General features: G+C 34.6%; 51 protein-coding genes and 1 CRISPR repeat array (2 of these 52 cut by a window edge). Of the genes, 7 read left to right on the top strand and 44 right to left on the bottom strand.

Features of this window, described 5'->3' with window-relative positions:
- From ACQV2Q_RS01760 to ACQV2Q_RS01675, 18 genes are all read right to left on the bottom strand, one after another.
- Positions 1 to 309, bottom strand: the 5' portion of a protein-coding gene (locus tag ACQV2Q_RS01760; RefSeq protein WP_428881736.1) for a hypothetical protein. It extends 9 nt beyond the left edge of the window; 309 of the gene's 318 nt are visible here — the first part of the coding sequence; it begins with the start codon at positions 307 to 309; its stop codon lies beyond the left edge, outside the window.
- Between the two features lies 1 nt (position 310).
- Positions 311 to 610, bottom strand: coding sequence for a DUF2089 family protein (locus ACQV2Q_RS01755; RefSeq protein ID WP_428873905.1), 300 nt, complete (start codon positions 608 to 610; stop codon positions 311 to 313).
- A 642-nt stretch (positions 611 to 1,252) separates the two neighbouring features.
- A CRISPR array of direct repeats spans positions 1,253 to 3,268; the repeat unit is 36 nt; unit sequence GTCTTATATCCATTCAAAACAACATAGCTCTAAAAC.
- A 73-nt stretch (positions 3,269 to 3,341) separates the two neighbouring features.
- Positions 3,342 to 4,001: a type II-A CRISPR-associated protein Csn2 gene (gene csn2 / locus ACQV2Q_RS01750; protein WP_428873904.1), complete on the bottom strand. Its 660-nt coding sequence runs from the start codon at positions 3,999 to 4,001 to the stop codon at positions 3,342 to 3,344.
- Between the two features lies 1 nt (position 4,002).
- Entirely contained in the window at positions 4,003 to 4,335 is a 333-nt protein-coding gene (gene cas2 / locus ACQV2Q_RS01745; RefSeq protein WP_428873903.1) for a CRISPR-associated endonuclease Cas2, read from the bottom strand.
- Positions 4,325 to 5,197: a type II CRISPR-associated endonuclease Cas1 gene (gene cas1 / locus ACQV2Q_RS01740; protein WP_428873902.1), complete on the bottom strand. Its 873-nt coding sequence runs from the start codon at positions 5,195 to 5,197 to the stop codon at positions 4,325 to 4,327. The genes cas2 and cas1 overlap by 11 nt, the downstream gene beginning before the upstream one ends.
- On the bottom strand, positions 5,197 to 9,177 hold the full coding sequence (cas9, locus tag ACQV2Q_RS01735) for a type II CRISPR RNA-guided endonuclease Cas9 (protein WP_428881735.1): 3,981 nt from the start codon (positions 9,175 to 9,177) through the stop codon (positions 5,197 to 5,199). The genes cas1 and cas9 overlap by 1 nt, the downstream gene beginning before the upstream one ends.
- A gap of 464 nt (positions 9,178 to 9,641) precedes the next feature.
- Entirely contained in the window at positions 9,642 to 10,595 is a 954-nt protein-coding gene (locus ACQV2Q_RS01730) for a 3-hydroxyacyl-CoA dehydrogenase family protein (protein ID WP_428874704.1), read from the bottom strand.
- 1,624 nt (positions 10,596 to 12,219) lie between these two features.
- The gene (locus ACQV2Q_RS01725; protein ID WP_428881734.1) at positions 12,220 to 13,419 is read right to left on the bottom strand and encodes a hypothetical protein; all 1,200 of its coding nucleotides are present in this window, start codon (positions 13,417 to 13,419) and stop codon (positions 12,220 to 12,222) included.
- A complete protein-coding gene (locus tag ACQV2Q_RS01720; RefSeq protein ID WP_428881733.1) occupies positions 13,419 to 14,036 on the bottom strand; it encodes an ATP-binding cassette domain-containing protein in 618 nt (205 codons plus the stop codon). The genes ACQV2Q_RS01725 and ACQV2Q_RS01720 overlap by 1 nt, the downstream gene beginning before the upstream one ends.
- Before the next feature lie 565 nt (positions 14,037 to 14,601).
- Positions 14,602 to 15,009, bottom strand: coding sequence for a DUF2785 domain-containing protein (locus ACQV2Q_RS01715; RefSeq protein ID WP_428881732.1), 408 nt, complete (start codon positions 15,007 to 15,009; stop codon positions 14,602 to 14,604).
- 6 nt (positions 15,010 to 15,015) lie between these two features.
- Entirely contained in the window at positions 15,016 to 15,396 is a 381-nt protein-coding gene (locus tag ACQV2Q_RS01710) for a hypothetical protein (protein WP_428881731.1), read from the bottom strand.
- 168 nt (positions 15,397 to 15,564) lie between these two features.
- Positions 15,565 to 15,837, bottom strand: coding sequence for an ATP-binding cassette domain-containing protein (locus ACQV2Q_RS01705; RefSeq protein ID WP_428875831.1), 273 nt, complete (start codon positions 15,835 to 15,837; stop codon positions 15,565 to 15,567).
- Positions 15,838 to 16,261: 424 nt separating this feature from the next.
- Positions 16,262 to 17,113 carry a MerR family transcriptional regulator gene (locus ACQV2Q_RS01700; RefSeq protein ID WP_428881730.1) on the bottom strand — a complete coding sequence of 284 codons (852 nt, stop codon included), beginning with the start codon at positions 17,111 to 17,113 and terminating at the stop codon, positions 16,262 to 16,264.
- 292 nt (positions 17,114 to 17,405) lie between these two features.
- Complete coding sequence (locus ACQV2Q_RS01695) at positions 17,406 to 18,338, bottom strand: TIGR01212 family radical SAM protein (RefSeq protein ID WP_428881728.1); 933 nt, start codon at positions 18,336 to 18,338, stop codon at positions 17,406 to 17,408.
- Between the two features lie 58 nt (positions 18,339 to 18,396).
- Complete coding sequence (locus ACQV2Q_RS01690) at positions 18,397 to 19,353, bottom strand: ABC transporter permease (protein ID WP_428873775.1); 957 nt, start codon at positions 19,351 to 19,353, stop codon at positions 18,397 to 18,399.
- Entirely contained in the window at positions 19,353 to 20,438 is a 1,086-nt protein-coding gene (locus ACQV2Q_RS01685) for an ABC transporter permease (protein ID WP_428873777.1), read from the bottom strand. Before ACQV2Q_RS01685 ends, ACQV2Q_RS01690 begins: the two co-directional genes overlap by 1 nt.
- Positions 20,438 to 21,997: an ABC transporter ATP-binding protein gene (locus tag ACQV2Q_RS01680; protein ID WP_428881727.1), complete on the bottom strand. Its 1,560-nt coding sequence runs from the start codon at positions 21,995 to 21,997 to the stop codon at positions 20,438 to 20,440. Before ACQV2Q_RS01680 ends, ACQV2Q_RS01685 begins: the two co-directional genes overlap by 1 nt.
- Before the next feature lie 140 nt (positions 21,998 to 22,137).
- Entirely contained in the window at positions 22,138 to 24,900 is a 2,763-nt protein-coding gene (locus ACQV2Q_RS01675) for a DNA translocase FtsK (RefSeq protein ID WP_428881726.1), read from the bottom strand.
- Positions 24,901 to 25,160: 260 nt separating this feature from the next.
- On the opposite strand from ACQV2Q_RS01675, the gene yidC reads away from it, so the two are divergent.
- Positions 25,161 to 26,117 (top strand): membrane protein insertase YidC, encoded by a 957-nt coding sequence (gene yidC / locus ACQV2Q_RS01670; RefSeq protein ID WP_428881725.1) that lies wholly within the window; start codon positions 25,161 to 25,163, stop codon positions 26,115 to 26,117.
- Positions 26,118 to 26,163: 46 nt separating this feature from the next.
- Here yidC and ACQV2Q_RS01665 read toward each other — a convergent pair whose 3' ends face one another.
- The 3 genes from ACQV2Q_RS01665 to gndA are packed head-to-tail and all read right to left on the bottom strand — an operon-like array spanning position 26,164 to position 29,868.
- Positions 26,164 to 27,678, bottom strand: a complete 1,515-nt coding sequence (locus tag ACQV2Q_RS01665; protein WP_428873781.1) for an ATP-binding protein — start codon at positions 27,676 to 27,678, stop codon at positions 26,164 to 26,166.
- Positions 27,662 to 28,363: a response regulator transcription factor gene (locus ACQV2Q_RS01660; protein ID WP_428873782.1), complete on the bottom strand. Its 702-nt coding sequence runs from the start codon at positions 28,361 to 28,363 to the stop codon at positions 27,662 to 27,664. Before ACQV2Q_RS01660 ends, ACQV2Q_RS01665 begins: the two co-directional genes overlap by 17 nt.
- Before the next feature lie 59 nt (positions 28,364 to 28,422).
- The gene (gene gndA / locus ACQV2Q_RS01655) at positions 28,423 to 29,868 is read right to left on the bottom strand and encodes an NADP-dependent phosphogluconate dehydrogenase (RefSeq protein WP_428874692.1); all 1,446 of its coding nucleotides are present in this window, start codon (positions 29,866 to 29,868) and stop codon (positions 28,423 to 28,425) included.
- A gap of 141 nt (positions 29,869 to 30,009) precedes the next feature.
- Between gndA and ACQV2Q_RS01650 the strand changes: the two genes are divergently transcribed.
- Positions 30,010 to 30,141 (top strand): hypothetical protein, encoded by a 132-nt coding sequence (locus ACQV2Q_RS01650; RefSeq protein ID WP_428881723.1) that lies wholly within the window; start codon positions 30,010 to 30,012, stop codon positions 30,139 to 30,141.
- A gap of 32 nt (positions 30,142 to 30,173) precedes the next feature.
- Here the strand turns inward: ACQV2Q_RS01650 and ACQV2Q_RS01645 are convergent, their stop codons facing one another.
- The 7 genes from ACQV2Q_RS01645 to ACQV2Q_RS01615 form a co-directional block, all read right to left on the bottom strand.
- Positions 30,174 to 30,572: a rhodanese-like domain-containing protein gene (locus ACQV2Q_RS01645; protein WP_428873785.1), complete on the bottom strand. Its 399-nt coding sequence runs from the start codon at positions 30,570 to 30,572 to the stop codon at positions 30,174 to 30,176.
- Positions 30,572 to 31,540, bottom strand: a complete 969-nt coding sequence (locus ACQV2Q_RS01640; RefSeq protein WP_428874691.1) for an ROK family glucokinase — start codon at positions 31,538 to 31,540, stop codon at positions 30,572 to 30,574. Before ACQV2Q_RS01640 ends, ACQV2Q_RS01645 begins: the two co-directional genes overlap by 1 nt.
- A 10-nt stretch (positions 31,541 to 31,550) precedes the next feature.
- The gene (locus ACQV2Q_RS01635; RefSeq protein ID WP_428875812.1) at positions 31,551 to 32,234 is read right to left on the bottom strand and encodes a rhomboid family intramembrane serine protease; all 684 of its coding nucleotides are present in this window, start codon (positions 32,232 to 32,234) and stop codon (positions 31,551 to 31,553) included.
- 122 nt (positions 32,235 to 32,356) lie between these two features.
- Positions 32,357 to 32,509 (bottom strand): 50S ribosomal protein L33, encoded by a 153-nt coding sequence (gene rpmG / locus ACQV2Q_RS01630; RefSeq protein ID WP_090290502.1) that lies wholly within the window; start codon positions 32,507 to 32,509, stop codon positions 32,357 to 32,359.
- A gap of 89 nt (positions 32,510 to 32,598) precedes the next feature.
- Positions 32,599 to 33,213, bottom strand: coding sequence for an endolytic transglycosylase MltG (locus ACQV2Q_RS01625; RefSeq protein ID WP_428873788.1), 615 nt, complete (start codon positions 33,211 to 33,213; stop codon positions 32,599 to 32,601).
- Between the two features lie 14 nt (positions 33,214 to 33,227).
- Positions 33,228 to 33,704: a terminase gpP N-terminus-related DNA-binding protein gene (locus ACQV2Q_RS01620; protein ID WP_428873789.1), complete on the bottom strand. Its 477-nt coding sequence runs from the start codon at positions 33,702 to 33,704 to the stop codon at positions 33,228 to 33,230.
- 81 nt (positions 33,705 to 33,785) lie between these two features.
- Positions 33,786 to 35,909: a peptidoglycan D,D-transpeptidase FtsI family protein gene (locus tag ACQV2Q_RS01615; RefSeq protein ID WP_428881721.1), complete on the bottom strand. Its 2,124-nt coding sequence runs from the start codon at positions 35,907 to 35,909 to the stop codon at positions 33,786 to 33,788.
- 172 nt (positions 35,910 to 36,081) lie between these two features.
- Here ACQV2Q_RS01615 and ACQV2Q_RS01610 point away from each other — a divergent pair, with 172 nt between their 5' ends.
- Both ACQV2Q_RS01610 and ACQV2Q_RS01605 read left to right on the top strand, forming a co-directional pair.
- Positions 36,082 to 38,736: a YfhO family protein gene (locus ACQV2Q_RS01610; RefSeq protein ID WP_428875811.1), complete on the top strand. Its 2,655-nt coding sequence runs from the start codon at positions 36,082 to 36,084 to the stop codon at positions 38,734 to 38,736.
- Positions 38,737 to 38,830: 94 nt separating this feature from the next.
- Positions 38,831 to 39,709 carry a DUF1189 family protein gene (locus ACQV2Q_RS01605; RefSeq protein ID WP_428873792.1) on the top strand — a complete coding sequence of 293 codons (879 nt, stop codon included), beginning with the start codon at positions 38,831 to 38,833 and terminating at the stop codon, positions 39,707 to 39,709.
- A 12-nt stretch (positions 39,710 to 39,721) separates the two neighbouring features.
- On the opposite strand, the gene ACQV2Q_RS01600 is transcribed toward ACQV2Q_RS01605, so the two are convergent.
- Positions 39,722 to 41,065 (bottom strand): DEAD/DEAH box helicase, encoded by a 1,344-nt coding sequence (locus ACQV2Q_RS01600; RefSeq protein WP_428873793.1) that lies wholly within the window; start codon positions 41,063 to 41,065, stop codon positions 39,722 to 39,724.
- 156 nt (positions 41,066 to 41,221) lie between these two features.
- Between ACQV2Q_RS01600 and zwf the strand changes: the two genes are divergently transcribed.
- Positions 41,222 to 42,664, top strand: coding sequence for a glucose-6-phosphate dehydrogenase (gene zwf, locus ACQV2Q_RS01595; RefSeq protein WP_428874687.1), 1,443 nt, complete (start codon positions 41,222 to 41,224; stop codon positions 42,662 to 42,664).
- A gap of 468 nt (positions 42,665 to 43,132) precedes the next feature.
- On the opposite strand, the gene ACQV2Q_RS01590 is transcribed toward zwf, so the two are convergent.
- The 8 genes from ACQV2Q_RS01590 to ACQV2Q_RS01555 all read right to left on the bottom strand — a co-directional run bounded on the left by ACQV2Q_RS01590 (position 43,133) and on the right by ACQV2Q_RS01555 (position 49,542).
- Entirely contained in the window at positions 43,133 to 44,113 is a 981-nt protein-coding gene (locus ACQV2Q_RS01590) for a DHH family phosphoesterase (RefSeq protein ID WP_428873795.1), read from the bottom strand.
- Positions 44,113 to 45,447 (bottom strand): DRTGG domain-containing protein, encoded by a 1,335-nt coding sequence (locus tag ACQV2Q_RS01585; RefSeq protein WP_428873796.1) that lies wholly within the window; start codon positions 45,445 to 45,447, stop codon positions 44,113 to 44,115. Before ACQV2Q_RS01585 ends, ACQV2Q_RS01590 begins: the two co-directional genes overlap by 1 nt.
- Positions 45,448 to 45,464: 17 nt before the next feature.
- Complete coding sequence (locus ACQV2Q_RS01580; RefSeq protein ID WP_428881761.1) at positions 45,465 to 45,617, bottom strand: hypothetical protein; 153 nt, start codon at positions 45,615 to 45,617, stop codon at positions 45,465 to 45,467.
- Positions 45,618 to 45,726: 109 nt separating this feature from the next.
- Positions 45,727 to 45,870: a hypothetical protein gene (locus ACQV2Q_RS01575; protein ID WP_428881720.1), complete on the bottom strand. Its 144-nt coding sequence runs from the start codon at positions 45,868 to 45,870 to the stop codon at positions 45,727 to 45,729.
- 72 nt (positions 45,871 to 45,942) lie between these two features.
- Complete coding sequence (gene dinB, locus ACQV2Q_RS01570; RefSeq protein WP_428873798.1) at positions 45,943 to 47,061, bottom strand: DNA polymerase IV; 1,119 nt, start codon at positions 47,059 to 47,061, stop codon at positions 45,943 to 45,945.
- 134 nt (positions 47,062 to 47,195) lie between these two features.
- Entirely contained in the window at positions 47,196 to 47,543 is a 348-nt protein-coding gene (yajC, locus tag ACQV2Q_RS01565; RefSeq protein WP_428873799.1) for a preprotein translocase subunit YajC, read from the bottom strand.
- Between the two features lie 58 nt (positions 47,544 to 47,601).
- Entirely contained in the window at positions 47,602 to 48,741 is a 1,140-nt protein-coding gene (tgt, locus tag ACQV2Q_RS01560) for a tRNA guanosine(34) transglycosylase Tgt (protein ID WP_428873800.1), read from the bottom strand.
- 18 nt (positions 48,742 to 48,759) lie between these two features.
- Positions 48,760 to 49,542, bottom strand: coding sequence for a glutaminyl-peptide cyclotransferase (locus ACQV2Q_RS01555; RefSeq protein ID WP_428874686.1), 783 nt, complete (start codon positions 49,540 to 49,542; stop codon positions 48,760 to 48,762).
- Positions 49,543 to 49,651: 109 nt separating this feature from the next.
- Here ACQV2Q_RS01555 and ACQV2Q_RS01550 point away from each other — a divergent pair, with 109 nt between their 5' ends.
- The gene (locus tag ACQV2Q_RS01550) at positions 49,652 to 50,287 is read left to right on the top strand and encodes a lysophospholipid acyltransferase family protein (protein WP_428874685.1); all 636 of its coding nucleotides are present in this window, start codon (positions 49,652 to 49,654) and stop codon (positions 50,285 to 50,287) included.
- A gap of 194 nt (positions 50,288 to 50,481) precedes the next feature.
- Here ACQV2Q_RS01550 and ACQV2Q_RS01545 read toward each other — a convergent pair whose 3' ends face one another.
- The gene (locus ACQV2Q_RS01545) at positions 50,482 to 50,700 is read right to left on the bottom strand and encodes a YneF family protein (RefSeq protein ID WP_428873803.1); all 219 of its coding nucleotides are present in this window, start codon (positions 50,698 to 50,700) and stop codon (positions 50,482 to 50,484) included.
- A 46-nt stretch (positions 50,701 to 50,746) separates the two neighbouring features.
- Positions 50,747 to 50,992, bottom strand: a complete 246-nt coding sequence (locus ACQV2Q_RS01540; RefSeq protein WP_428873804.1) for a DUF896 domain-containing protein — start codon at positions 50,990 to 50,992, stop codon at positions 50,747 to 50,749.
- An 87-nt stretch (positions 50,993 to 51,079) separates the two neighbouring features.
- Here ACQV2Q_RS01540 and lexA point away from each other — a divergent pair, with 87 nt between their 5' ends.
- The gene (gene lexA / locus ACQV2Q_RS01535; RefSeq protein WP_428873805.1) at positions 51,080 to 51,694 is read left to right on the top strand and encodes a transcriptional repressor LexA; all 615 of its coding nucleotides are present in this window, start codon (positions 51,080 to 51,082) and stop codon (positions 51,692 to 51,694) included.
- A 59-nt stretch (positions 51,695 to 51,753) separates the two neighbouring features.
- On the opposite strand, the gene ACQV2Q_RS01530 is transcribed toward lexA, so the two are convergent.
- The 5 genes in view from ACQV2Q_RS01530 to obgE are tightly spaced (at most 29 nt apart) and all read right to left on the bottom strand, a layout consistent with a single transcriptional unit that may run on beyond the window.
- Complete coding sequence (locus ACQV2Q_RS01530; RefSeq protein WP_428873806.1) at positions 51,754 to 52,266, bottom strand: adenine phosphoribosyltransferase; 513 nt, start codon at positions 52,264 to 52,266, stop codon at positions 51,754 to 51,756.
- A 1-nt stretch (position 52,267) separates the two neighbouring features.
- The gene (gene recJ, locus ACQV2Q_RS01525) at positions 52,268 to 54,586 is read right to left on the bottom strand and encodes a single-stranded-DNA-specific exonuclease RecJ (protein ID WP_428874682.1); all 2,319 of its coding nucleotides are present in this window, start codon (positions 54,584 to 54,586) and stop codon (positions 52,268 to 52,270) included.
- A gap of 29 nt (positions 54,587 to 54,615) precedes the next feature.
- Positions 54,616 to 55,545 (bottom strand): ribonuclease Z, encoded by a 930-nt coding sequence (gene rnz, locus ACQV2Q_RS01520; protein ID WP_428873808.1) that lies wholly within the window; start codon positions 55,543 to 55,545, stop codon positions 54,616 to 54,618.
- Between the two features lie 24 nt (positions 55,546 to 55,569).
- Positions 55,570 to 57,414 (bottom strand): acyltransferase family protein, encoded by a 1,845-nt coding sequence (locus tag ACQV2Q_RS01515; RefSeq protein ID WP_428873809.1) that lies wholly within the window; start codon positions 57,412 to 57,414, stop codon positions 55,570 to 55,572.
- A gap of 11 nt (positions 57,415 to 57,425) precedes the next feature.
- On the bottom strand, positions 57,426 to 57,671 hold the final stretch of the coding sequence (gene obgE, locus ACQV2Q_RS01510; protein WP_428873810.1) for a GTPase ObgE. Its footprint extends 1,059 nt past the window's final position; the window shows 246 of its 1,305 coding nt (coding positions 1,060–1,305); its start codon lies off the right edge, out of view — the gene reads right to left on this strand; its stop codon occupies positions 57,426 to 57,428.

Here is a 57,671-nt window from a genome sequence, read left to right as displayed (position 1 = left end):
TCTAATTTTCATTTTTTCAATTTGGGAAGAAATTTTTAATTGCTTTCTCATAGCAAAATATATAGCTAATAGAATAAAGGTAGGTATATTGTTTACTAAGAGTGTCGATACAAAATCCATTAAACTTTTCATGTTATCGGATTGTTCCAGGGGGGTGATGGTTAAAATAAGTGATAAAGACATAGAATAGACAAAACTTAAAGAGGGCAGTATCAAGCCAAACCATTTATTTTTAAGTTTAGATAATAATATTTGTAAGATAATAATTAATGCCCCATATACAATAAACATAATCAAAGCAGCTCTCATATCATTCAACTCCTTTCATCTTTTTATACTCTGAAACCAAAATTTTAGCTGTTTCAAAATCAAGCTTATCATTAACAGCCAATCGTTTAATTAAAGAGATATAAGGTTCATTTGCAATATCATCGCTCATTTGAATTTTTTGGATAAGCCTATCTAACCTTAGTCTTACTGTCGGATATGTAACCTCATATTGTTTAGCGATTTCTTTTAAAGAGCCAGATGCTAATATAAATCTTTTGATAAAAGATAAATCTTCTTCTTCAAGATTTGCCATCCATTCAGGAATAATATTAATTTTCATTTCACCCTCCTTCTTTAATTAAGTTAAAGTTATCATTTAACATTATTAAAGTCAATCTTTATCCTATACTTTTACATTATTTAAATTAGGTTTATATAAAAACTGTTTTTAGTGATAAAATGAAGCTTAACTCAACAATTGATTCTAGTGAGACTACTATTTAGGAATTAAACTAAAAGCTAGCTTTAATTTTAGTAAAAAGTTTAACTATTAGCCTGAGATAATTATTATATCGGCCTCTCTTAAAAACAACTTCATTATTGCTAAAAAAGAGTAAGTTATAACACTTCATAACTTACTCCTTTTTTTATATTTGATTAAAGAAAGCTAGTCACACTAACTCATAACTCTTTGCTAACTGATTAGAGAAAAAAATTCAGCAAAATATTCTGCGAGTGTAGTATCAAATAAATATATTGATAGACCATTGACCATGGCACTAAAAATATAAAACAAAAACAAAAAAGAATAGTTTCTTTAAAGCACTTTTAATAGTCTTATTCATATTTATCCCTTATGTTATAAAATTTTATCGCATGAGATAATTGATCGTTATCCATTGTTAAGAAGACAACCTTAATAGAGCTTATCCCCTTACAAGATAATTGAAATTCCTAACTTAGAATTAACTAATTAGAGATTGACATATATCCATTCAAAACAACATAGCTCTAAAACATAACGGGTGCTAAATTGGTACTGCCTGTCGTCTTATATCCATTCAAAACAACATAGCTCTAAAACTAATGTATTGAGAGCAGCCCTCATGATATTGTCTTATATCCATTCAAAACAACATAGCTCTAAAACGCTGATAAAAACAATAATGTTCTTGACAGAGTCTTATATCCATTCAAAACAACATAGCTCTAAAACGCTGATAAAAACAATAATGTTCTTGACAGAGTCTTATATCCATTCAAAACAACATAGCTCTAAAACATACGATTCAAGAAGCAGAAACCGAAGCAAGTCTTATATCCATTCAAAACAACATAGCTCTAAAACCTTACTCTGGTATAGATTGGCGATGAAGGAGTCTTATATCCATTCAAAACAACATAGCTCTAAAACGTGGGTATATTAAACTAGGAGAGCATAATTGTCTTATATCCATTCAAAACAACATAGCTCTAAAACTTCACGACGGTAACAGAAATAAAATATCTGGTCTTATATCCATTCAAAACAACATAGCTCTAAAACTAAACTGTTTTAATAAAGCCATTGTTAAATGTCTTATATCCATTCAAAACAACATAGCTCTAAAACAACCCTTGTGTCACCATGTCTAAAAGAGTAGTCTTATATCCATTCAAAACAACATAGCTCTAAAACCAAGTAAGTATAGGTTATAGGTCCATTATGGTCTTATATCCATTCAAAACAACATAGCTCTAAAACTATTAAAACGTTTATGTTTATTTAGAACATGTCTTATATCCATTCAAAACAACATAGCTCTAAAACTTGTTTGATTAATGATTCATCTACCTCCACGTCTTATATCCATTCAAAACAACATAGCTCTAAAACATAACGGGTGCTAAATTGGTACTGCCTGTCGTCTTATATCCATTCAAAACAACATAGCTCTAAAACTAATGTATTGAGAGCAGCCCTCATGATATTGTCTTATATCCATTCAAAACAACATAGCTCTAAAACCTTAAAATCTGCTCACGTTATAGCATTTACGTCTTATATCCATTCAAAACAACATAGCTCTAAAACGTAACGAAAAAAAATAGAAAAAATTTTTTCGTCTTATATCCATTCAAAACAACATAGCTCTAAAACTTACCGTCAGCTGTACCACCAAAAAGATTAGTCTTATATCCATTCAAAACAACATAGCTCTAAAACTTCTACTTTGGGGACAATTCGATTAATTAAGTCTTATATCCATTCAAAACAACATAGCTCTAAAACTTGCAAAAGGGTGGACTGTTCACAACGGTAGTCTTATATCCATTCAAAACAACATAGCTCTAAAACAACAAGTCATTCTGTTCGTTTGTGTAAAAAGTCTTATATCCATTCAAAACAACATAGCTCTAAAACCATATCGACCAGGATTTATATCTTCTCCAAGTCTTATATCCATTCAAAACAACATAGCTCTAAAACAATTATTTAAGAATTTTTGTAACCCACCATGTCTTATATCCATTCAAAACAACATAGCTCTAAAACGCATTCTCATTACTTGAAGCATCAAAATGAGTCTTATATCCATTCAAAACAACATAGCTCTAAAACCATACCCTAAAACAAATGCAATTGTTAAATGTCTTATATCCATTCAAAACAACATAGCTCTAAAACATCGTGTGTGCGTACATCTATCTAATCGTTGTCTTATATCCATTCAAAACAACATAGCTCTAAAACATGCCGCTTTAATTGTTGAGCCACCGTCAAGTCTTATATCCATTCAAAACAACATAGCTCTAAAACATCTATCTATCATATCTATTTATCTATCATGTCTTATATCCATTCAAAACAACATAGCTCTAAAACCCCGCCATTATCCCCTCAACACCACACACAGTCTTATATCCATTCAAAACAACATAGCTCTAAAACGTCTATATCTTATCACGGACGAATCATTATGTCTTATATCCATTCAAAACAACATAGCTCTAAAACCTCGCAATGCCTGGAGACCCTATTATGAAGCTATTTGTTTTTGCGAAAACTTCAGTTTTGAATGGGTAATTTTTTATTCTTCAAATTTATAAACATAATATTCTGAATCTATTACATATTGAGGGTATCCATATAACTTTCGTGGTTCTATAAAAAGTGTACGTAACCCATAACTAGTAATGTATTCAAATAAATCATGGACTTGATCTTGTGTTAAATAAGAAAGTGAATTGATAATGATTAATAACTTCTTTTTTTTCAAATAATTAACTACTTGAACTATATCATAAAAGCGTTCATTTATCGAGTGATAATCAGTAGCAATTGTCACATTAAATAACTTCAAAACTGCTTTTATATCCACTTCATTAGCTATTAAGTCTAGCTCTGAATCTATTAATACATCGTCTACTTGTACTAGTAATTGGTGCAGAGTTTGCTCTAATTGATTCTTTTTTTCAGGCGTCTCATTTAATTGATCTATTATATCTTGATAGATTATATTTAAGAAAGTGGTTGAATTAATTTGATACCCTAGTATATCTGTGATTATAACCATTTCATTGGCTTTTAAGTTATTGTTTTTATGGTCATAAAATTTTAACTCTGCCTCTTCAGTGTAAGAGTATATTTGTTCAATAATGTTTGAAAAAAGTTTGACCTCCTCAATTACCAATAGTGTAGGACATTCAATTAAAAGCGGTTGATCGAGCATTTTAAAATTAATCTTCACTCTAATCTCCCTCCCCTAAAATCACAATACGATCTGTTCGATTCGCAATGGATACGTCTGATTCTCCTACCAAATATATCATCCTTGAAAATTGTTTTTCAGTCACTGTTAAAAGTGTGACTAATCCTTCTTCTGGAATATGTTTTTTTAAACGATTAATTTGCGCCGCTTTAGCCGTTGAATTAAGTAAAATCTTACTATAAATTGAGTACTGATGCATAATAAAACCTTCATCAATTAAAAATTTTCTAAATTTACGATAGTCTCTTTTTTGCTCCAAACTAGCAACGGGCAAATCAAACATTAATAATAAACGCATAAATCTATAAGACATCTCTAAACTCCGGCTGCCTATTATCCTCCTCATTCAAAAATTTAATCGATCGTTTTGTATAATCGGCAATGATATTCGTTAAAAACATCTCTTGATCCCTATAAGCGAATGTTCGACTAAATATTTTAAAGAGCTTTAATTTAATCACTTTGAACTCTTCGCCTTGATACTTATAAACGATAGTATCAATTATTATTCGAAAGGGTTCCATTAAGTCACTTGCTAAATTAAATTCATTAAATTGATTATCATGTTTGATTCCTAATTGAGTTAAACAACCATTTTTTACAATTTCTCTAGCAAACATGCTTAAAATAAGGGTATACCCATAATCCAAGGCGGCATTAATAGTACTGGGATCTGTCCGTACAAAATCTGCTCCAAAAAGTGTGGTGAAATATAACCGAGAAGCATGCGCTTCTCGATTACTTTCATCAAAAGATAGAATGCCCTTACTAAAGTGTCTTAATGTTTCAGCTTTAGTATTAGCGCCTAGCTCCTGCAAAAAACTAGCCTGATTTAAAATTTTTTGTCTAATAATATTTCTCCATAGTTCATTTTTAAAAGAGACAGCCCACCTCATCTGTTTTTTCAATTGTAAGGAACTATCATGGCGTCCATAATAAGGTTGGAGCATACTTTTAGGTAGACGTTTTTCATCGCAAAAAACAACCAGTACATTATGATCAGCTAAATGTTTTAATAGCATCGTCGTTAGTGTAATATCAGTTGTTTCTAAAATAAGTATATCGATTTCTGACAAATGAATTAATTCGGTTGCTCGTGCACTTCGATAGTATAAATGGTGATTTTTATAGCTCAACTTGGAATGTGAGTTAACCACCACTGTCCGCCACGCCATTACAATTCCTCCAACTTTATTCTCGTTTCATAAAGACCAGTTATAGAATAGAATATTAATATAGATTCTTTTAAGCTTCCTAGAGTATACCTAACGCTAGACTGAGTTATATTTTCATCTAAAAAATTAAATGCAGCAGGTGCTCCATAAGAAACAAAAGTAAATAAAGAAACAATTGATTTGGCTAGGCCATTGATATCCTGACTCTTCTTCTGATAGATTGTTTCTAACCGTTTAGTAACTTTAGGTTTTTGGATATATTGATCAGCAAATCTAATAACCTCCTGGAAGATTAAATCAAACTTTTCTAAGTGATTATTTACATATTCTACACTTTCAGGATATTTACTTTCATCATAATGTTGAGCATGATAGACCATTGGCACTAAATGAGCAGATAGAACAAACTGATTACCTTTTTGAGCTTCTTGATGCGATGAAATCAAACGTCTTGCGCCCTCTTTTGTTTCGTAGAGTGTGTATTTCTTTAACACATGGTATTCAGCGTCTTCTCGAAAGCCCTTGTCGCTTAAAAATTCTTTTGGAGATTGCTTAAACTTAGCTTTTTCTTGCATTGTTACGCCGATGAATTGCCATTTCTTCTTATCTTTTATTGCTAAAGTAAAGGCGGTTTTAGGGTTCAAATACCCTCCATATTTATTTATATCCAATCCTTCTTTTATTGGTATGAGTTTCTCTGAAGTCCCCTTAGGGTTTAACGTTTGTTTGTATAATTCTCCAGATTGTTCTTCTACTTTTTTGACGATATTCATCTGCTTTGAAGATAGCACTTTTTTAATTGTCTGCATTTCTTTATTTTTATCCCAAAGAACCTCGCCTGTCTTTTCGTCAATCACAAAGTCTTCCACAAAGAAATCAATCATCTGATCATATTTCATTTTTCGATAAGAAGCTTTGTTTTTAATAGAACTAGATTGATAAGAAAATTGACCATAGACCAAGTCACGTTTCACTCTTGGATTAACTTTCAAAATTTTATTAGCCACCACTGCATTTAAATATGCATCATGTGCATGATGATAATCGTTAATTTCACGAACTTTATAAAGATTAAAATCTTTTCTAAACCGACTTGCTAAAGTAGATTTTATGGTGACGATATCTACAGTTTTTTCAGCCGAAGAATCATTTAAAATCGTATCTAAAATATTAGCAACATATTTAGTTATCTGGCGCGTTTCTACCAAGCTTCGCTTAAGGAAACGTTCTTTTTCTTTCTCGCTCAATCCTCCTCTTTCGGCTTTGGTAAGGTTCGCTAGTTTCCGTTCGCTCATAAGTCCTGAGTTTTGTAAACGTTCCCAGAAACTTCGCTGTTTATCGACGATAGCTTTAGAAGGGACATCGTCCAATTTTCCCCTATTTTTTGCAGAACTAACAAGAACTTTATTATCAATCGAGTTATCTGTAGTAAAACTTCTTGGAATAATATGATCAATATCATAAAAAGATAAACGATGAATATCTAAAGGCTCTCCTGTATACATATCTTTCCCGTTTTGTAGATAATATAAATAGAGACGATCATTTTGTAAGGTTTCATTAACTATCGGTTGCTCTTTTAATAAATTACTACCAAAGTCCTTCAAGGCAGTCGTTAATTTATCTTCGCGTTTCTTAGATTGCTTCTTACCAAAAGCTGTCGTTTGATGTTCACGAGCCATTTCAACTACTACTGAATGAGGAGCGTATCCCATAATCCCTACCACTTCTTCTACAATTTTTAGAGATTGTAAAATTGATTTTTTTATAGCAGGCGAGCCTGGCAACTCATAAACCATATCCTCTAACGCTTGATCTTGTTCAATATTTTGAGCGCGTTCAATAGTCTCTTTAAAGCTAAGCGTTTCATCGTTAATTAATTGCATGAAATTTCGATTGTGATGGCGATCTACTCCATCATCATCCTTTAAATAGTCCATAATTGTCTTATGCGATTGCTTATCACGAATACCATCAATTAATTTTGCTGACAACCTTCCCCAACCTGAGTAATTTTTTCGAGAAAGATGCTTAATCATTTCTGGTGTTAAGTATTGATTAAATTGTTGCAATTGTGTTTTCTTCATCTTACGATCTTCGAAAATAGTCAGAATAAATATAATCTTTTCTAGCATTTGCGAAAGCGAGTCATCATCAAGTAAGGCTTGCATTCCTTCAATTTTCATAAAATCTAAATAGGTTGAATAACTTGCATTAAATCTTCCATCAATCCCATTGATTTCACTGGCTTTTATAGCCAACTCATTTATTAGAAATTTTTTTAAATTTTTCTCGCTGACAGAATGATTTTTCTTAAATAATTGATTAAAAATGGCTTCTTTTTCTTTTTTAGAAAAAAATTGAAGCCGTTGTCGCTCATCTTTATAGGAAACTTTTGTTAGTTCATTAAAAATGGCGAATTTTTGATACAGCAAACTTCGCTTAGGTAGTACCTTTTCCTCTGGAAGATAAAGGTCGTAGTTGGTCATTTTTTCAATAAAAGAAGTAGCAGATGCTTCTAAATTGACCACACTCTCAAAATTCCACGGTCTAACAGCTTCATTTGACTTTCTTGTCATCCATGAAAAACGATCTTCATTTGTTTTAGCAAGTGGCCCGACATAATAAGGAATTCTAAATTTGAATATCTGTAATATTTTATTACGGTTTTTGGCTAAAAATGGATAATACTTTTCTTGATGATTTAAGATAGCCACTAACTCTTCTTGATGGACTTGATGAGGAATACTTCCATTATGATAAGATCGTTGCTTTCTTAATAAATCCTCTGTCTCCATTTTATGAATAAAATAATCACTGCCCTTAATGTTTTTAATTTCAGCTCGAAGGTATTTATAAAACTCTTCGAGACTAGCTTCGCCGTCTATATATCCAGCATAACCTTTTTTTGTCTTATCCCTAAAAAGATTATAGTATAAACTCTTCGAATGATTTGCAACAAGGTCTTTAAGCTTTCTTAAATCTTCTTTATGTTCATTGTATTGACTTATCATATTATCAGAAAGGAGCGCATTTGTTTTTACACCACTCGGTTTCAAAACGCCTGCTAATTCAATAGCATCGTAAGTTGCCTTAGCCGTCGTAAATAATTCTAAATGCTCATCACCTATTTTTCCCAACAACTCTTCTAAATCCTCATTGTAGGTCTCTTTCGTTAGTTGCAACTCTGCTTTTTCTTCTAAATCAAAAGCCTTTTGAAAGTTTCCCTTATTTCCAACAATCAGATTTAAAAATTTTTCTAACGGGTGTGACGTTTTTATTTTTAAGAGATTTCTTACTCGTTGATTCTTAGCTGATCTAGCAATTTTTTCTTTAAAAATTAATTCAATTTGACTTGATTCCTCATCAGTTACTATTATTTTATCTTCTGGGAAAGCTTGATTAAACGTTTTAATAAATTGAAGCCATTGTTGTTTAATGGAAGTGTTTTTTAAGTCTAAGTCGCCTTCAATTAAAAAATGTCCACGGTATTTGATAATATGGGCGAGTGCCAAATAAACTAATCTTAAATCAGCTTTCTCGCTACTATCAGCTAAGTGTTTACGTAAATGATATATCGTTTCAAAGTTTAGGTGGTATTGTTTTTCCTCATCCATGTTTCCAAATATAGGGTATATGTTGTAAGGTTTGTCTTCGTCTGTAAAAAAGCTGTTGTCTAAACGTTCAAAGAAATTTTCATCCACTTCTTTTATCGCTTCAAAAAAAAGATCTCTTAAATATACAATTCGATTTCGCCGACGACGTAATCGCCGACGACTCGTTCTTTTCATTCGAGTATCTTCCGCAGTTTGTCCCGTATCAAAAAGGCGAACTCCCCAGAAATTCTTCTTAATTTTCTTACGATCAGTGTTGCCTAATATATTCATGTTTTTTCTCACAAGTTGGAGGTCTTCCGTTAACACAGCCCACCCTACTGATCCCGTCCCAATATCTAATCCAATCGTATAAGGTTTCTTCACTTAATCTCGCTCCATTTCATTGAGTTTTAGTATCATTTTTAAGATAACGGTTACATTATAACATAGCATTATATGAAAGAAGATAATTTTTTTAAAAATATTCAATTTTTCCAATAATAAAAAAATAATATAGAGCGTTGACACAAATGATTTTTATGTTATTATATAGATGTTGTATCCATTCAAAACAACATATGCGAGTTAAAATAAGGTTTAACCGAACCCAACTCATGGCGCTGTCTCGGCGCTTTTTTTTTAGCTAAAATTATGAAATTAACCACGCTAGAAGGTGAATTGTTTGTGTACAATGCGCTCATTCACTCTCTCATTCCATCTAAAATAGTAACCGCTTCTCAAGTGCTGCGAACACTCACTTTTGCAATGAACCTACTCTCTCCCCACAGAAAAAGCCCCCGCATCCGTTTAGGATGAAGGGGGATTTCTTATACAGTCGAGACGATCTATTAAAATTTATCATGGAGTTTAAGGATATCTAGCAACATTTCATCCCTATATTTTAATAAGGATTCCCGATCATTTCCAATTTCTTTTGGTCTGTTTTTAAGCGATTCTGCGACCATTTTCGGAATTTTCTCCTTGGCTTCTTCGGGAATTTCAGTCCATGTAGCAAGGTCTTCTAACCAGCTTTCTAACGATGGACCGATATGTTTGAGGACAGCTTCAATTCCACCTTCTCCTCCGCCTAGTTCAAAGACAAGACCCGGTCCCATAATTCCCCAACGAATGCCTGGTCCAAAGGTAACTGCCTTATCAGCATCTTCCATCGATACTGCACCGTCTAAGACCATCGAGATAAGCTCTCTAAAAACAGTCGCTTGAATTCTGTTAGAAACAAAACCTTTTAATTCTTTATTCAATACAATCGGTTCTTTATTAGAAGACTTAAAGATTTCTTTAGCCACTTCAATCGCCTGATCACTCGATTTTTCGCCTTTAGCCAATTCAATTAGCGGAATCAAGTGCGGGGGATTATAAGGGTGTGCTCCGATAATTCGATCGGGTTTTTCAGCAAATTTAGCGATTTCTGAAATAAGCAAGCCAGAGGTTGAAGAACCCATTACTGCTTTTTCTGGTGCATATTTTTCAAAGTCTTTAATAAATCCTTGTTTTATTTCATAATCTTCAGGTAAACACTCTTGAACATAATTAACATCTGCTAGCGCTTCTTCTAAGTTTCCTGTATAAGAGATTCTGCTTAAAATTCTATCTCTTTCTTCTGATGTAAAAACATTTTGAGTAACTAGGGTATTTAAAGCATTATCAATATATTTTTTTACTTTTTCTTCTTCTTCTTCCCATTTGTTATAAGAAACTACATTATATCCTCCAATAGCAAAAACAATGGGGAAAGAACTACCTATCACACCACCAGCAATAACGGTAATCTTTTTATCCATATAAAACGCTCCTTTAAATACAAAAACCAACCCTATAACTGATTTCATTAACTAGTTATAAACAAGACTATGTTCCATATCGTTTTAACGAACAACCCCATTGAATGTCATTAGTTATCTCCTATACTTTTCTTGAAGCCCCCTTCCTAAAGCAATTCATTAAAGCAACGAACTGTCAATCTATACACATTCAATTTATTGGTCTTCGTTAACAAATTTATCTTAGAATAAAAATAGAAGTCTTTCAAGAATTCTGAATTCGTTGTTTTTTAATATCATACAATTCAAAACACCCGTCTTTTAAGGGTGTTTTGAAAGCATTTTTACTGTCAATTACAATCCATATAAACTATCTTTATTTTTAATGACCATTTAAATTATAAGGAGACAGTCTGTTGAAGATCAAAAAGGTTAAAAAAATCTATTGTGTCCATTTTTCCTTCTTATTCATGCACTTGTATCCTACTTCAAGAGAACATTAACCTACTCATCGTTTTTTGACTATGTGATAGGTAGTGGAGTAATTTTTTATTATTCTTTCCATTGTATATTTCTTCGAAGACAAGACTATTAACTTGTTTGAACAGAATTAAAAATAGAAGCTTTCTTTGGATTGCTTCTGCGTCAAACAAGCGAATACATTCTCTATTCCTAGGCTTATAGTTTCTATTAATAGATCGAAGTACTCAAAGTATGGGTGTTTAATCGTTTTAACGCCTATTATCGTATATTTCAAGCCTCAACGATTGAGTGAACATTTCAGCGACAGCGTTGTAATGATTTAGGACTAGTGGATACCAAAGGTTTCAAGTAAAAATTATTAAACACTTTCATGCTGAGTATAGCAAATGTTTAAACGTTTCTTAAATAAGGTGGACCGGAAGCGACAAAAGGGTTGAAAAATTGAATAATGTTGATCAATTACAGCTTAAAATAAATAAATAATTTAGCAAACGTACAATAATTCAGAAAGAATGTGCTGCTACAATTAATGTAAAAACAGTTGAAGAAATGAAACGTCAATAGATTGTTAAAAAGCTGTGCCAATTGGTCGCAATTTCCAAACCGCCCTTTTTTCGTTGGAAAACCACTTCTTTGTATTGAATCTATGGCTAATGTTGTTCAAAAATAATGTAGACTTTTGTTTCAATTGCCTATCAAATATATTATATAGTTTAATATATTCATTCTTTTTTAGTATTCATTACTTATTTTCTTTTATTTTTTTCAAAATGAACTCTTTAATCTCTAAAGAAGTTCTTATATCATAATCCTCAATTGAATGTTTAGAAAAATCTTAATTTAACCATTCAGCTACAATGAATTTCTGGAATTGAATAAACAGATAAAGGTTTTGAAGCTGAAACATATTGTTACAGATGTTGGTTAAAAACACCGATCATTGTTTATGTTATTGTAGCAAGCATTGACTTCTCTCATCCCTCATACACGCCCTCGACCTAAAACGATTGAAACCTTCCTTAAAGGAAGGTTTCAATCGTTTTAGGTCTTCTATTATTCCTTATCCTAGCACTCGTTAATATAATGCTCCCATCTTTTTAGACAAAGACTTACATTGTTAACTGATTCCTATTAAACTATTTTATGAATCTATAAGGAAAGATTATAAACTTTCATCTTTGACTCCTTTGAAATTACTTAGCTTGCTACTTCTTTTAAATTCTATTATGAATATAACCGCAACGATTATTAAGATACAAAAGATATTTGATAGAATACCGCTATTAAAATTTAAATGACTTATTTCTATTTGGTTATTTATTTGTCCGGTCACGACAGCAACAGATTGCATATAATTATACGGTATTAAATGCGCCACTTTTTGCAAGGGAACCAAAATATACGACAAACTCATACTTCCTAAAATAACAATCAGAGCCACAAACACTGTAAGCATCTTATCCTTAAATACCATTGCTATTAAGTATATGGTCGATATAACTGTAATAATTGATACCAACTGTAGAATCAGAGCGTTTGAAATTAAACGGCTCATTGCAATCCAACTGGCTGCTAATTTTTCACTGTAAATTAATATTGGATAATTAAAAGAGCCCTTATCAAAGAATAGACTGGCTAGGATATAAGCGAGTATAAGAGTTAGGAAAAATATGGTAGAAGAAACCATACTACCGATAGCGGTATTTCGTATAAATCTTTTGAAATAATTATCTGGAATCAATCGATAGATCATTAGTTTATCATGAAAAGCAGAAGCAAATATTTGTGAGAGAATAAAAACAATCAGAAAGGTAAAGAGAAAGGGCATATACTCATTCCATATAGAAAACATAAAAGTTGCTCCAAATACTGGCTGGATATTATCAGCTTTTAATTTGTGAGCTGACAGATAGTTATAAAATTTTTCATCACGTTTCAAAGCTTCCATGATTTCTTGATACGAAGACCCATAAAATTTTGAATTTCCTTCTACAATTGAACTCGTGTTAGAAATTTTATTAGCCATCATAGTGTAAGCTTCCTGATAGTTCTTCTGTTCCAATGCATTCAGAATCTTTTTATTATTTTCTTTTAAATCTTTCGCATTGATTAAATTCTCTTGATCAATCGAATTTATTTGCTCGTTTGTTTCATCTTGACCATCAATTAAACTATTGATTTCTGCAATATCTTTATCAAATTTAACGTTTTCTTCAATTAAAGTGTTTTTTAGAGAAAAATAATCAATGGATTTATAATTTAAAAACAAGATGGTAGCTATACTCAAAAGAAGAATAAGTAGTGGCATAACATTTAAACGGCTTCTTAATAATTTCTTAATGAAGAGCATTACTTCCATCATTACTTTTCACCTTCTTTCAATTGTTTATCTTGCAAATAAACGATAGAATCACAAATGATCCTAAGATCTTCAAGGTAATGGGAAGTTATAATGATTATTTTATCTTTTTCTCGGTTTTTCTTTAATAGTTCAAAAAACATCGTTCTGGAATCACTGTCTAATCCGTTCAATATTTCGTCCATTAAATAACATTCTGCGTCACTGATTAAATATAATGCAAAAATCAATCTTTGCTTCATGCCTTTGGAATACTTTCGAATAGGCACATTCACAAAATTATCGATGCGACATAAGTGAACAGTCTCTTCAGTATTTAAAGAAGATTCCCATTTTAACTGAACAAATTTTAAATAATCCATGCCAGTTAAGTTTTGATCCAGCCATTCAATATCTTCTAAATAAAAGAAATTTTTTCTTTGATTATTTACGGCTTGATTATTAAAACGAATCTCACCTTTATTAATTTCTTTTAACCCTGCAATGGAACGAAATAAAGTCGTCTTACCTGCCCCATTTGGAGCAACAATTCCATAAATAAATCCATTTAAAAAATTATAGGATGCATTTTCTAATACCGATAGCCTCGTGCTAATTGATACATTTTTTAAAGAGAGCATAATTTCCTCCTATCAATTATAATTTAACATTTTGTCCATGTTGCTGTATTAATATAAAAATGTCAATTCTTACTAGAACAGGTAAAAGTAAAAATATTTCTATCAAACTAGTAATACTTCAATACTCTGAATGAAGGTGCAGCGATCGCCACTTGAGGACGAGCAATCCCAACAAAAGAAATTATTACTAATTAAGATACTAAACTTCTTTTAAAAAAAGATGCATTTTTTGTTTAATGCCTTAGAATCTTTTAAATTTTAAAGGTTTTAAAAAATATAACTAAACTGCATCTAGCTTCTCAGCATCTAATATCGTTAATTTCAAATTTAACACATATATTGTACCAAATAGTTTAAACATAATCAATAAGCGCTTACATTTGGATTGAAATTGTTCACATTACATATTCGATACGCCATGCTAAAATTTATATAAAGATAATTTGAAGTTAGAAAACTAACACCAGTTTAGAGTGTATCTCTCGCTTCTTGATAAACATTCTGCAGAATTTGACCCTATACGGTTATTATAATAAGTTCTGCCTTTTAATGTTTAAATGGTTAATTAGCTGTTTATAGGATCATACAAACATTTTTTTAGTTCATCACTAGCAAGACCTAACTGATCTAATTCAATATATATTGCCATACAAAATGAACGAAATGCCGACCATTGGTAATATTCTTTATTATTTCTTCGCGGAAACTTTTCTCGGTTAATCCACACTTTGAATTTATCCTCTTGTAAAATGTTATGAACAAATAATTCTTTAATAATATAGGCTAGACGGTCCTCTTCATCATCCACCGGTTTTATTTCTATCTTTCTAAAGTAGTTCATAATCGCTTTCCAGATAGCTTCCAGATTCGTTTTATTAAATAAAGGGTGTTTAACGATTGCAACCATTAGATCTGCAGCATGTGCAAAGGTGTGAACCCACCCAAAACGATCAGCATATCCCGAAAAATCCAACTCTTTTTAAAAGTAAGTCAAGGTATCATTTTCAATTTTTTTAAACGCTTCTTTTTCTAAAAGTTTATAGTATATTGAGCCTTTTTCATTGTCGTATGTAACAATTAAGGAGAGAAGTAATAAGGAAAAAGACCGTTTTAAAGTAGCTTCCCCTTTTTTATCAATTTCAAATAAAATAAAATCTTTCTCTAACAATTGGTCAATCATATACCTAACTTGATCTATTGAAAATAATTCTTTTGCCATTCCTCTGACAAAAGTCCTATAGATTAATTTATCTCTACTTTCTGAGTTAGGATGACCTCTATTATTAATTAACCATTTTATTTCATCCAAATTATAGTTTTGTGAATTAAACTTCATCTTCTCTAATAACTGTTCTTGCATTACTGAGCTCCTTTTATAAGCTATACTCCTTATATTTTGTAGAGGTAAAGTTTAAATGAATTAGATTTTATAAAGACACACTAAATTTTTAGAAGGAAACAATCTCAATTCTCAAAACTTATGTATTTTACTCTAGGTAAATATAACTCTTTAAGACGGCTTCCCATTTTATAAATAAATAACTTCATCAAATAGGTTTAAGTAATCAGGATTCGTATTATGACTGACTAATATAATTGTTTTATCTAATTGCACTAATTTTTTAGTGAGATCGATTTCGAGTTCAGAATTCATCGCGGAAAATGGTTCATCCATTAATAAAATAGGCATTTGAGAAAGTATAGCTCTTTGCAATTTGATCATTTGTTTCTGACCACCGCTAAGTTGACTACAATTATCACTCTTTAAAATTTTATTTTTGTGCTTTTCAGGTAAACTAATTTCTTCTTTTATTGTAAAACTATCAAATAGTGTGACATTATTAGCATAATTAACCGAAAAAACATTAGAAAATTGACTATTATAAAAATGATTTCTCTTAATTGACGATAAGACAATTCTCTATTATCAATCAATATTTTTCCGTCCAAAGGTTGGAGATTACCAAATAGTATATTGAGTCAAGTGGACTTTCCTTTTCCACTTTCTCCAACTATTAAATACTTCATGTCTTTTTTAAATTTCATGTCTTAAAAAAACGAATGGATTCATTCATTTCCAATCGCCATGTGTTTTATTATATTTTTACCTTGCTTATCAAGTAGGGCTTCTTATCCTATCCATCTTTCCTTTCTGATTTTTGGTACAAAAAAGACGATAGATTTTAATTTCTATCGTCCTTTTACGATAATTACCCTACTTGAGTTTATATGTTTTTATCTATCAACTTTTGATTTGCTGCTAATAACTCTTCATAATAATCATTATATGCTGGACTAAATTTTCTCATCAAAGGAATAGCTTTTTCATAATAACCTGAATCTTGCATATGCTTCTTCATTTTTTCTTGAATACGATATATTGGGTTATTTAGATAAACACTACTTTCCTTAAAAGACTGATATCTTTCTAACATTTCTTTGTTTTCCTCTAACCATTCGTCTGCATTATAAATAGCCTTTGTTTTTTCCTCATTTACCTCTTCAATGTCTGTTAGTGAAATGGTTTTTGATGCTTGGTCTATTGCTATCTTCTCATCTTCATCTAACTCAAAGTCAGGCATAGTATCTAAAAATTCAATATAGTCTTCATAATATTTTATCTTATCCTCTTTCAACGTATCTGTTAAAAAAGCTTTGTATGATAAAAAGAAAATTTGACCAATATATCCAGGAAATGCTCTTACTAACTTAGAATAAATCGATTCCTGTTGATCGATTAAAATCAATTGTTCTTTTACAGTGTTTATATCTAATCCCTCAAGGAGTAGTTTCAATATTTCAACTTTTCTGTTATCTAATTGTGATTTTATTTCTCTATCTCGAATGATAGTGGCTAACGATGACTTATTGGGTTCTTGTAAAACACCTTCAATTTCCTCTATTGAGCAACCTAATTTTCGATAAATAGATATTTTCTTCAGTATATCAACCTCCTCATCAGTGTAAATCCTGTAATTATTCGACTCTCTTTCTGGACTAATAAATCCTTTTTCTTCATAATATTCTATGGCTTTACGTGTTAGACCTGTTTTTTCTCTCACTTCATTCATCAACATAGTACATACCTCCTTTTAAATCAAATATATCAGCCCCCCTAAGGGACAGGTCAAGAGATATTTAATAATTTGAAATAAGAGATCTAGAGTTTCTTTAATTAGAAATTCTGATAGTTTTTTCAGTCCTTATTCTTTTATTATTAGAAATAAAATAGTGATGCAATGATCGATACTTTGAATAAAAAGAGGTTATTTTCTCTTGTTCTTTTTCAAAAAGCTGGTTATCAAATCTTTTAAAAATAAAGTACCATAAAGTTCACTATCTAACCCCATGGTGCCTTATTTTAATGGATTAACTTCGCATCCCCTGATAGGATCCTCTTCTTTCAAGCTCATGATCAATAGCGTTTAAGACCTCCCACTTCTTCAGTGACCATTGAGGTCCAATCAATCGCTCACGCGGTGCATCGCCGGTTAATCGGTGAATAATAATATCCTGAGGGACATACTCCAATTGGTCACAGATTAATTGCACATATTCCTCCTGTGTCATAAATCTTAACCGCCCCGTCTGATAATCTTGGACCATTTTAGTGCCTTCCATCAAATACAAGAGATGAAGCTTTAAGCCTTGAATATCTGATTCTTTTACTACTCGTTTCAAACTCTCCATCATCATGGCGTAGTCTTCACCAGGCAAACCATTAATTAAATGGGTACACACAGGAATATGATGTTTTCTCAACTTGGCAACACCATCTAAGTAGCATTGGTAATCGTGTCCCCTATTTATATGGACGCTGGTCTGGTCATGAACAGTTTGCAGTCCTAATTCTACCCACATATAATACTTTTGATTCAATTCTGCCAAGTATTCAACCACATCATCAGGCAAGCAATCTGGACGCGTCGCTATCATTATGCCTGCCACACCCTCTTCATGAATGACTTGTTCAAACCGCGCTTTTAAAACATGTAGGGGAGCATGCGTATTGGTAAAGTTTTGAAAATAAGCGATGTATTTTTGAACTTTAGGCCATTTTTTGTGCATTTGCTGGATCCCTTTTCCTAATTGAATAGGTAGCGGATCCAACCGACTTTGAGCAAAGTCGCCCGAACCAGATTCCGAACAAAAAGTACAACCGCCAAAGGCAACTGTACCATCACGATTAGGACAAGTAAAGCCACCGTCCAGTGAGACTTTAAAGACCTTTTCGCCAAAATGATCCTTTAAATGCTTATTCCACGTTTGATAACGTTTATTATTTCCATTCATCTTTTTCATTCCTAACTTTTCATTTAAAAAAGACTGTCATGATGAATTCATGATCAGTCTAAGTATTTTATTTCGATTTGACATAAGTAATTCCGTTAGCTGCAGGCCCTCTGGACTGACCAACCACTCCGACCAGGACAATAATCGTCACTAAGTAAGGTGCAATCTGTAAGTAAACAGATGGAATACTCTCAATATAAGGAATACGTGACCCTAAAACTGCTAGGGATTGGGCAAAGCCGAAGAAAATAGCCGCTCCCATTGCGCCAAGCGGATTATATTTACCGAAAATCATGGCCGCCATCGCCATAAACCCTTGCCCGGCAACCGTCGAAAGTGAGAAGTTCAAGGTAATGGTATTCGCTAGAACACCCCCACCTAAACCACCAAAAAAGCCTGAAAGTAAAACACCGGCATACTTCATGCCATAAACATTGACACCTAGTGTGTCCGCTGCTTGAGGGTGTTCGCCGACTGAGCGTAACCTTAAGCCAAAAGGTGTTTTGAATAAAACGAACCAAGCGATACCCGCTAGTAAAATACCAGCATAAGCGGGGGCTGAAGTAGCTTTAAAGAAAATTGGTCCAATAAAAGGAATATCCGATAAAATGGGGAAAGTCGCATAACCAAAGGACTCTCTAATGGAAGGTGTTTCACCTTTACCATCAAATAATACTCTAACTAGAAAGACACCCAAAGCTGGCGCGATCAAGTTGATAACGGTTCCTGAAATGATATGGTCAGATCTTAAATGGACAGTGGCCAATGCATGGATAGCTGAAAGGAGGATACCTGCCAGACCTCCTGCTATCAAGGCCAACCAAGGGGTCAGATCGCCAAATTGATCCGCAAAATTTAAGTTAAAAACAACTGAAGCTAAGGCACCAATAACCATGATTCCTTCTAGCCCCACGTTAACAACCCCAGAACGTTCTGAAAAAACACCACCAATGGCTGTAAAAATTAGAGGAGCTGAATAAACAAGGGTTGAAGAAACGATAAGTGTTAGCAGATTAACTGACATTAGACTTCGCCTCCTTCTGAATTAGCTTTAGTGGCTATACTTTGTTTTTGTGGGAATAATTTATCTTTAAAATAAGTAATAATAAAGTTCGCTCCAATAAAGAAGATGATAATACCCATGACAATATCTACGATTTCGGAAGGAATTTTAGCAAATAACGCCATGGTCGATGCCCCTGTTTCTAAAGCACCAAAGAGAATAGCTGAGAAGATAATACCGATTGGATTATTAATTCCTAGTAAAGCGACAGCCATTCCGTTAAAACCAATAGCCGGTGCCACACCATTTTGAAGGTTAATGAATCCAAATTCACCCAAGCCATTCATTACGCCCCCTAAACCAGCTAAGGCACCAGAGATGAGCATGGCAAGCACAATGTTTTTCTTGTCAGACATTCCGGCATATTTAGAAGCATAACGGTTGAGACCCACTGAGGTTAATTCAAAACCAGTCGTCGTGCGTGACATTAAGATGCCAATGATTACCGCAGCAATCACTGCTAGGAAAATCCCACCATGTAGGGTGGAGTTTTTAGTTAATTGACTGAGCCATTCCATTCTTAGGCTGGCATTTTGACCAATTGAAGGCGTTCTATCTGCTCGATCGGTTAAGACATAGCGAATTAAATAATCGACAAAATAAATAGAGATATAATTTAACATGATGGTTACGATGACTTCGCTGGTGCCAAAATAGGCTTTTAAAACGCCGGCGATAGCTGCCCACAAGGCTCCGGCTAATGCTCCGGCGATAATAGCCAAAGGAATGACTAGCCAAGCAGGTGATTCGGGCATCATCAAGGCCACCCCTACGGATACAAACCAACCCCATAGGGCTTGACCCGAAAGACCAATATTAAACGATCCAGCCGTATAAGCCACCGCAAAACCCAGTCCAGTAAAAATTAAAGGAGCTGCTGCTCGGAAGGTTTGACCGATGGAAAACGGATTACCAAAAGCTCCTGTAATTAAAAATTTGTAACCTGTCACTGGATCATAACCAAAGGCCAACATTAAAAGGGCTCCAAAAACCAAACCAATAATGACCGAGGCTACGGAAGTAAATATTTTAGTTAATCTTGACATTAGTTACCTTCACTCCCTTCTTTCTTATTACGATTAGCCATTACTTCTTCAAAAGGCGTCCCGGCCATTAATAAACCTAATTCTTCTTCATTAGTTTCAGCAGCCGGGATATCGGCTACAATCTTACCATCAAACATAACTAATATACGGTCAGATAAGTTCATTATTTCATCCAACTCAAAACTCATTAGCAGAACTGCCTTGTTTTTATCACGTTCATTGATTAATGCTTGGTGAACAAATTCAATAGCCCCTACATCCAACCCACGTGTAGGATTCGCTGCAATTAAAATATCGGGATGCATCTCCAATTCACGCGCAATAATCGCTTTTTGTTGATTTCCTCCTGAAAGCGAACGGGCATTGACCTTTTCGGAGACCGTTCGGACATCATATTTTTTAATTAGTTCTTTTGCCCGCTTTTCTATTTCTTTAAAGTTCAAGAAATTAGACTTTGAAAAGGGCGAATGATAATAATCTTTCAATACAATATTGTCTTCTAATTTTCGATCGAGAATTAAACCGTATTTGTGACGGTCTTCAGGAATATGAGCCAGACCTTTTTGCGCAATTTGACGCGTTGTATAGTGGGTAATATTCTCACCATTTAAGTAAATCTCACCTGAGTTAGGTGGGATTAAACCAGTGATGGACAGAACTAATTCAGATTGCCCATTACCATCTATCCCTGCAATCCCAACAATTTCACCGTGTTTCACTTCAAATGAGAGCTTGTCTACAGCTACGATGCCTCGATGATCTTCAATATGGATATTTTGAACTGACAAAGCTACATCGGTCGGGTGTGCTAATTTCTTTTCGGTTTTAAAGTTAACGTTTCTTCCTACCATCATATTCGCTAAATCCACCGTTGAAGTTTCAGCCACATCAACGGTTTGAATTGACTCTCCTCGGCGAATAACAGTACAACGGTCAGCCACTTGCTTAATCTCTTTTAACTTGTGCGTAATAATAATTATAGACTTGCCTTCATTAGACAATTTATGCATTGTTTCCATTAGCTCGTCAATCTCTTGCGGTGTTAAAGAAGCCGTCGGCTCATCAAAAATTAAAATATCTGCACCACGGTAAAGGGTCTTTAGAATTTCCACTCGTTGTTGCATACCCACTGAAATATCTTCAATCTTAGCATCAGGGTCTACTGACAAACCATATTTTTTAGAAAGCTCAACAATTTTTTCGCGTGCTTGAGCCTTATCCACCACCAGTCCCTTGGTCGGTTCTTCACCTAGAATAATGTTTTCAACTACGGTGAAAGCTTGAATCAACATAAAATGCTGGTGCACCATGCCGATTCCTAACTCGACTGCTCTTTTTGGAGATCCGATTGTCACAGCCTTACCGTTCATATAAATCTGACCGGAGCTAGGTTCTAGTAAACCGGATAAGATATTCATTAAAGTTGATTTGCCTGCCCCGTTCTCACCAAGTAAGGCATGAATTTCTCCTTTTTTAAGTTCTAAATTAATCTTTTTATTTGCAAAAAAATCGCCAAACTTCTTGGAAATATCTCGCATTTCGATAACAGCATGATCCATGTTGATCGAAACTCCTTTCTCCATTGCTAATGTTCATAGTCCCTCATATTATATCGGATAATAGCATAAATTTCAGTAACAAATTTATTTTAATAGACCATGTTTTTTTAAAACTATTTTAATCATCCTTGGTCTAAAAATTAATCTTCATTTGATTCAATTAAGACTTGCCTTGGCTTACTCCCATCTTGTGCGGAAACTAAACCTTGTGCTTCTAGGTCATCAATCATACGGGCTGCACGATTATAACCAATTCTAAATTTGCGTTGGAGTTGTGAAATAGAGATAGTATCCTGTTCCTTAATCAACTCCACTGCTTCAAGATAATATTCATCATCAGAGGCTTCTGAGTTTAAGACACTCTCTTCACTGACGACAATATTTTCATCATAATCGGCTTGTCTTTGTTGCTTGATGAAGTCAGTAATGCGCTCTACCTCTTCATCAGATATATAAGCTCCTTGAACTCGGATCGGTTTATTCTTGCCCATGGGTTGGAAGAGCATGTCACCACGACCCAGTAATTTCTCAGCACCGACCGAATCTAGAATTGTGCGTGAATCTGTTCCAGAAGAAACAGCAAAGGCTAAACGAGAAGGAATATTGGCCTTAATAATTCCAGTAATAACATCAACCGAAGGTCTTTGCGTCGCTATAATCATATGGATACCGGCTGCCCTCGCCATTTGAGCTAAACGGATAATGGCATTTTCAACATCATTAGAGGCCACCATCATGAGGTCTGCTAACTCATCAATGATAACGACTATCTTCGGTAATTTCTCGTAGCCAGTTCCTTCTTCTTTGTTCCAACTCTCCACTTGTTCGTTATAGCCATCAATATTTCTCACCCCGCTTGTAGCAAATAGTTCATAGCGTCTTTCCATTTCTTCTACCACATTATTTAAAGCTCTAGCTGCCTTGCGTGGATTGGTAACCACCGGTGATAACTGGTGGGGTAAGTCGTTGTAGAGGGTTAATTCGACCTTTTTCGGGTCAATCATTAAAAATTTAATGTCTTCAGGTTTTGCCTTCATTAAAATAGAACAAATAATTACATTCACACCAACCGACTTACCTGAACCTGTTGCTCCAGCAATTAATAAATGGGGCATCTTGGTTAAGTCAGCCAGACAAACTGAACCTGAAATATCTCGTCCTAAAGGCACTTCTAAGAGTTTATCAGATTCCAAGCCCGCATCGACAATTTCACTAAAGGCGACTGGGCTGACTTGCGTATTTGGAACTTCAATTCCTATTAGCGATTTGCCGGGTATAGGGGCTTCCATTCGAATATCACGTGCTGCTAGTGCCAAAGCAATGTCATCAGATAAGGACACAATCTTACTTACCTTAACTCCCACAGCAGGTTCAATTTCATATTTAGTGACTGAAGGACCCAAATTGGCCTTCACTATCTTGGCATCGACCCCAAAACTTTCAAAAGTCAATTCTAATTTTTTTATATTGTCATTAATACGTTGATATTCTTCCGACTGGTCGACTACTGGTAATTTTTTTAGTAGCTTTTTCCCAGGGAATTGATAGGTTTTAGATTTCTTTTGTTTGGTTTTGGTTTGCTTTTGTAGTTCTTCCTTACTTAAAACCTGATCTAAGTCATCGTCAGTTAGAGCTTGCCTTTGATTACTAGCGTCTTGCCAATGACTAGCAGTAGCTAAGACATCTGCTTTATTAGGCGTTTGTTTAGAAAGTGCCTCATCAGCCATTTCGTCTTGTGCTATGGCTGTTTCAATTTCTTCTAGGCTTTCTACTTCCTTCGTTGGTAAAGGATTCAGCTGCTCTTTTGTCATTGAATCAATCGATTGACTATCAGCTTGAGAATACGCTATTTCTTGATCGTGCATCTGATCAAAGAAGTCTAAATCCAAGACACGTCCTTCTTCTTGGGATAAACGTTTGGAGTTTAAAGATTTTTGCTGATAATCTTCTTGACGATAAGGCTTAAATTCATATTCTGTGGTGGGGTTAAAAGCGGGTTGGTCTTCTCTTTCGAAGGTTGGCATATAAGCTGTTCGATTGTTAAATGAAACATCCTTTGGAGGAAGACTTTGTGTTTCTTCTGTTTTCATAAAGAAGGAATAGAAACGACTAAATAGTGTTGTAAATACATTTTGCTTTTCTTGCTTTGATTCATTAAGTTCGTTGCCTTCAATATTCATAACCTCATCAGGATTTTCTTCCAATGGACTAGCAGCGATGATGCTTCGTTCATCGTTAAGATCATCACCTTTATCTTGGTAAACCTCTTTAAGTTCTGAAAAATCAGGAAAAAGTTCTTTAAAAAGATTAGTCATTTGGCTAAATAATTGCTGAATGGCTTGCCAACCGCTAATTAAAGGGCGATCTAAAAGAAAAATTAAGCCGATAAAGAAACTAACAAAGAAGAAGAGATAAGATCCCCATTTACCAAATAAATATCCGATACTGACATAAAGACCTGCTCCGACCAATCCACCCCCTAAGCTAGAAATACTTTGTTGAGATAATAATTCCTTACGGTAGATTCGAAATGCATGCTCAAACGCCGACTGCTGAGTATTATTTTGTAAGTAATCGTAATACTCAATAAAGTGTAAAGACCCTGCTAATGCGATTATAATTAAAAAACCACCTAAGAGTGGTCTCAAAGGTACATTAATTACTCTTCCTTTTAGCATCATCATGGAACCTAAGAATAAACTGGTATATAAGAGAAGTCCGTAACTTTCACCTACCATTAAACGAAAACCATTAGTTAGCATTAAACCCATAATGCCCCAATTGAAAATAGCGACTAAACTTAAGAAAGTAATTAATATACCTAAAAATAAGTAGATTGATTGGTACTTCATTTGATTGGGTGATTGACTCTGACGCTTGGATTGTTTTTTCTTTTGAGCCATTCACATCACATCCTTTCAGAACTCTCGTGCATGGGTTATTATATCATTTATGATAAATGATATCGAACAAATTATCGTATTTCTAAGTTTATTAAAGGCTTATACTAATTAAAATTCAACTTCTAGAAATGCTCTTTTATATGATTACTAACTTGATAAACCACAAATTTTAGCTTAGAATGTATCAAGTCATTGTATTTGTTGTAAAATAACACAAAATAATATATCGTTAATTATATCAATTAGATGGAGCGTGAAAAATGAAATTTATAAAAAAATATTGGAAGTTAATTTTTCTTATCTCGATGGTTTCATTGATAGCAACAGGCTGTATTCGCTATGATGCATCGGGTAACCCAACTGGACCTATCTATGAATATTTAGGAGTACCAACTGCTAACTTCTTAGACTTTTTAGCAGATATTTTTGGCGGTTCTTATGGGATTGCAATCATGATAGTTACCCTAATCACTCGTTTGTTTATGCTTCCATCGACTTATAAGATGACTAAATCATCAATGGAAAGCTCAGCTAAAATGAAATATGCCCAACCTGAAATTGCAGAAATTCAAGAAGAAATGAAAGGAACAGATAATCCACAAGAAAAAGCTGCTCTGCAACAAGAGTTAATGCAAGTTTACGGAAAATATGACATTAACATGTTATCGAACGTTTCTGGCTGTTTACCATTATTAATTCAAATGCCAATTATTTCAGCTGTTTATACAGCGGTTCGTACATCCGATAAAATTGCAGACTCCTCTTTCTTAGGTATTCACTTGGGTGGAAAGAGTTTACTATTAGTTGGTTTAGTTGCAGCAACTACCTTCTTATCTAGTTGGTTAATGCAAAAAGGAACAGCTACACCCGTTTCCGATAATCCTCAAGCCAATCAAATGCAACAATCAATGATGTATATGAACCCAATTATGTTAGGTTATTTCACTTATATTTCTAACGCGGGAATCGGACTATATTTCTTCACTGGTTCTCTTTTCACTTTAGCTCAACAATTCTATATGAATCAGGTTGCACGACCAAAAATTCAAAAAGATATTGATGAAAAAGTCAAAAAGTATCAAAATATGCCGCGAGTAAAGCGACAGAAAAAAGCGAGACAAACGAAAAAACAATTAGAAAAAGTAAATGCTGACCGTATTGTGCCGGTTAAAAATCCAAAAGCTAGAAATGCTGGAAAGCAAAGAAAGAATAAATAAATCTACATAAAATGAGCCTCACCACATTATTGTGCTGAGGCTCGTTTTATTTTTCTTCTTTAGCAAGTTCTTTGGCAATCCTTTCACTTTTATAAATTAAGTGTTGGTCCGTTAAAATCGGAAACTCAACATAGAAGATCGATCCTCTTTGATAGACAGACTCCACCCGAATTTTTCCGTGGTAGCCTTCTACTAATTGTTTAGCGATACTTAACCCTAAGCCATTACCTCCTTTGGCACGCGCTCGTGCTTTATCCACTCGGTAAAACCTTGAAAAAACACGCTCTTTATCTTCTGCTGTCATTCCTTCTCCAAAATCTTGGACAGCAATTTCAACCTTATTCATGGTTTGACTGACTGAAATATGTATCTCCGGACGATCTGTCGAATATTTCACAGCGTTATCAAGTAATATTACTAAGATCTGTTCAAAGTGATGATGATAAATATTGACATAAACTTTTTTACTTTTCTCATTATCTAAATAAAAATGAAAGTTTGGATATAAAATTTCAAAATTATGGTGGACTAGAGAAGCTGCAGTGGTGATTTCGGTTACTTCGTCTTTGTAATCCACGTCTACATGGTCTGCTCTTGAAAGGTCTAACATTTCTTGGACTAATTCCTTCATTCGTGTAATTTCTTGCAGCGAAGCAGAAATAGATTCATCTAAAACCTGCTGATCTTCCTTACCCCAGCGATTTAGCATCTTTAAATGTCCTTCAACAATCGCTACCGGCGTTCTTAATTCGTGCGAAACATCTTCCACAAACTGTTTTTGACCCTTTACATAAAGCTCAATCTTATCGAGCAGTTTATTAACATGTAAACTTAAATCGCTCCACTCATCATTGGTTCGCGGTCGAACAACACGAACCTGAGAGAGAGTATCTCCTTCTAATAAATCTAAAGTGTTAATAACATAAGTTAAGGGCCTTAAAAAATAATGAGCGATTAAAAAGCCACATAATATTGAAATCAAAGTCGTTATTAGAAAACAACGAATCAAAAAATAATTTAACTTTTGAACATACGCTACTTTTGCCTCAGGTAGAACAATATATTGAACAATGCCTAATAATTCTTGATTAATACGACTCGAAATCCGACTAGAGCCGATTAGATAATTCTTTCCTTTTATATTTTGCCTTTCAAGCTCTTTACTAGATGATCCAATAGGATATTGAAAATGCTGACTTTCATTTAATAACTTTTGTTCGGGACTATATAGGCGAATGATAGTTTGGTCGTTAGAATAGTGATCTATTAAAAACTTAACTTTTGTCTCACTATCTTGTTCATTTTGGTCAAGGAATTGTTGAGCTTGGAAAGGCTGATCTTGGTCGGATAGCCCCTTAATTAAAAATTCAAATTGCATCTGATGACTTTCCTTTGATTGTTCATCGTACATTTGAATCGTTAACTGGCGATAGATTAAAAGTGAAATAAATGACAGCATAATCATTGCTAAGGATAAGAAAATACCCCATTTCCATTTAAGCGAAAGGGGTTGGTCTTTCTTAAAAGTAAAGACAGAAGATGATTTAGTTTCTGATGACATAGCCTGTACCACGAACCGTTTGAATATAAGATTCTTCTCCTGGAATATCGATTTTATTTCTCAAATAACGGATATAAACATCCACCACATTAGTTTCAACCTCGGATTTATAGCCCCATACTTGTTCTAATAAGACATCTCGTGGCATAACCATATTGATATTTTCCATTAAAAAGACTAATAATTCGTATTCTCTTTTAGTTAAATCAATTAACTCACCTTGTCTTTTCACCATACGGCTTGATTTTTCAACCACTAAGTCCCTAAATTTTAGATAAGGTTGATTTTGAGTTCTTGATTCATCTTCAGTCTCGATTCGACGGAAAAGTGCTCTGAGTCTGGCTAATAATTCTTCAATGGCAAATGGTTTAACGATGTAGTCGTCTGCTCCTTGGTCAAGACCTGAAACACGATCAATGACAGAATCTCTAGCCGTCATAATAATAATAGGTACATCTTTAACTGGACGAATACGGCGTACAACTTCCAACCCATTTAATTCAGGTAACATTAGGTCAAGTAAAATAACATCCCACTTTTCTTCTAAGGCCTTTTCCAAACCACTGCGCCCATCATAACAGATAGCTGTTTCATAGCCTTCATGTTGAAGCTCAAGCTCAACAAAGCGAGCTAAGTTCTTCTCATCTTCAACAATTAAGACACGTTGATTTACATTTTTTACCATGCGAACTTCCTCCTATAGACTTAACTTACTAACCAATTAACGTTTATTAAGGTCTTAGACTATTGGTCTACTCTTTCTTCACGCGATTCATCCCAAATGAAATGGTAGCTGCCAACTTTATCCACACGTTCATAAGTATGCGCTCCGAAATAATCACGCTGTGCTTGAATTAAATTAGCTGGAAGTACTTCACTACGATACGAGTCATAATAAGCAATTGCGCTTGAAAATCCAGGAACAGCAACACCCGCTTGAACTGATAAAGAAACAATTTCGCGAACACTTGATTGATACTGATTAGTGATTTGAGTGAAGAAATTATCTAATAAAAGGTTATCTAATTCTCTATTACGATCAAAAGCATCAGAAATATCTTGCAAAAAGCGCGCACGAATAATACACCCTGCACGGAAGACACGGGCAATTTGGCTATAATTTAAATCCCATTGATATTCTTCGGAAGCGCTGCGATATTCTGCAAACCCTTGAGCATAGGACATAATTTTTGAAAAATAAAGTGCCTGACGAATTTTCTCTATCCACTGTTTACGATCCTTTTGGAAGCTAGAAGTATCATGCGAAGGTCCTTGAATAATTTGAGAAGCCTTAACACGTTCTTCTTTTAAAGCAGAGATAAAGCGCGCATAAACCGATTCTGTAATTGTAGGTAAGGGAACGCCTAAGTCTAAAGCTGATTGCGAGGTCCATTTTCCAGTCCCTTTATTACCAGCTTTATCAATAATCATTTCAACCATTGGTCGCTTGCTTTCAGGGTCTTTTTCCTTAAGAATCTTGGCGGTGATCTCGATTAGATAGGAATTTAATTCTCCTTGGTTCCATTCCTCAAAGACTTGAGCAATCTCATCTGCAGACATTCCTAATAATTTATCCATGATTGCATAGGATTCGGCAATTAATTGCATATCACCATACTCAATACCATTATGAACCATTTTAACATAATGACCGGCACCATTTGCTCCCATATAAGCTACACAGGGTTCTTGATCAGCTGGTGCTTTTGCCGCAATTTCTTTTAAGATAGGCTCAACTAATTCATAGGCTTCTTTTGGTCCACCAGGCATTAAGGCAGGACCATGTAAGGCACCTTCTTCCCCACCAGAAACTCCCATCCCAATAAAATGTATGCCAGAGTCAGCTAAAGTTTCTGCTCTTCTCATAGTATCTTTAAAGAAGGTATTCCCTCCATCGATTAAAATATCTCCTTGGTCTAAAAGAGGTAAAAGTGATTGGATTGTAGAATCAGTCGCTTGACCTGCTTTTACCATTAACAAGATACGACGAGGCTTTTCAATTGATTGAACAAAGGATTCCAAGTCATAGCTAGCTACTAAATTTTTATCTTTATTTTCGTTTATGGCTGCTTCTGTTTTAGACTGTGAGCGATTATAAATTGCTACACGATAACCTCTACTTTCAATATTTAACGCTAAATTCTTTCCCATTACAGCCATTCCAACTACACCAATTTGAGCTAATGTCATCTAATTATCTCCTTCACTTTCATGATTATCTCATTCTAACAAACTTTTAACTTGAATTAAAGTTAACTTAATAAAGACAAATTGCATTTTATAGGCGTTTGCGTTACACTATTTTTATCAATGGATAGGAGGTTCCAGCCAATGAAAGCCAACAAAAAAAAGAAAAGTAAATACGATCGACGTATAAAAATCTTTTCGATTATTATGGTGATTACCATGTTAGCTGGTGTCATTTTTAGTCTCGTAATTTCTTTTTTTAATTATAAAGGATAATAGGAATGAAGTGGATTCTGCCACTTCATTTTTTATTGATTCGATTTGGTTTTCCCAAACCATTTTTCCATTCCACCCTTTAGAATAAAGACTTGGTCATATCCATTCTTTCTTAATATATTAGCAGCTCTTGAACTTAAAAAATAATTATCATCCACTAAATAAACAGGAATATCTTTTCGAATTTCACTAAAACGCATTTTAAATTGCGACATTGGAATACTTCTAGCTCCTAAAATATGACGTGCATCAAATTCTCCCGCTTCACGAACATCAACCACTTGGACTTTGCGAATAATTTCATTTAATTCTCCACTAGCGACCAATTGGGCTGATCGTTTGCGCATTATCCAAAGGCTTACCCAGAAAATACCATAAACTAAAAGAACAGTTACAATTATCCACAAAAACAGTTCAAATATACTCATCATTATTTCCTACTTTCTTTTACTAAAATTAAATAAGCTGCTCCTAAAATTCCGGCGTCATTGCCTAATTCAGCTAAGCTTATTTGTGTTTGATCTTTGATAGGTTGAAAAACAAATTTTTGATATTGTTTTTCAATGGATTCCTTAAGGGAGTCTCCAGCCTTGGAGATACCCCCTCCGATAACAATCTGTTGCGGATTGAGAATGTTTGCTAAGTATGAACAAGCTAAGCCTATGTATTTTGAAAAGTTTTCAAAAATTTCCAGAGCAAAGTCATCATTAGCTTTTACTGCTACCATTAAATCCTCAGCTTCAACCACTTGGCTAGCTTGGAACATTTGGTACAAAGAAGATTGGCCTTGATAATCTTTAGCAAGAAGTTGACCCAAGTTATTGAGACCTTTGGCTGAAGCAATCGCTTCTAAGCATCCCTTTTTACCACATGAACAAGGAAAACGATCGGTAAAGTCCACTGTTATATGGCCAATTTCTCCCGCTGAACCCGAGGCCCCTTTAATCAAACGATTTTGGCAGATAATTCCTCCTCCAACTCCTGTTCCTAAAGTTAACATTGCTAAATCACTGCAACCCTTGCCTGCTCCTTGCCAGAGTTCACCAAGAGCAGCTGAATTAGCATCATTAATGATCATAAAGGGAAGGTTGATTGCTCTTTCAAATTGGCTTTTAACGGGATGAGGGTGTACCCAATTTAAATTATAGGCTCCCTTAACTGAACCATCTTCTAAAATAGTGCCTGGACTACCCATTCCAATGCCTAGGTAATCTTCTGCTACTTCTTGTCTTTCTTCTAATTTGTTTTGAATAGATTCAATAATCGAAGGAACAATTTTTTGACCTTTATTTTGAGTCATGGTTGGTATTGACCATTTTTCAATAATTTGACCTTTTTGTGAAATAATGGCCATTTTAACACTCGTTCCACCCAAATCGATGCCGATAATCTTTTTCATATACAGCCTCCTAGCGATAGTTAAAAATTTTACCCATAATTAAGAGAGCAGTCAAAATAAATATTCCCCAAAAAACCCCTGATCTTATCTTCTTATCAACACTGGCATGCAATCGGTGACCTAGACCTAAGACTAAGGTCGTCATACCACCGTATACCGCTCCACCAAAATGTCCCCACTGATCAATCCCTTGAGAAGAAAAACCAGTAATGACATTCAAAATAATTAACAGTGAAAAATTAATGGCTCTTTGCCTTAAAACAATCATATTGGGATACATTTTCGCTAAGACAATATAAGCTAGAAACAAGCCGAAAATACCTGTCGAAGCACCTGCTGAAACATTGTCATTAAAGGCAAAAGAAAATACATTGCCCCCAAAACTAGCAAGTAAATAAATTATTAAAAAGCGTCCGTGTCCAAGAATTTTTTCTAAGTCTTGCCCTATAAAATAAAGAGAAAGGTTATTAAAAAGCAAGTGTTCAAAACCAATATGTATAAAGCTTGGTGTAATTAATCGCCACCATTCTCCACCATAAAGAATTAATTCATTGGACTTCGCTCCCGTTTTTATTAAAGCCTCTAAGGATGTTGTTGTTTGAAATCTTATTAACATATAAATGAAGACCATTAAGTTGATCGCTACTAAGGAATAAGTAACGAAGGGTAAGGCTAAAATACGTCTCTTTTTCATATTTGAAACTCCTTTAATAATTTGAAGTCCATTATACACTAAGTAGCTATTTTTTCCTATTGAGCCTAATTCAGTTAAAAATAAAAAGTCTAGGTCATTAATGGCCCAGACTTTCATAAAAATTATTTTTTAACTTCACGGTGTAATGTTACCTTACGATCTCTTGGGCAGTACTTTTTAACTTCCAGACGATCAGGATTGTTACGTTTGTTTTTATTAGTTAAGTAATTACGTTCACCGCATTCAGTACATTCTAAATTGATGTTTACGCGCATGATTTTCCCTCCAAACTAAAAAATATTTACTCTTCCAAGAACAGCACTATAAGATTATACCATTGTTTCTAAAATTTAGCTATGGTTTTTTATTGATAATAATAAGCTCCATGAGTTAACTGGCTAGCAATTTCATGAATGGTCATATCAGAGTTCAATTGATATTCGCCTGTTTGAATTAATGAAGATAATTGCCATTGTTCGATAAGGTTTTGAAACTCTTGAGCGGAGGTAATATATCCTTCTGTTTCTAATCGCTGAGAAATCTGACTAGCATTCTCTCCTTGACGAATTACAAAGGCTCCTTCAGCAGAAGCTTGGTTATTATCTTCACTTGCAGTTTCATCATTAGAATCTATGGATTCATCTTGTTCTTCAGTATTATCACTCTCATCTCTCAGTGACTCTAAATAATCAATTGATTCTCTTTGTTTAGCAACCTTTTCTGTTAAGGATTCGTTATCGGTGGTCACTTTTTCTAATTGTTTTTTTAAGTTTTCATTATCGCCTGTTAGTTTTTCTAAACTGGCTTCACTTTCTTTAACCTTGTCTTTTAATTGCCTGGTTTCTTGCCCATCAAGTAAGCTAGGTAAGGTCACTCCCTCGATTGGCACATACCCTTGAACAAAGGTAGCATAAACAGCCGTTAGTAAACTGGCAATTAGAAGCCCCACCCCTAATGATCTTAATTTTTCTTTTTTCATATTAAACCTCCTAACTAGCGGTTTTCAATATATTCATCGATCACGTATTGAATGGTTACGAGCTCTTCATCAACCTCATCTTCAATTTCTTTTAAGGTATAACCTTGTGAATAGTAACGAATGATGTCTTCGCGATTGCGATCATTGACATCATAATTGACACGCGGTTGAACCACTTCTTCTGCAACTTCAAGAGCTTCATGCTCTTCAACTGCTTCAATTGCTTCAAATTCTTCAGCATCTTCTTTGGGTGCAAAATAAACATCTTGAGCTGTTAAAGGCTGCATAAATTCTTCCTCAACACTTTCAATGGAAGTATCTTCCACCTTGAGTTGATTAATCGAATGTTGTAACTGTCTGATTTTTTCTGCGTGATCTTCAAGCTTTTTATTTAAGCTTGCATTACCAGTAGAGTCTTTGGTAAACAAAGACATCACCAAGACAATAATTGCCAGCACCAATAGAGCCAGTACTAAAATCCAAATATCCATTATTTCACCTCATCTATTTTTTCTCAGTTTAGCAAACCTTTGTGAAGATTTAAATAAATCTTTCTGAAAATTTAACCCTAATTAAGGCGAAGTTAAATTTTTCTTATTCTTATAATCAATAATAGTCTCTCTAGTGGCTGATTTCAATTCAAAGTAAGCATTATACACGTCCCGTGCTATTCGAGTGGCTTCACCACCGTATGAAGACTGGTTAAGGTAAGGGACAATCACGCTAATAGCTATCTCAGGATCATCAAAGGGTGCATAACCAATGTAAGTACCATTTATAACAGGATCATTTTTTGCATATTGAATAGGTCCTGCATAGAAGGCTTCTGTCGTTCCCGTTTTCGACCCTACTTGAAAAGGATAATCCTGCAAATAAAATGAAGCAGTTCCTTCTTGGGTATGGGAAACCATTCGCATTCCTTCTTGAATTCTTTGCATTTGGGCAGGCTCATTTTGAATGACATTCATTAACTTTGGTGGAATAGTGGTAACAATCCCACCTAATTGACCGTTTTTATCAGTTCCGCGAACTTCTTTAACCAATCTAGGTGAATAACGTTTGCCGTTATTAGCTATTGTAGAGACATATTGAGCCATCTGTAACGGTGTGTATAAGTCGAATTGACCATACGATAAATCAAGTGCTGAAACTAACATATTACTAGCAGGTGTATATCCCGTTGATTCATTGGGGAGGTCGATACCAGTCTTAGTTCCCAAGCCAAATTCAGCAAAGTTCCTTCTCAAAATATCGATGGTCCGAGGATTAATATTCAATCGTCCCTCTTCTTCATAATTGTATTGCCCACCGATACGCATGGCTAACTTAATCATGTAAATGTTTGAAGAACGTTGCAATGCAATCATATCATCAATAGGAATTTGCCCTGTTCGATTGAATAGGGATGTTTTCTCTTGAGAAGCTTGGAATTTTAATGGTTCATCAACAATTACATTATCTGTTAAAGAAATAACGCCTTCTTTATAACCCATTGAGATCATGGCAGGCTTGACACTAGACCCCATACCGTAGGATGTGTTAATGGCTCCTAAAGCGTCATCAACAATTTGCTCACGATTATAGGTATCATTTTTTTTATCATAAGCATATCTCTTACCGGAAATGCCTAATACTTCACCATTTTTTGGATTTAAGGCTACCACATAAACTCGATCATTTAATCCCTGTTCGGCTCCCATATTAACTAAACTGCTTTCAACAATCTCATCTAACTTAGCTTGAAAATCTGTATTGATAGTTAATACCAGATTGTTTCCTTTTGAACCTTCGTAGACTTTATCATTTTTTAGAATATCATCTTTAGCATCTGTCACAATATTAAAAACTGATTTAGAACCTTTTAAAATCGATTCATATTGCTTTTCTAAATAAGAAATTCCGATTCGATCATTCATAGCATAACCTTTAAGCAATAATTCCTTAGCGTCTTCTCTTGGAATACCGCGCTCTTCAGTCGAAACTTGTCCTAGGATAGAACGGAGCATATCCTTTTTAGGATAAACTCTTTGCCAATCAGTCCCAATTTGAATGCCGGGTAAGTTTCTTAAGTTTTCACTCACCCTAGCTATTTCTTCTTGGGTAACATTTTTATTTTTTATCGTAACGGTCGATAACTCGTAAGCAGCTGCCATACGTTTATAGATGGCAATAATTTTTAATTCGGCTTCCGAAAATTCTAAATCTTCGTCTTCAACTTTGGCTAATTGGGCTTCATAAGCCTGACTGCCTGATAAAAGCAGTTCCTCATCATTTAAACGTTTACGAATTTCGTCGATATTATTTACGATAAAATAATCTTTCTTATCTCTTTCGGTAACTCCTTGAGTTGGTAATTCAATTAAAGAGGCTAACTGAGTAGCAATTTTAATAAGATCTCCATTATCTACCCTCGAGGCACGATCTCTGGTAAAGAGAATAGCTCGTTCCGGTTGATTACCGACAATCACATCACCTTGGCTATCATAGATCATTCCACGAGGCACAGCCCCCGTTGAAATGGTTGATTCGGTTCGTTGAACCATTTTAGTAAGACTTTCTCCTTTATATAGTTGCAAATAGCCCAGACGAATAAAAAGGGCTGTAAAAGCTAAAAAGGCTGTAAAAAATAAAAGATTTAATCGCCTAGGTATATGTGAACGCTTCTTTTTTTTATTTTTATTTAATTTTTTAGGCATCTTCATCATACTTTCTGTAATCTATTTCTAAAGTCTAAGTTATTATAGCAAACTATACCTCAAGTTGAAACTTTATCCGTTAAGTCATAAATTAACATTTATTATTTTGTGATTTTATCACTATTTTTTGCTAAGATAGATAAGCAATGTTTCAAGAAAAAGGAGTTTTTTCGTGAAAATTAAAAGTAGAAAATATTTTATTTTAGTGAATATATTTATTAGCTTCTTAATAGCAAGTATGTTAGCCTATTTGATGAAATTTATTCCCATAGGAGATCAACAAGAACGTACCCTGCTCACCGTTGATTTAAGCCAGCAATACATCGATTTTTTCAGTTTGTATCAACGAGCACTCACAGAAAATCCTAGACTCTTCCTTTATTCTTTTGAAAAAGGAATTGGTGGTGAGATGATTGGCTTATGGGCGTATTATTTAATGAGTCCCTTTAATCTGATTTTACTATTTTTTAAAACTGAAAATTTAGATTTCGCCATTCTATTTTTAACCCTCATAAAACTGCTAGCCATTTCGGCCAGTTTTTATTATTTTGTTGAAAAAAAATACACCATCCAGCCAGTCATGAATATAGCTTTTAGTCAAGCCTATACCTTCATGTCTTATACCATGGCCTATCAACTGAATATCATGTGGTTAGATGGATTATTCTGGTTACCACTAATTGCACTAGGTCTAGATTATCTACTCAAAGAGAACAAACCGCTTCTTTATGTTTTTAGTTTAGCGATTGCAATGATCAGTCATTATTACATAGCTTATATGATTTCGATCTTTTTAATGGGTTATAGTCTTTTTGTCATTTTCGAAGATGAGAAACACCTTTCAATCAAAAAAGTTTTTTCGCAATACTTTTCTTTTATAAAATATTCACTGCTTTCAACCGGATTGTCAGGACTCTTTTTACTCCCTACTTTTATTTCAACTCTGAGCAGCAAAAATGCTCATAAGAAAGGATCCTTCGATTTTATTTTTGATTGTTCAAGTGAACACTCCTTGATGGATTTACTGGCCAAAAACTTTATCGGTGCTTTTAATTTTAATCAGTTATCCAACGGTTCAGCCAATTTTTATGTGGGCATGACTGTGGTAGTTCTTCTTATCTTATACTTTCTCTCAGCTAAGATAAGAATGAAAGAAAAACTAATCAGCTTTATGTTATTAGTCTTTTACTTTGCCTCCTTTACTTTCACTAATTTAGATAAGGCATGGCACCTTGGTCAATTTCCGATTTGGTATCCTTCTCGTTTTTCATTCTTAGTTTCATTCTTTTTATTAATTTTAGCGATTCGCTCTTATAAATACGTTCATAAGATCAGACTCTATCAAATACTCACCATAGTTTTTTCTTTAACAGTCTTTTGTTTATTTTATTTTTTGAATGATAATTATAGCTTTTTAAGTGATGCAAAAATCTTTTATAGCCTCATCTTCATGCTCTTAATTAGTTTTATTTTCTATCTTAATCGCAAGCCCAATAAGGGTTTGCTTTTCCTAATACTCCTTCTAACATGTGGAGATATGACTCTAAACGGTTACTTCATTTTGTCATCTAATGATCATTATGTGCAACCTTCTCGATTTAAAGATTATATTGCCTTATTGGATGAGATGATTGCCCCTGTTCAACCTAAAGAAAATGAATTCTATCGCATCCATAAGACCTTTAATCGAACAAAAAATGAATCCTTTTTCGCTAATTATCCTAGCGTCAATCATTTTGGATCAACCTTAGAGGCTTCTACTAGCCAACTGTATGGTTATTTGGGAATTCCACACACTAGTAATTCCATTTATTACACCAGTGGGACCCTGTTTACCGATGATTTTTTGAATATTCGCTACCTCATCGATATCACCTCCAATACAAATATGTATGCCACGGTTGAAAGTTACGCTTTATATCGAGAAGTCAGCGATTTTGATATTCGAGCGCATCAAAAACTCAAAAAAGAAAAGCGCTATGTCTACTATAAAAATCCGAATGTTTTGGGACTAGGAATGGAAGTATCTCCTGTGGTTATAAAAGCTAAGTTTAAAAAATATAAGCCCATTGAAAATCAAGAAATCTTATTAGACTTGCTGAACTTTGACGGTGAAAAGCTACAATTCTTTGAACAAAAAAAATTCAAAAAAATTGATTATCTAAATCTGAATGTGACCAATAAAGGAGATGGGGACTTCTATACCTATAAAAAAGAAAATCCCAAAAGGGATGCTTCTTTTGCCCTATCCTTTGATACTGAATCAAACAATCCCTTTTATTTTACTTTTCCCAATCATTTTTCTAACAACAGAGTTGAACTTATACTAGATAGTAAGCCTTATGAGTTTTATTCGCCTACTAACAGCCGCCAAATTATGGATGCGGCTTTTAAAAAATCAGGTAAAGAACATTCACTTAGAGTTAAGTTAAAGAAAAACACTTTTAAAGCCAACCTTATAAATCTCTATGAATTCAACCTTAAAAACTATCAGCAGTTAATCACAAAAAGAAAAAACAAGTCTCTAAAAATTACTTCTTTTGAAGAAAATACTTTGGAAGGCCAAATTAATATTGAGCAAGAAGAAGGATATTTGCTGATGACATTGCCTTATGATCCTTATTGGCATGTTAAAGTGGACAATCAGTCTGTAGAAGCCCTTCCAGTTTTAAATGATACTTTAATGGCTATTCCAATGACCAAAGGTAAACATACAATTAAGATGACTTATTTCCCCGACTCTATCTATTATGGTGGCTTGGTTAGCTTTCTAGCTATTGCTTTATTAATAGTAGATCAAAACAAATTTCGCCATAAAAATAAATAATTCATGTTATAATAAATATAGGCGTCCAACTTGCATAATGCTGAATAGTTGGATAAGATAGCTCTATTAAATTATAGAATAAAGGATGTTTTATTTGAAAAAATTATTTTTTATCCTTAAAAATGGCTTGAATAATCCACGCTTTTATATCGAGAGCCTCAATGTCAAATGGAAGCAAGTATTAGTCCTTCCTTTAATTATCACCATTTTAATGGCTTTGAATTTTGGAAAAGCCCTTTTTCCAACACTGCGATCCATTCAAACAGATATTAATGAAAGCATTAATTATCTACCTGATTTCCACATTAATGCGGGTGAACTCCAGCTTAATGAAGGCGAGAAAGCTCTATATTATGAATCACGACAATTTCAATTAATTATAGACGATCAGTTGACCAATCTTTCTGAAGGAGAAGGTTTAATTTTAAAGTCAGTAGATAATAGAGACCCTCAATTGACGAGCACCTTCAACTTGTTACTAGTTAAAAACCAAATACTGGTCTATACACCCGAAAATGGTCAGGTTTTTGCCTTTAATCATGATATGGTCACTAATAAAGAAAATCTAGCGGCCGTTTTGACTTATGCTAGTCAATTTAGTTTAACTCAACTCTTCTTTACTATAATAATGACTTGGATAGCCGCGGTCTTCGCTCACTTTTATTTTCTAGTTATTACCTCTTTATTAACCGGTATCTTGAACATGCGTTTAAACTTTCCTTTACCTTTTATGGTGCGAATGAAGTTAGTTATGGTTTGTTCTTTTGTGCCAATCTTAATGATAGAAATCATTAAATTATTATGGTCAGGCTTTTATGTTCCTTTCTATCTCTTTGTGGGCCTAACACTCTTTATTATCTACCATACTTTTAAACAACATACTCTCTTCATGCATCAATTGTTATCTCATATGGATATCAACATTATCAAAGAAGAAGATATTAAAACAGATGAAGACAAAAAGGACTCCTAATTCAGGAGTCCCTTAATTTGTCTTATTTTTTCGTTCTTGTCTAGCTCTCAATTTATTTTTACGTCGGCCAACTGAGCGTTTATGCTCTTTTATTTCTTGCTTCAGTTTATTTTTATAGCCCGGCTTGACTTTAGTCTTCTTAGCGCGATTAATTAATTGTTTTACCTTAGGATCTTGTGTTTTTTCTTGTGTATTTTTGCGAACGGAGCGTCGACTCCGATGATCAACTTCTTTTAACTCACCCTTACTATATTTGACTTCAGTAAATTTAATACCCTTGGCTTCTAAGCTCTCAATAGCCGCTTCATCGTCAGGCCCCATAAAGGTATAGGCTGTGCCGGTTAAGTCATTTCGCGCTGTTCGACCGACACGATGGACAAAGAATTCTAAGTCCTTTGGCAATTCGGTATTAATAACGTGCGAAATACCTGGAATATCAATTCCTCTGGCCGCAAGATCAGAAGCCACCACATATTGAAACTCTAGATTTCGAATTTGTTTCATTAAACGATTTCTTTCTCTTGGTTGCATGCCACCATGAATGGTGGCTATCTTTAAGCCCTTGCTTTTTAAAAATTCACTTAAGTCATCGGCATAATTTCTAGTATTACAAAAAACAATTGCTAAATAGGGCTGACCCATTGTTAATAGATTATAGACCATTTCCTCTCGTTTGATCCCTTTGATATCAATTAAGTAATTTTCCACTTGGTCAGTTAGCACTTGCTTCGGTTTAATCGTAATCTCTTTGGGTCCGGTCATGTATTTATTTAAGAACACTGCTACCTGCTGAGGAATCGTAGCAGAAAAAACCATCATTTGCAGATTCTCTGCCATTCTAGAAGCAATTTCATCGACAATTGATAAAAAACCCAAATCAAAAGTCATATCCGCTTCGTCCACAACCATCGTCTTAGCTGTTTGTACCCATAAAGCATTGGCTTGCATCAGATCAAAAATTCGCCCTGGCGTTCCAATTACTAGATGCGGTTGTTGGTTGGCTAATTTATCTATCTGTCTTTCCTTATCCGTTCCACCTATAAAACGTGAAATTCTGATACTCTCACTTTGATCACCTACTAATTCCGTCGCAAATTCATAAATTTGATTGGCTAATTCACGACTAGGAGCTGTAATAACTGCTTGAACTTTTTGATCGCTAGGATCTAATTGCTCCAATAACGGAATAAGAAAGGCATGTGTTTTTCCTGACCCAGTTTGAGACTTTACAATAAGGCTCTCGCCTTTTAAGGCAAGAGGGATCACTTCTTCTTGCACCGGGGTCAACTTTTTAAATGATATTCTATCCAGTGCTTGCTTAATAAATGCTTTTATATTTAATTCATTAAAATTCATATATTTCTCCTCTATATATTCTTTTGCTTATAATAACGTCATTCGTAAAAAAGTATACCATAAAGCTATCTGATAAAATATGACGGATTCTTAATCTTGAATCCAAGATCTAATTTGATATAATAAAAACTATGTAAAAATGGAGGCATCATAAAGATGAAAGAATATCGCTTAATTATGACTATTTTTGGGGCTAGTGGTGACTTAGCCCACCGTAAATTATACCCTGCCCTTTATCAATTATATAATAAAGGCTTTTTAGCTGACCATTTTGCAATAATTGGGACCGCTAGACGAGCATGGGACGATGAATTCTTTCGTCAAGTGGTTAAAGAAAGTCTTTCACAAGCTAAACAAGCGAATGAGAACATTGAAGATTTTCTCTCGCATTTTTATTATCAAGCTAATGATGTAAAGGAAAGTCGACAGTATAACCAACTTAAAAAGCTATCTCTTTCTCTCTCAGAAAAATATCAAACTCAAGGAAATCAGATTTTTTATATTTCTTTATCTCCTAAGTTATTCCCAGTTATTACCAGTCAATTAAAAAATCAAGGCTTACTCACTGACCAGGGATATAATCGACTAATTATTGAAAAACCTTTTGGATATGATGAAAAAACAGCTGAAGAATTACAGACTCAGTTAACTCAGTCCTTTGATGAAAATCAAATTTATCGAATTGATCATTATCTAGGTAAGAGTATTGTCAATCAAATTCTACCCATTCGGATGAACAACTTTCTCAGCCAATTCCTATGGGATCCAGCCAATATCGACCACATTCAAATCACTTTAGATGAAGAAATTGGAGTCGAAGATCGTGGAGCCTATTATGAAACTAGTGGGGTCAGTCGCGATATGATCCAAAATCATGCCCTGCAATTATTAACCTTGATCACTATGGACCTACCTGCTAATAGGAGTAATGAGGCTTTAAGGCAGAAAAAAATTGATCGATTGAAACAATTGAAACACTATGCTGACTTAGAAGTTTTAAAAAAACATGTGGTACGTGGGCAATACATACAAAGTGAAGACCAAAGTCACGTAGCTTACCGTCAAGAAAAAGACGTTGCCAGTGACTCGACAACCGAAACCTATATGGCTTTAAAAATAGCCATTGAGCAAGATAAATGGGCAAACACCCCCATCTATTTGCGCTCAGGTAAGCATCTTAATAATAAACAGACCGATATTAAAATAATCTATAAGAAGCAAGCTGAAAATGTTCCAGCTAACTATTTACAAATTGAATTAGCTCCTCATGCTGGCATTCGTTTGTGCTTATCCCAGTCTGATTCTACCCATCGTAACGAAATTAAAGAGCTCAATTTATGCTATCATCTTCCACGAGAACTTACCAAGGTTATACCAGGTGACTACGAAAAATTACTTTTTGACTGTATGAACGGCGACCTGAGTAATTTCGCTCACTACCTAGAAGTCAAGTATGCTTGGCAATTTATCGATTCCATTCATGCTCTATGGCAAGAAGAAAAAGATCCCGATTTGGCTTTCTACCCTGCCCAGTCTAACGGACCAGAAGCAGGTGACTATCTGATCGAAAAGGACAATCGCTCATGGTTTAATGAATAACAAAACAAAATAAAGATCCTTTCACTTTAACCTGTACTAGGCACTGCCCCCAAATAGTGAGGCAAACATAAAAACACCTCCGTTGAATTCGTGTGAAATGAATTTAATGGAGGTGTTTGATTAGGGTTAATCACCTAGCTTACTCTGCAGAAACAAAATCGAAATGTATTGAAATGAAAAATGAAGGCCGGACTAATAAACAAATAATAGATGAATGAAACATTAAGAACACGTCTCAAGTAAAAACTTGCTGGCCTTGGGATCGTTAAGGTCAAACCTAGCGCTTCAATCAAGCTGGAGGTAAACAATAGACTTATGGCAAAGGATTAGAAGAACTTAGCGAGATAGATCCACTCAAAATCAAATTAAAACGTCAACAAGCAGCCTAATAAAGGTGTTTTTTATTCTGTCCCATTTATGGGGTGCAATGCCACGATAAAGGGAAAGAACTTTTTATCGATTAGATTATTAAATGTTTTGATCTTTTAAAAACTGAGCATTAACTTTAATCATTTGATCAATTAGCTCTTTTTTCTCTTCGTCATCATAAACATTGGCTCCCGAAGCCATTTCATGACCACCGCCATTAAACTGGATCGCTACTTGATGAATATTTGGGCCTTTTGAGCGAATACGTGCACGATACTCTCCATGTGAGTCTTCTTTTTCAATAAAAATAACCCATGTTAATACTTCTTTTAAACGTCCTGGTAAATTGGTAACCGCATTGGTTCCATCAACCGTCATTCCTCTTTGAATTAAATCTGCTTGTTTCAAGGTCATTGTTGCTACTCCCTTTTCATACAATTCAATTTGATCAATGGCAAATGATTGGAAATTCAATTCATTGAGTGATAACTCATTCATCTTGCGGTTAATTTGAGTATTTTCAGCTTGATGAGCCATCAAATAAGCTACCGCCTCAAAGGTTGCTTGAGTGGTATTTGAATGGAGGAACCGTCCTGTATCACCGACAATGCCCGCATATAGGAATGTAGCAGCTTGTGGTGAAAGGGTCAATTGACCTTGAGAATGCATGATCATTTTAGTAATGAGTTCTGCAGTTGAAGAACTTAGAATTTCAACAATTTCCAAGTCAGCAAAGTGCTCAACTACCAGATGATGATCTATTTTGATTAAAGTATTATTTTGAATGTGATCATTTCCGTCAATCCGTTCAAAAACTGGTGTATCTAAAATAATTACCAAAGCATCTTCATAATCCTGTCTGTCAACATTATCCATACGGCCCAACCACTCAATTCCCTTGCCCATCTTGCCAGCAGCTAGGACAGTCTTATCTGGAAAATTATGTTTGATTGTGGCCTTCAGCCCTAATTGTGAACCAATCGCATCTGGATCTGGATTGATGTGTCGATGAATAATAATACGATCATATTGATCAATTAGACTTATTAACTTTTCGATTAAGCTTTGCTTAACTGTCATTAGTTAGACTCCTTCTGTCTTTTATTTACCATTTGTGAACCAACTGTTGCTTGAGCGACCAGAATATTTTCAACAAAAACTTTCACTTGAGAAATTGCCGAACGTCGATTGTAGTTAGAAATTTCAACTTGAAATTCAATCAAGTTTCCTAATTGAATAAATGTGAAATAATTAAGATTAAGTGATTCAAGAATATTATTATGACCTGTTAAATCCTTTACCTTGATAATTGCAACTTGGGCAATCAACTCGCAAAGCCCTCCATAGGATAAAGTCCCCAAAGTATTAACCATCTGGGGTTGGACCTCAAACTGATAATCATAACGATTTTTAAAATCATTACGGTTAACTTCAACCAAGTGTTTTAACAGATCGTGTTCGAAGGTATTAGCTGTTTGTGGTTGCTGTTGAATATTTTGTAAGGCCTTCATAACATCTTGGCGAGAAACGACACCCAAAAGTTGCAAGTTGTCAGCAACAACGGGAATCATTTCAATATCTTCCCAAATCATCTTATATGAAACAGATGCTAAACTCATATGCGGCTTAACAGTAATGACATTTTTACTCATCGCCCGTTCAATTGAAACACTGTTACCTCTTCCCATTAAATCATTAGCAGTTACGACTCCTACTAAACGCTTATTGGTCACCACTGGGAATCTTGATAAACCAGTTTCACTCGATTTCTTCTTAAAATTCTCAATAGTATCTGAAGGCTCCAATGATACCGTTCTTTCAATAGGAGTATAGACTTCTTCAACTGTTACAATTTCTTGCTTAATCATTTGCTCGTTGATTGATTGATTGATTAATGAGGCAACAGTATAAGTATCATAACTAGTCGTTATAATGGGTAGCTCTTCTTGGTTTGCTAGTCTTATAATATCGTGGTCTGTTTTAAAGCCACCTGTTATTAATACAGCGATACCATTCTTTAGAGAGTGTCGGTGAACTTCAGACCGATTACCAACAATAATCAGGGTCTGACTTTCAAAATATCGCTCCATAGCTTGCAAGGTCATCGCTCCAATAATGAATTTGGTCAGGGGTTTATCCAGTCCTTTTTCCCCCCCTAAGACCTCGCCATCAATTAGAGGGATTATATCACCAAAGGTTAAATGGCCGACTGATAAGTGATTTTTCTGTTCAATACGTATAGTCCCTACCCGTTCAATAGTCGAAACAAGTCCCTTTTCTTCAGCATCTTTGATAGCACGATAAGCAGTTCCCTCACTCACTTGCAATTGCTTAGCTATGCCTCTGACAGAAATTTTGTTTCCTATAGGCAAGGATTGAATGTATTGGATAATGCGTTCATGCTTAGTTCCCAAAGAATCACCTCAAAATCTTATTTATTAATAATATATCTTAAAGCCACATCTAAAATCATTTTAATCACAAAACCTACCATAAAACTCATGGTTGCTAAGTCTGTATTGCCTTCTGTTTGTGATTCTGGAATTAATTCTTCCACTCGAACGAAAATCATAGTCTTCAGCATAATGCAAGTGCGAAACAAACTGATCCATTAAGCGTAAGAAGACACCACCAACTAAAAAGCCAACTGCTGCTGGAAACCGTTCAGGAATTTTAAAACCAACACTGGCAAGTTATTCTAAAGCAGGAGCTAAAAGTAACCAGAAAGAAGCTGCCACCTTAATTTCACCTGCTAATCCCTGCATCATGGCTAGTAATTTATTGTCTACTTTCTTTACTAAAAAACAAAAGATGCAGCAAATACAGTACATAAACATGTTCCTATGCCGACTATACCCGACTGAAAGATGGGTTCAGTTGAAGAAACCCTTCCATTTTATATCCTTCTATTAAATATCTAATTGAATGGGTAAGGGTTCACTTTGAGGGTCTAATAACTTGGATACTGATATTCCTAATAAACGAATCTCTCTATTTGCCTCACCGTGATCTTCCCACAATTCTATAGCTTTATTCATTAATTGATAACGATCATTAGTTGGATAGGCAAAGCTGTCTTGCCTGGTCACTGTTTCAAAATTACTGTAACGTATCTTAAGAGTGAGCGTTTGACAATATAAATCTTTAGCATTTAGATCTTGCGATATTTTCACTACTAGTTGGCGTACTTTTTCCTTAATAACCTCCTCATCTAAAAGGAAAGTTTGAAAGGTTTGTTCAGTTCCCATCGATTTTCTTTGCCGATTTTGACTGACAGGCACATTGTGAATACCTCGAACCTTAAAATAAAGTGAGTGTCCCATTTTTCCAAATTTAGCAATTAATTCTTCGAGTGAAAACTTTGCTAGGTCTGAGCCAGTTTTAATGTTATGGCTTTCAAAAATACTTAAAGACTTAGCGCCTACCCCATAGAAATCTTTAATTGGGAGCGCATGAAGAAAAGGTATGGCTTCATCCGGAGAAACCAAGGTAATACCATTCGGTTTATGAAAATCTGAAGCCAATTTAGCAATAAATTTATTATAAGAAACTCCTACTGAACAACTTAGATGAATTTCTTCATAAATTTGAGCCTGGATAAGACGAGCGATTTTTAAAGCTGATTCTTCCTTTATATGATTTTTCGATACATCCAAATAGGCTTCATCTAGGGATAGAGGCTCCACTTGGTCAGTGTATTGATAAAAAATTTTGCGAATTTCTTGCGAAACCGAGCGGTAATAAGCCATATTGCCTTTGATAAAAACAGCTTGAGGACAGCGCTTATAAGCTTCCAAAGAAGACATTGCAGAATGAATACCGTATTGACGCGCTATGTAATTACAAGTGGTCACAATCCCCCGTCCATTAGTTAATTTTGGATGTTTAGCAATAACTACAGGTTGATTGCTTAAGGACGGATTATCACGAATTTCAATGGAAGCATAAAAGGCATCCATATCCACATGTAATATTTTGCGACTTGTATCCGGTTTAGGATCATCGAAAGTAAGTAAGCCATATCTCATATTTAGCCTCCTAAAGGCTTCATATCCTAATAATAATACTATAAAGCTAGATAGAATAAGTGAAAAAACATTTATTAATAAGTAATAATTACCTACTAATAAATGTTTCAATTATTCATTTAAGATGCTAAGACTTACACATTAGCATCCGTTTCTAACTTCCCTTCAACAGTGGTTTTATTTTCAGAAGAGTAGACGGTTTCATCATTTGTACCCGCACTCTTAAGAACATTTGCTACCGCACTGATTTCAAAGGTTAAATATATACCTTCACAGTCAATTACAACAAGGCCTTCTTGCTGTTTTACTTCATCTACTATTCCATGCAATCCCCCAATTGTAACTACTCCATCACCTGCTTGCATTGCCTCAATCATTTGGCGCTTTGCATCGGCCGCTTTTTTTTGGGGACGAATCAACATAAAGTAAAATAAAGCGAACATAATAAGCATTGGTAAAAAAGCAAAATAACTATTTCCCATTAAAAATTCCTCCTCTAAATATCTCTTATATTATAACAGTTTTTTAAGACTTTCTCCATTAAAATTCTGGAGCATTTGGTTTGTTATAACCATATTCTTCACGAAAAGCTTGACGAAACTCTAATAAATTATCTTCTCGAATGGCTTGACGAACATCACGCATCAATTGCAATAAGAAATGGGTATTATGTATCGAAGTTAAACGTAACCCAAAGGTTTCTTGACTCTTCATTAAATGGCGAATATAAGCGCGACTATAATTACGACAGGTATAACAGTCACATTTAGGATCAATGGGGCTATAATCACGTGCATATTTAGCGTTTTTCACCACTAATCTTCCTTGCGAAGTCATGCAGCTACCGTTTCGAGCAATGCGAGTAGCTAAGACACAATCAAACATATCCACACCACGAATGGAACCATCAATTAAGGCATCAGGAGAACCAACCCCCATTAAATAGCGTGGTTTGTTTTTAGGAAAAACTGGCATTAAGTAATCTAGGACTTCATTCATTTCCTCTTTAGTCTCGCCCACTGATAAGCCGCCAATGGAATAGCCTGGGAAATCTAAAGCAATCATGTCTTTAGCGTGTTGTAAGCGCAAGTCTTTATAACCTGCCCCTTGGCAAATGCCAAAGAGTGCTTGTTTTTCAGGATTTTGATGTGCTTTTAATCCTCTTTCTGCCCAACGACTAGTTCTAGCAATCGACTTTTTAACGTAATCATAAGGCTGATGATAGTCTGGGCATTCATCAAAGGACATGATAATATCTGATCCCAAAGCATTCTGAATTTGAATGGCTTTCTCAGGAGATAAGAATAATTTTTCTCCTGAAATATGATTACGAAAATGAACGCCTTCTTCTTCTATATCACGAATCTCACTCAGAGAAAAGACTTGAAACCCTCCTGAATCGGTTAGAATCCCTTGATCCCAGTTCATAAACTTGTGAAGCCCGCCTGCTTGCTCAATAATCTCTTCACCAGGCCTTAACCATAAATGATAGGTATTACTTAATATCACACCCGCTCCCATATCTTTTAACTCTTCAGGTGATAATGATTTGACGGTAGCTAATGTTCCTACCGGCATATACATGGGGGTTTCAAATGAGCCATGTGGAGTATGAAGTATCCCTAATCGAGCTCCCGTATGTTTTTCTTCTTTGATTAATTCATAAGTTATAGCAGCCACTATTTACCTTCCTTTCTATTATTTCAATTCCACTTTAAAAATTAATGGATAATTTTTTCCAGTTAAATAAAATTGATCCGCTTCAATATGAGCAATCCCATTTAAGACATCCATTGTTTCTCTTTGTTCTGCTGTAAGATCCAACTGATCGAGCATAGGAGTCAAATCATATGTTTTAAGTATTTGACCACTTTGGGGATCAATTTTAACAATGCGATTATCATACCAAATATTAGCGTAAATTGCATCATTGGCATATTCCAACTCATTTAACTGATCTAATGGCTCTCCTTCTAAATTCACTTCCACTTGATCAACTAATTTAAAGTTGTCAGGATTATAAGTATAGATAGTTGATGACCCATCAGACAAGTAGAACAGATCTTTTTCCTCATTATAAGCTAATCCCCATCCTTCACCTTTTATTTCATAAGTGTTGACTAGTTCTTTGGTCTTTACATCCCATTTGAAAACTTTGCCCTCTTTCCAAGTTAACTGCCAAAGTTCATTGTCACGCAAAGAAATCCCTTCTCCAAAGTATTGGTTATCTAATCCAATGGAGCGGTCTAACAAGCCTTTTTCCCAATTAAAATAACCCCAAGCTGATTCTCCGTATAAACCTGTGCCGATTAAGAGTTGGGCCTCTTGATCAAGCTCAAATCCTTGTATAAATAAATTTTCCTTGATAGGGTATGTCTCAATTAAATAGACCCCTCCTAAGCTACCATTAGCTATAACGTTTCTTGTAAAAGTAAGACTAACTAACAATAAAATAGTGAAATTCAATATTTTAAACATCATTCATTCCTCCTATAAAAAACTTGATAAATCCTTAAGAATATGCTGACTTGAATCTTGATTGAATCTTGGTAAAATAATAACAAACATTGTAACTGAAAGGAAATTGAATATGACTTTTTATCAGTTTGCCGTAGCCATTTTACGCTGTCTCTTTCGTCTTTTTAATGGGAAATCCTATATAATTGGCAAAGAAAACATTCCCGATCCCAATCAATCAACTTTTATTCTAGCAGCCACTCACCGCTCTTTTTGGGATCCATTATACTTGGCCATTGCACTTTATCCACTTGAAATTTCTTTTATGTCAAAAGAATCAATTTTTCATAATTCTTTGTTAGCTAGCATTTTACGAAAGGCACATGTTTTTCCAGTTAATCGAGAAAAACCTAGTCCTAAAACGATCAAAATAGCCGTCAAACAATTAACTGAAAAAAATTTGAATTTAGGTATCTTTCCTTCTGGTAGTCGGTACACAACTGAAATTAAAGGTGGAACTGCTTTCATTCAACGTCTTTCAAAAAAAGACATCATCCCAATTGCTATTCAACCACCTTTAGACTTTAAATCATTCTTTAAGAGACAAGGAGCTAAAATAGCTTTTGGACCTGCCATTAAATATAATCCTGAATTAGATTATAATAAAGATCAACTAGCTAAAATAGACCAGGAATTGGCCAAGGCTTTTGATAATTTGGATCATCAATTAGACCCAAGCTTTAGCTATGTTCCTGCTAAAAAGAAATAATTATTACGCTTTATAAAAAAACTCCTACCCTTGAAGCTGTCGTTAAGCTGCTCTAGGGAGGAGGTTTTTAATCTTAAAAATAATTTATTGTATACTTGATTAAAGAAAACCTAATTTTCTGCGCCTTTTCTGCTCCTTAAGGACAGAAAACAGTAACAAAAATTGTGAAAGAAAAAACATATTTTCAAACAAAGCTATTTCGATTGCATCTTCATAGACTGCATGATTTGCTGAACTTTTTTCTTGGAAGGCTTTTGCCCCATTTGCGCCATCATAGTCGTAATCATGCGCTCATCAATAGGTGGATTTTCTTTAAAATAATTCATCATATACTTCCGAGCAATAAAGAAACCTAACACTGCTCCTGCTACCAATGCTAAAATAACAATTAAAACCCATGAAAATGTTGACATACCATCTCTCCTTTTAAAAATTTAACCGATTAAATACTCTAACCTATTAATCTTTACGATTATGCATTCCTTTAGCTTTTTGAATTCTTTTAACTTTTTCAGGTGTTAAATCATTTCCATCTGAATCGACAATTTTAACTCCCTCAACCTGTCTTACCATGTGCTGTCTGAAGACTTTTAAGTACTCTTGTCTTAATTGATTCTGTTCTTCTTTTTCTGAATCCGTAAGTCCTTTAGTTTTTTGAAGTTTAGCTAACTCATTAATTCTTGCTAGTTTTGAAGATGAAAGCATAGCGATCCTCCTTTGCTACGAACATTTGTTTGATTTATAATTCTACTTCTGCTACAATTAAATTATCCTATAGAAAGAGTGAGTGAAATGATTAAGATAACGACCAAGCAATTAAACGTGCTACAATCTATTTATGAATTACTCAATGAAAATGGTTATCCACCCACTGTTCGCGAAATTGGAGCGCGTGTTGGACTTTCTTCTCCATCCACTGTCCACGGTCATCTTGACCGATTAGAAGAAAGTGGACTGATTGAAAGATCTGCCAGTAAAACAAGGACGATTGAAATAACGGCCTTGGGAATTAAAAAATTGGGCATCAAATCCGATAAAGTACCTTTACTCGGCTATGTTGCCGCAGGTGCTCCGATTCTTGCTGAAGAAGAAGCTATGGAATATTATCCTAAGCCTACCGATCTTCAATATGATTCAAGCGAATTATTTATGCTGATCATTAAAGGTGAATCCATGGTTAATATTGGCATTTTGGATGGCGATATCATCACCGTCCGCAGACAAGCAACTGCCAATAATGGTGAAGTCGTTGTTGCTATGACTGAAGATAATGAAGCAACATGTAAAACTTTTTATAAGAAAAAAGATCATATCGTACTTCGCCCTGAAAATGATACCATGGACGATATTATCTTGCCCGACGTTTCAATTTTAGGCAAAGTAGTTAGTCTTAATCGCTATTTCTAATCAACTCAATTAAAGATTAGCCTAACCAGAGATTAAAACTGGTTAGGCTCTTTTTATTTCTAATAGTGCATTAGTGTGAAATACTTGTGATCTCCCAACTTCTCTTTTCCTTTTAAGTCATCTAACTCAATAAGAAAAGCACACCCTGCGACAATTCCTCCAAGATTTTCCACTAATTGGATAGTTGCTTGAATGGTTCCACCTGTTGCTAATAAATCATCGGTTATTAAGACTCTTTGGCCCGGTTGAATAGCATCTTTGTGGATTTGTAAGACATTTGATCCGTATTCTAAACTATAGTCTACTTCAATTGTTTCTCTAGGAAGTTTACCTTTTTTACGGACAGGGGCAAAGCCCACTCCAAGCGCATAAGCAACTGGGCATCCAATAATAAAACCACGCGCTTCAGGCCCTACGACCATGTCCACCTTTAATTCTCTAGCATAGTCTACTATCTCTTGAGTCGCTGCTTCAAAAGCGGGACCATTGCCCATGAGAGGTGTGATATCACGGAAAATAATACCTTCTTCTGGGTAATTATCAACACGAGCGATATAGTTTGTATAATCCATTTTAAGTCTCCTTATTTATCCAGCTTTTCACTTGATCAAGTGTTTGAAAATTCAATAATTTTTCTGCTTCCATGGCTTCTTGATACTTGCTCATGGCAGGCAACTCCATTAAATCAAGTTTGTTGGCTTGCTTAAGCTGGTTCATGATTACAAGTCCATCTTTTATTGTAACAAAACCCGCCTCAAAAAACACCACAATCATTGTTTTTATTTTTATTAATGGAATTGATAAATAGCTAGAAAGAACTTGTAAATCTTTTAGTTGAAGACTACCTTCTTGCTTAAGCAGTTGGAACAATTTTGCAAAGTCTTGACGCTGGGGCAAGCCTGCTAAATATCTGGATTCTACAACAACACTGGCTAAATAAATTTTTTCCCATCCGTGACTCTTTAAAAGTTTTTTTAGTTTATTAAGATTTTGGGGGGGCTCAATCAACACTAGATTTTCATATTTAAAATTAATGGGTAATGCTTCATAATTAATCAATTGATAGTCGTTTTTCAACTGTTCAGAAAAGAGTGCCGCATTTTTTTTATCTTGAAAACAATAAACCACCTCAGACAGCTGTTTTAATTTATCAAAATGTGTTTTCCCTCGGTAATCAATCCACAATTGCCCTTCCAAATTAAAATCTTTGACAATTAATTGACATTCTTTTTGTTGTTTCCATTCGTTAATTGACAGTTCTCCAACCATATCCAACTGAATACCCAATTGACAATCTTCAAAGTCATCCGCCATACTAAACGCTATGGCAGCTAGTGAGTTTGCAGTGCCTGATTGATTAAATTTCATTTTAACATGTTGTTTATTCGCTCCAATTACTCTTTTTTCAATCATCTTTAAGTCCTTAAATAAAACAATAGGCTTAGGATTATGCATACCGAAAGGTCCTAATTTTTGAATCTCTTCGATTAATTTTAAATTAATATCTGTCAAACTTAGTCTAGCATCAACCGACAAGGAAGTTTTGGCTAAAATTTGATCTTTGTGTTTATCAGCTAACTGGCTTAATTCAGTCTGAAATTTTTGCCAATTATCTTCTTCAATTGTCATACCAGCCGCTTGGCTATGACCACCAAAATGCTTTAATAGTCCTTTTAGCTGACTAAGATTTTTGAAAAGATTAAAGTTTTCTTTTGATCTAGCTGAACCTTTATACTGATGATTTTTCTTGTCAAAGTTGAAAAGTAGGCATGGGCGCTGGTATTTATCACAAATGCGACTAGCTACAATTCCTAAAACTCCGGGATGCCAATTTGGAGAAGTCTGGCAAATAATTCGAGGCAACTCCTTTAAAACATCTAATTTTGATGTAACTTCTTGATAAATTTGAGTGACTAATTGCTGTCTTTTATAATTTTCCTGTTCAATAAACTCAAGCCACTGACTAGCCTCTTGCTCGGTAAAAGCTGCCAACCAATCGAATCCCGGTCGAGGATCTCCCAACCGTCCCACAGCATTGAGTCGAGGACCAATAATAAAACCAATCGTTTCGGCAGATATATCATCTTTTGACTGTAATTGTTGGTTTAATAGAAGCTGTAGTCCGGGCCGCTGAGTAACTTCTAACTGATGGATTCCTCCAATAACAATTGTTCGATTTTCATCTAAGAGAGAGACCATATCAGCAACCGTACCAATAGCTGCTAAATCTAACATTTCTATTGGTATTTCACCAAGGATGGCTGTTGCTACTTTAAATGCGACACCTGCTCCAGATAAATCTCCAAAAGGATAACTTCCCTGAGGGTGACGAGGATGTATGATGGCATATGCAGCTGGCAGCGTTTCCTGTAACTCGTGATGGTCAGTTACAATAACGTCGACCTTCTTTTCTTGAGCAAATTCAATTGCTTCATGACCTGCCACTCCATTATCAACCGTGATGATTAATTGAACCCCTTCTTCAATAAACTCTTGATAACGATCGATATTGGGACCGTAGCCATCTTTAAAACGATTGGGTAGATAGACTCGACTGTCAGCTCCTAAAGCATCTAAAGCCTCTTTTAAAATTAAAGAAGAAGTGATTCCATCTGCATCATAATCACCATAAATCAAAATTTTTTCTCCCTTTTCAATGGCTAAATGGATGCGTTTTACTGCTATATCCATTTGATATAAGGCAAAGGGGTCATGATATAAAGTTGGCTCTTGTTCGGTGGCTTTTTTTATTGCCGATAGATCATGAAGACCACGATTAAAACAGATTGCTAAAAAAGCGGGCGAATAGTCTTCTCCCGCTATTAATAATTTTTGATAGTTTTGATTTCCATTTAAATTTTCTGGCAATTGCCATTGGTATTTAGACAACATCGTTATTCTCCTTACACATCATAAACTCATTAATTAAGTGGGATTTCATATTCATCAAAGTCATTAACAAGATGACTGTTAGGAAAAATAGAACAAGCTTCTTTTTCAAGTTGCTTGAGAGCCTTGCCTAAGTAGCGAGCTGAAATATGATTGAGATAAAGAGCCTCTACTTGACTATCTTTAGCCACTTGGGCTGCTTGATGACTGGTCGAATGGTAATAAGCTCTTGCCATTTTTTCTTCCGCTGCTTCATGAGTAGCCTCATGGACTAAAGCATTCGCTTTTCTGGCTAAGACTTTAGAATTCTGACAATAACGGGTATCCCCCAAAATGGTAACGATTCTACCAGGTCGATCCGGAGCAAGAAAATTCTGGCCATCTATCCATCTGCCATCTTCTAATTGAACACGTTCTCCGCGTTTGAGTTGACCATAAATTGGACCATTAGGTATCTCAAATTTTTTCAACTCTTCAACTAAAAGTTGACCAGGTAAATCTGGTTCTTCTACTCGGTAGCCAAAAGAAAGAATCCCATGTTCTAAAGGTAAATAATTAACCTTCCAGCCATTATCAAAGATTAACTCGCCACCTCGGTCTACCAACTCTGTTATTTTTAAACTGTATGCAAGTTTGGATTTTGAATATTTTAAGGAAATCTTAATAAAATCTTTTATCCCCTTAGGTCCATAAACTTCTAAACAGTCTTCTCCACCTTGAAAAGATCTTGAACTTAGAAGTCCTGGCAAGCCAAAAATATGGTCTCCATGAAGATGAGTAATAAAAATTTTAGTTATTTTTCTAGGTCGAATGGTTGTTTCCAAGATTTGATGCTGGGTTGCTTCTCCACAATCAAATAACCAGATTTCATTCAACTCATCTAATAACTTTAAAGCCAGCGAAGAAACATTTCTTTGTCTGGATGGAATCCCAGCACCTGTGCCTAAAAAATGTAATTTCATATTTCCATCAACCTCTTTCTATGACTAGCGCTGACGGTATATCTCCTTAGCGATAAATTTAGATAACTCCAATGACCCCTCATCATTTAGATGAACGCCATCTTCAGCAAACCATTCAGCGTGTCCACGGGCATAATTCGCCCAGTCTATAATTCTAACATTTCCATATTCTTGAGCCGCTCTTACCAATTGACGGTTAGCATCATCTGTCCAAATGCGATCAACCAAAACGTTGACATAATACTGATCACGGTCTAGACCGACTGCTTGAATATAATCATCCATTTGACCAACTGTAAATGTTCCATTAGAGCCTAACATGGTTACCACAGTAGGCTTTAATCCGCCTGTTTGATTGAGACCATATACCGTATCATAAGATTCATAAAGTTGTCGACCAACTTTCGGATCAAAAACAGCCTTAGGAAATACATCATTCAAGCGCTCGGTGGCTGCAGCTAAAGTTGAATCCCCTATGAAAGTTATCTCCAATGCATTAGCATAGAGTAAGACTTCTTGATCTAAGCCTTCGATATTATTAACAACTACTTGTCTTTCTTCAGTTTTTCTTGACTCTTCAGCAATATTCATATTGTTTTCAATAATGGCTTGAATTTCCTTACTTGATTCTACACCCTTAGCTGGTGAAGAAATAGCCAGAGCGATGACCCCCATCACGACATTAAAAATATAACACGCTGTGATAAATTTCACTACTCTTAATGATTGAGGGTGAGAGCTTAAATAATCAAATTGATGCTTCATTTTGCGCCAATTAAAGTCTTGTCCAATTGGAAGACTAATTCTGCGCTTTTCAAATAATTGGTAAGTAATTTCAGCTAAAATAATGATCAAAAGCAACTGAAAACCATAATTTAACCATGGAGACCTATTCATAAAGCTAATGTTTTGAGGCATTAAAAGATAGACAGGATAGTACCATAGATAGTAAGAAAAAGATCGTTGGCCTATCCAGGTAAATAGTTTAAAACGAAAGATTTTGTTCCAAATAGTTGCTGGATGAATACTTGAAACAACAATTACAGCAGAAATCAAAGAAAACAAAGTTAAACCAAAACGATAAGCAAATGGTTTGGTTGCAAACATGAATTTAATCATGAAGAAAGCAAAAATGACTGCAAGTAAACCCATAAGATTCATGGTCATAATTTTCTTTGATGAAATCTTTTTAGGTGATAAATTAACTGGAAGAGCTAATCCTAAAGAACCCCCAAGAGTAAAAGCAGATAATCTTGTTAAAAGGTCATAGTAAATTCGGGTAGGATCTTGGTTATCTTTATAAAGATAGCCCATTAAAAAAGCGGATAAGGCTGAAATAATCAATAACATACGAATAGTTACTTGAGGTTTTTTATGCCAACTGTAAAGTAAAAATATTAAAATAGGTGTTAAAATAACCAATTGTCCATATAAAGAGACGTACCACAAATGTGTAAAGGGACTTGGATTAGCCGCTTGAACAAAGTAAGACTGTTGATTAAAAATCTGATAATAATTGTTAATAAATGTGAGTGAACTTAATCCCATCCACCGAATATTAGATAAAAAATCACGGTTAAAAAGTAAAATATAGGTAGACGTAGTTAAAACTACGAATAAAGTAGGGAAAAAAAGTCTTTCAAAACGCTTATATATAAATTGCCAAAAGGACTCTTTTCTAGCTTGTATATCTTTTAAATAAAAATGTCTAAAGTTAAAAAAACCAGCTATGAAAAGAAATAGATTAACTGCAAGGAAACCACCTGGAACAATATGTTCAAAGTAGTAATAAGCAATGATTAGCAGTATTGCGATTCCCTTAAGACCGTCAAAAATTGGGATACGCCCTTGTTTAACTTTATTTTGCATATTAAAACCACCTAATCAATAAACTCAAATTGATAATCCTCTAAGTAAACTGTATCGCCATTTTTCGCGCCAGCTTCTCTCAAGGCTTGATCGACACCCATTGATCGCAGTTGACGTGCAAAGCGTTGTAAACTTTCATCATGAGCTGTATTGGTCATTTTATAAAGCTTGATAATCTTTTCACCTTCTAATTCCCAATAACCTTCTTCAAGTTTACGAACAGTAAAATCAGGGCTTTCGTCGATCGTATAATTTTT

It is taken from the genome of Facklamia sp. P12950 (assembly GCF_050409465.1).
Taxonomy (GTDB): Bacteria; Bacillota; Bacilli; order Lactobacillales; family Aerococcaceae; genus Facklamia.
The sequence above is the reverse complement of the archived record's forward strand: the minus strand, read 5'-3'. Positions and strand labels throughout refer to the sequence as shown.

Bases quoted from the DNA above. Each gene is read 5' to 3' on its own strand.
- ACQV2Q_RS01755 (WP_428873905.1), bottom strand. From the start codon at position 610: ATGAAAATTAATATTATTCCTGAATGGATGGCAAATCTTGAAGAAGAA.
- cas2 (WP_428873903.1), bottom strand. From the start codon at position 4,335: ATGTCTTATAGATTTATGCGTTTATTATTAATGTTTGATTTGCCCGTT.
- cas1 (WP_428873902.1), bottom strand. From the start codon at position 5,197: ATGGCGTGGCGGACAGTGGTGGTTAACTCACATTCCAAGTTGAGCTAT.
- ACQV2Q_RS01730 (WP_428874704.1), bottom strand. From the start codon at position 10,595: ATGGATAAAAAGATTACCGTTATTGCTGGTGGTGTGATAGGTAGTTCT.
- ACQV2Q_RS01725 (WP_428881734.1), bottom strand. From the start codon at position 13,419: ATGATGGAAGTAATGCTCTTCATTAAGAAATTATTAAGAAGCCGTTTA.
- ACQV2Q_RS01720 (WP_428881733.1), bottom strand. From the start codon at position 14,036: ATGCTCTCTTTAAAAAATGTATCAATTAGCACGAGGCTATCGGTATTA.
- ACQV2Q_RS01710 (WP_428881731.1), bottom strand. From the start codon at position 15,396: ATGCAAGAACAGTTATTAGAGAAGATGAAGTTTAATTCACAAAACTAT.
- ACQV2Q_RS01700 (WP_428881730.1), bottom strand. From the start codon at position 17,113: ATGTTGATGAATGAAGTGAGAGAAAAAACAGGTCTAACACGTAAAGCC.
- ACQV2Q_RS01695 (WP_428881728.1), bottom strand. From the start codon at position 18,338: ATGAAAAAGATGAATGGAAATAATAAACGTTATCAAACGTGGAATAAG.
- ACQV2Q_RS01690 (WP_428873775.1), bottom strand. From the start codon at position 19,353: ATGTCAGTTAATCTGCTAACACTTATCGTTTCTTCAACCCTTGTTTAT.
- ACQV2Q_RS01685 (WP_428873777.1), bottom strand. From the start codon at position 20,438: ATGTCAAGATTAACTAAAATATTTACTTCCGTAGCCTCGGTCATTATT.
- ACQV2Q_RS01680 (WP_428881727.1), bottom strand. From the start codon at position 21,997: ATGGATCATGCTGTTATCGAAATGCGAGATATTTCCAAGAAGTTTGGC.
- ACQV2Q_RS01675 (WP_428881726.1), bottom strand. From the start codon at position 24,900: ATGGCTCAAAAGAAAAAACAATCCAAGCGTCAGAGTCAATCACCCAAT.
- yidC (WP_428881725.1), top strand. From the start codon at position 25,161: ATGAAATTTATAAAAAAATATTGGAAGTTAATTTTTCTTATCTCGATG.
- ACQV2Q_RS01665 (WP_428873781.1), bottom strand. From the start codon at position 27,678: ATGTCATCAGAAACTAAATCATCTTCTGTCTTTACTTTTAAGAAAGAC.
- ACQV2Q_RS01660 (WP_428873782.1), bottom strand. From the start codon at position 28,363: ATGGTAAAAAATGTAAATCAACGTGTCTTAATTGTTGAAGATGAGAAG.
- gndA (WP_428874692.1), bottom strand. From the start codon at position 29,868: ATGACATTAGCTCAAATTGGTGTAGTTGGAATGGCTGTAATGGGAAAG.
- ACQV2Q_RS01650 (WP_428881723.1), top strand. From the start codon at position 30,010: ATGAAAGCCAACAAAAAAAAGAAAAGTAAATACGATCGACGTATAAAA.
- ACQV2Q_RS01645 (WP_428873785.1), bottom strand. From the start codon at position 30,572: ATGATGAGTATATTTGAACTGTTTTTGTGGATAATTGTAACTGTTCTT.
- ACQV2Q_RS01640 (WP_428874691.1), bottom strand. From the start codon at position 31,540: ATGAAAAAGATTATCGGCATCGATTTGGGTGGAACGAGTGTTAAAATG.
- ACQV2Q_RS01635 (WP_428875812.1), bottom strand. From the start codon at position 32,234: ATGAAAAAGAGACGTATTTTAGCCTTACCCTTCGTTACTTATTCCTTA.
- rpmG (WP_090290502.1), bottom strand. From the start codon at position 32,509: ATGCGCGTAAACATCAATTTAGAATGTACTGAATGCGGTGAACGTAAT.
- ACQV2Q_RS01625 (WP_428873788.1), bottom strand. From the start codon at position 33,213: ATGAAAAAAGAAAAATTAAGATCATTAGGGGTGGGGCTTCTAATTGCC.
- ACQV2Q_RS01620 (WP_428873789.1), bottom strand. From the start codon at position 33,704: ATGGATATTTGGATTTTAGTACTGGCTCTATTGGTGCTGGCAATTATT.
- ACQV2Q_RS01615 (WP_428881721.1), bottom strand. From the start codon at position 35,909: ATGCCTAAAAAATTAAATAAAAATAAAAAAAAGAAGCGTTCACATATA.
- ACQV2Q_RS01600 (WP_428873793.1), bottom strand. From the start codon at position 41,065: ATGAATTTTAATGAATTAAATATAAAAGCATTTATTAAGCAAGCACTG.
- zwf (WP_428874687.1), top strand. From the start codon at position 41,222: ATGAAAGAATATCGCTTAATTATGACTATTTTTGGGGCTAGTGGTGAC.
- ACQV2Q_RS01590 (WP_428873795.1), bottom strand. From the start codon at position 44,113: ATGACAGTTAAGCAAAGCTTAATCGAAAAGTTAATAAGTCTAATTGAT.
- ACQV2Q_RS01580 (WP_428881761.1), bottom strand. From the start codon at position 45,617: ATGCTGAAGACTATGATTTTCGTTCGAGTGGAAGAATTAATTCCAGAA.
- ACQV2Q_RS01575 (WP_428881720.1), bottom strand. From the start codon at position 45,870: ATGTTTATGTACTGTATTTGCTGCATCTTTTGTTTTTTAGTAAAGAAA.
- dinB (WP_428873798.1), bottom strand. From the start codon at position 47,061: ATGAGATATGGCTTACTTACTTTCGATGATCCTAAACCGGATACAAGT.
- yajC (WP_428873799.1), bottom strand. From the start codon at position 47,543: ATGGGAAATAGTTATTTTGCTTTTTTACCAATGCTTATTATGTTCGCT.
- ACQV2Q_RS01555 (WP_428874686.1), bottom strand. From the start codon at position 49,542: ATGATGTTTAAAATATTGAATTTCACTATTTTATTGTTAGTTAGTCTT.
- ACQV2Q_RS01550 (WP_428874685.1), top strand. From the start codon at position 49,652: ATGACTTTTTATCAGTTTGCCGTAGCCATTTTACGCTGTCTCTTTCGT.
- ACQV2Q_RS01545 (WP_428873803.1), bottom strand. From the start codon at position 50,700: ATGTCAACATTTTCATGGGTTTTAATTGTTATTTTAGCATTGGTAGCA.
- ACQV2Q_RS01540 (WP_428873804.1), bottom strand. From the start codon at position 50,992: ATGCTTTCATCTTCAAAACTAGCAAGAATTAATGAGTTAGCTAAACTT.
- lexA (WP_428873805.1), top strand. From the start codon at position 51,080: ATGATTAAGATAACGACCAAGCAATTAAACGTGCTACAATCTATTTAT.
- ACQV2Q_RS01530 (WP_428873806.1), bottom strand. From the start codon at position 52,266: ATGGATTATACAAACTATATCGCTCGTGTTGATAATTACCCAGAAGAA.
- recJ (WP_428874682.1), bottom strand. From the start codon at position 54,586: ATGTTGTCTAAATACCAATGGCAATTGCCAGAAAATTTAAATGGAAAT.
- rnz (WP_428873808.1), bottom strand. From the start codon at position 55,545: ATGAAATTACATTTTTTAGGCACAGGTGCTGGGATTCCATCCAGACAA.
- ACQV2Q_RS01515 (WP_428873809.1), bottom strand. From the start codon at position 57,414: ATGCAAAATAAAGTTAAACAAGGGCGTATCCCAATTTTTGACGGTCTT.